This is a genomic window from Cryobacterium sinapicolor, from assembly GCF_004403465.1.
Taxonomy (GTDB): Bacteria; Actinomycetota; Actinomycetes; order Actinomycetales; family Microbacteriaceae; genus Cryobacterium; species Cryobacterium sinapicolor.
The window spans coordinates 1-57,422 of the sequence record NZ_SOGQ01000045.1 but is presented as its reverse complement, the minus strand read 5'-3'; the positions used below and the strand labels follow the sequence as shown (position 1 = coordinate 57,422).

Genomic DNA, 57,422 nt, shown 5'->3' with positions numbered 1-57,422 from the left:
GGGCTGCCGCACGGGCTGGGCGGCCGGCTGCCGGGGCGTGCTCTGACCGGCTGCGGGCGTCCGGGCCGCCGCCTTCTGGGCGTCGGCAGCGGCCTGCACGGCTGCCGCCGCCTGGGCCCGGGCGAGGGACGCGGCCGCCGCCTCGGCGTCCTGACCGGCCTGGTAGGCGCGTTCAGCCTCGGCCGTGGTGTCCTTGAGGAGGGCGAGCTGCGCGAAAAGCTCGGTGGAGCGCTGCTGCTCGGTCTCGTATGCCGTCTCGGCGGCCTGCGCGGCCACATTCGCCGCCTCGTACCTGGTCAGTGATTCGGCGCTGAGCCGGGTGCGCTCCACGGCAGCGGACGCCGCCTGCTCCCCGAGGGACTCGGCGGTGTTCTTGTCCTGCAGTGCCTCGCGATAGATCGTGTCGGACTGCTCACTCAGTTTGCTCGCGGTGCCGAGCTGTCCCAGCAACTGGTCGGCGTTGTCGCCGTTGAGGAACAGGGTCATCGACAGGTCCTGCGCACCGGTCTTCGCCAGGTGGGCGGCGATCAGGCCGGCCCGCATCTTCGAGGTGGCGGCACGGGCATCCGCCGCCTGGACCTGCCTCGCCAGGCTCGCTTCACGCGCCGTGGCCGCCTCGAGGTCGTCCAGAGCGACCCGGTACGCTTCCGCCTTGATCAGGGAGGTCTTGGTGGCCGCGGTCGCCGTGACCTGCAGGCCCTGGAGCAGCTCGGTGATCGATTCGATCTCGGCCTGCTTGGTCGCCTCGCTGAGCTTGGCCTGCGCCACGTCGTCCCAGCTGGGGTAGCCGGGCTCGGCGAACGCCGCCGGCGCCGCGACGCCCACGGATGCCGAGACCGCCCCGAGGGCGACCGCCGCGAACACACGGGAGGGCTTGGTGCGCCACCCCCGGCGCTCGGCGTCTCTAGCCAAGGGGCGCGCCCCGGTCCGACATGAACGGCGCCGGGTTGACCTGGCTGCCGTTGGTGCGCACCTCGAAGTGCAGGTGGCAGCCGCTGGCGGCCCCGGTCTCACCGGAGCTGGCGATGCTCTCCCCCGCGGAGACGCTCTCGCCGTTGGAGACGAAGATCCCGCCCGGGCGGATGTGGGCATACCCGGTGGAAACGCCGTTGGCGTGCTGGATGAGGACAAAGTTTCCGTAGGTTCCGTAGACGCCCGCATAGATGACCGTGCCGCTGCTGGCCGCATAGATTCCGGCGCCGCAGCCGGTGCCGAGGTCGGTGCCGCTGTGGAAGCCCTTGCTGCAGCCGCTGTTGCCGCAGATCACCGCGCGCGGTCCGTAGCCGTCGGTGATGCGACCGCCGGCTGGGACCGCCCAGCCACCGCCGCCGACGGAACCACCGGAGCTGCCGGAACTGCTGCTCGAGCTTCCGCCACTCGGCCTCGAGGCCGCCGCGGCTGCCGCCCGCGCGTTGGCTTCCGCTGCTGCCCTTGCGGCGGCCGCAGCGCGTTCGACGCGCACCCGTTCGGCTTCGATGGCGGCCAGTCGAGCCCGCTCGATCACGCCCGCCTCATAGCCCGCCGATGTGGTGGCCTGCGCATCCTGCATGAACGCCAGTTGGGCGTCGAGTTCGACGCTCTTCGCTTCCGACTCGGTCAACGCGTTGGCGGCGGCCTGCGCGGCGGCCTGCGCGGCGGCGAGCGCCTCCTCGGCCGCGATGCGAAGCTTCTCACGCTCGGTCTGGGCGACCTTGGCCTGGTCGCCCAGCGACTCGGCCACGTTGGTGGCGGTCTGCGCCTGCTCGTAGACACTGCTGCTGCGCTCGACGAGCTTGCTCATGCTGCCGAGCTTCGACAGGAGCGCATCCGCGTCTTCGCCGCTGGCCTCACCGTCGAGAAAGAGGTTCACGCTCAGGTCGGTGCCGCCGGTGCGGTAGAGCTGCGCGGCGAGCTGGCCGGCCTGGCGAGTCGCGGTCTCCGCGACCACGGAACTCGCAGCGGCCTGCGCCTCGAGGTCGGCGGCGCGGCGGCTGGCCTCGTCGAACTTATCCTGGGCGGCCTGGAGTTCCGCTCCGCGCGCCTCCGATTCGGCCCGCGTCTGCGCGACCTGGGTCTGCAGGCCGGCAATCAATCCCTGAATCTCGGCGACCTGGGCGGAGGCGGCGGCCGTGTTGGACTTGGCGTTCTGCACGTCCTGCCAGGTCGGGTAGTCGATGGCCTGGGCCGGACCGGCCGGGCCGATGAGGGCGACGAAGAGCGAGAGGGCGGCGGCGAAACCGGTCGCGAGGCTGACACGGTCTCGACGGCGGCGCGGGCTGCGCGCGCATCCGTTACCCCCCTGCGCTGCTCGTGCTTCCCGGCTGAATGGACCTGCCGTGCGCTTCATTACTCCCCGATCGGGCTCGTTACACACATCTGCTGCTGTTTGAGAACGGTTTACAGTAACAACTACAGGGCAAAATTACCCCCCTTGAATCTAGCCGCTCGTCAAGAAAATCCCTGGAGATTCACAGCCTCGATGCGCACGACGCCCCCGGGCGACATTCTTTCTGCACTCGATTTGGGATTCCTGCGCGGTAGACCGTATGCTTATGCGTCGGAAGCCATGAATTCTATGGCGTCTCGGCCCCATCGTTTAGCGGCCTAGGACGGCGCCCTTTCACGGCGTTAACACGGGTTCGAATCCCGTTGGGGCTACGCATCCTGCAGGCCTGGGATGTGCAAGAATAACTAAGTACGAAAAACAGCAACACGAACACAAACTAAATATTTGGTTCTCATCACGAGGCCCTGTAGCGCAGTTGGTTAGCGCGCCGCCCTGTCACGGCGGAGGTCGCCGGTTCAAGTCCGGTCAGGGTCGCACAGGCAACAAGCCCTTTCGAAAGAAGGGGTTTTTTTCCTTGGAGCTTTCTTCTCGAAGTAGCTTCTGGCCCTGTAGCTCAGTTGGTAGAGCGTTCGACTGAAAATCGAAAGGTCACCGGATCGACGCCGGTCGGGGCCACTGAAGGTCACTCCCAGGCTTCTACTGGGGTGACCTTCTTTTTTTTTCCCCGACTCGGCATCCGCTCGCCCGTGACCTCCCCGGGCCCGCACGCCCCCTCTTTCACATCCTGACCCCCTGATGGGGTGCTAGCGACTCCTGCCGATAACGAGGTACGTTCCGCTTGTTGAACGCTGAGGTTTCGTCAGATCACCCGCAGGGGCCCGGGCAACCGGCATCGGCAGGCCCGGCGCGACACACCGACCTGTAACCCGATCTGCAGGGAACCACCGTGAATCCGATTCGAACGTGCCGACCTTCCTGCCTCCGCGCCGTGCGTCGCGGTCTCGTCCTCTCTGCGGAGGTATCGTGATGGATGTCGCGCACTCGGCCGAAATCGACCCGAGCGCCGTGATCGGCCCTGGCTGCCTGATTCGCAATCACGTGCAGGTGGGCGAATACGCGCGGCTCGGACCGGACTGCGTTCTCGGGCGCGGCGCCTACATCGGTCCCGGCGTCGTCGTCGGTCGGCAGTGCACGATTCAGGACTACGCGGTCGTTTATGAGCCGTCCCTGCTCGAGGACGGGGTCTTCGTCGGTGCGGCTGCGGTTTTCACCAACGACGCGCATCCGCGGGCCATCAACACCGACGGAACGCGCAGGGCGACTGACGAGCGGGACCTGGTGGGTGTGACCGTGCGCACGGGGGCGTCGATCGGCGCCCACGCGGTGTGCGTCGCGCCGCTCACGATCGGTCGCTGGGCCATGGTTGCAGCCGGCGCGGTGGTCACCGACGATGTCCATGACTACGCCCTGGTGGCCGGCGTGCCCGCCCAGCGCATCGCCTGGGTCGGCCGCAGCGGCATGCAGCTGCGCGCCGAAGGCGACGGCAGACTCGTCTGCCCGGTCACCGGCGAGTGGTACACCGAGCACGACGGCTTTCTCACCCGCGACTGATCGGCCGCCGCTAGAGTTCCGTCTCGGACGGCGCGAACGTGTCGCAGCTTCCGGCACCGTCGTCGAAGCCGGTCTGGAACCATCGTTGGCGCTGCTCGCTGGAACCGTGGGTCCAGGCCTCCGGGTTGACCTGGCCCTGCATCGACTCCTGAATGCGGTCGTCACCGATCGCGGATGCCGCGCTGAGCGCATCCTGAATCTGCGCCTCCGTGATGGGCTTCAGAAACGGTACTCCGCCGGCGTCGCGGGTCTTGGAGGCAGCCCCGGCCCACGCGCCCGCGAAGCAGTCGGCCTGCAGTTCGACCCGCACCGCGTTGGAGCCGGCTCCGGTCTGGCCGTCCTGGGAGGATGCGAGGGTTCCTTCCAGATTCTGAATGTGATGGCCCCATTCATGGGCCACGACGTACATTTCGGCGAGCGGACCACCCGAAGAGCCGAAGCGGGTGCGCAGGTCGCCGAAGAACGCGGTGTCGATGTAGATGGTCGCATCCGGCGGGCAGTAGAACGGTCCGGTGGCGCTGGTGGCCCCGCCGCACCCGGTTCCAACGCTGTCGGTGAACAGCGCAACCGGCGGCGGCTGGTATTCGGCTCCGCGGGCGGGCAGTTCCTTAGCCCAGAATACGTCGAGGGACGCCGCCGCGCCCTTGATCCGGCACTCGACGTCTTCGTTCGCCTGGGCGCCGGTCGTGCACTCGGACAGGTTCGACACGCTGCCGCTGTCGGCGGGCTGCGTGCCGCCGCCGGCCAGGCCGCTCAGGTCGACACCCAGGAGCTGTGAGAGCAGGAAGAGGGCGATCGCACCCACACCGCCGCCCACTGCGATGCCCGCGGTGCGGCCCCTTTTGCTGACCCGGCCGCCGCCGATGTTCGCGTTGTCGTTAAATGTCATGAGAAAAAGCTACCCGTTGACGTGGTCCGCTGCCGCGATGATGGCGTCCGGGTTATAAAGCTCGCTAATGGAACAGCAGGTGCCTTGCGCACGATGTGCCCGCCCGCCGAAATAAGTGAGCTCCGCCGTCCCCCATTCGGGGTCCGAGCCGACTTGGGCGTTCGGGGGTATGGTCAGCTCGCAAGCAGTTGAAGATTCATCACTTGTTTGTTTGTTCGGGTTGTCTCGTTCCCTAGACAGGCTTCCCGGGCGAATCCCATCCCGCTCTGTACACCCGAAATGCAGAGGATTCACGTGAAGACGACCGCGACGTGTCGACCTATTCGTCGACCCAAATTCACCGGCCCCACCCAGGCCAAGCGCCGAGCGCTCCACCGCGTCTTGCTGGCGGGGTGAACAGACTGTGACGCACCCACAACCGCGCCTGCCCCTCGCCGGGCGCCTCCCCCTCGCCCAGCCTAAGCTTTCCCTGGTGCCGGCACCGGCTCTCGAGAACCCGGTCAGCGTCGACGCGAAGTCGTCCGGCCTGGTCTGGGCCAGACAGTTTCGGACGAAACTCCTGATGAGCGACGTGGGCATCGTTATGACCGCCGTCGCGACGGCCCTGCTCGTGAGATTCGGCGGAGAGGGTGCCCAGGCATCCGTCGGCGGATATCAGGCAGACTACTGGCTCGTCGCGCTGCTCATCGCGCTCAGCTGGATCGCGACCCTGGGGGCATTCCACACCCGGAACTCGCGCGTCATCGGCATCGGCGCCACCGAGTACAAGCAGGTGATCAACGCGAGCGCACTCACCTTCGGGCTGCTTGCCATCGGCTTCCTGGCGTTTCAGGTCGATGTCGCGCGCGGCTTCTTCGTGCTCGCACTCCCCGTCGGCATGTGCGGCCTGGTCTTGGAACGCTGGCTGTGGCGACGGTGGCTGCTGCGCCAAAGGGCCTTCGGCCATTACCTTGCCCGAGTCATCGTGGTTGGGAATCGCGCCGATGTCGAATATGTGGTCGGCCAGATCGAGAACGCCGGTGCCACCTACTACGTGGTGGGGATCGCACTCGCAAATGGATCGAAGTCCCCGGTTAAGGTTCAAAACCGGACCATCCCGGTGGTCTCCGACCTGGCCCACGTCGGGGCCGCGGCCACGAATTTCGCCATCGACACAGTGATTGTCGCAGGCGCTCCCAGCGGAGGGAGCGAGTATATCCGCACCTTGGGTTGGGAGCTGGAGGGGACATCCGCCGAGCTGGTACTGTCCAACCAGCTCACGGATGTCGCCGGTCCCCGCATCCATTTCCGGCCGGTTGAGGGGTTGCCCTTGATCCACGTGGAGATCCCCCAATTCGAGGGCGCAAAGCACGTACTCAAGCGCATCCTCGATATCGGCTTGTCGGGGATCTCACTTCTTGTCTTCTGGCCGCTCCTGGTGGCCATCGCGATCGTAGTGAAGCTCGACTCGCCTGGGCCCATCCTCTTCCACCAGGAGCGGTGCGGGCGCAATGAGCGTACTTTCCAAATGGTCAAGTTCCGTTCCATGGTGCAGACGGCGGAAGACGACCTGGCCGGCCTGCTCGACCAGAACGAGGCCTCCGGGGTGCTGTTCAAGATACAGAACGACCCACGGATCACCAGGTGCGGGCGACTCTTGCGCAAATATTCGCTCGACGAACTTCCCCAGCTGTGGAACATTTTCGTCGGTGAGATGAGCCTGGTCGGGCCGCGCCCGCCGTTGCCCGAAGAAGTCAAATCCTATGACACTCACGTTCGGCGTCGCCTCTACATCAAGCCTGGCCTGACCGGCATGTGGCAGATCAACGGTCGGTCGAACCTGAGCTGGGAAGACAGCGTGCGCCTCGACCTGTATTACGTCGAGAACTGGTCGCTGACCGGCGACCTCTACATAATCTGGCGCACATTTCGCATGGTCATGCGAGCAGAAGGAGCGTACTGATGGCGAACGAAAGCGTCTCGATTAATGAAGGAGGGGCCTTGACAAAAACGGTCGGCTACGCTGGCGGAGCTTTCGACCTCTTCCACATTGGCCATCTCAACATCCTCAAGCACGCGAGGAGCGAGTGCGATCATCTGATCGCCGGGGTAGCGACCGATGAAATGCTCCTCGTGACCAAGGGTTCGCTACCCGTGGTGCCGTTGGCCGAGAGGCTTGAGATCGTTCGTCATATCGACTTCGTCGATGAAGCAACAGCTGAAACGGACGAAGACAAGTTGGATACCTGGCGCACGCTTCATTTCGACGTCTACTTCAAGGGCGACGATTGGAAGGGCACGGAGAAGGGTCGCCGACTTGAGCGCCGATTCGCCGAGGTGGGCGTAGAAATCATCTACTTTCCCTATACCGTTTCGACCTCGAGCACGGCCCTCCGCCTTGCACTGAAGGCCCTGTCCTCCAACGCGCCGAGCAACCAACCGGTTCATGACTTCAGCAACAGCGAGCGATAGGACGACCATGGTTCCGAAAAGGGCACTCATCACAGGGGTGACCGGCCAAGATGGTTCGTATCTGGCCGAGTTTCTCCTGTCCAAAGGCTACGAGGTTCACGGCCTCAAGCGACGGTCGTCGCAGCTCAACACACAGCGAATCGACCATATCTATCAGGACCCGCACGAGCAAAACGCGCGTTTCTTCCTGCATTTCGGAGATCTGTCCGATTCGTCGAACCTCACCCGCATTATTCAGGAGGTGCAGCCGGATGAGATCTACAACCTGGGTGCACAGTCCCATGTGGCAGTCAGCTTCGAAATGCCCGAATACACCGCTGACATCGACGCCCTGGGCACTCTGCGTCTCCTCGAAGCCGTGAGATTGCTGGGGATGACGGATAGAGTCAGGTTCTACCAAGCCTCGACATCTGAATTGTACGGGTTGGTCCGGGAGTCACCTCAAAGCGAGATCACACCCTTCTATCCTCGTTCTCCGTATGCGGTCGCCAAGCTGTACGCCTATTGGATGACCGTGAATTACCGAGAGGCCTACGGGATGTACGCCTGCAACGGGATTCTGTTCAACCACGAATCCCCGCGCCGCGGTGAGACGTTCGTGACGAGGAAGATCACCCGAGCCATCGCCAACATCGCCCAGGGCCTCGAGTCCTGCCTGTTCCTCGGAAACCTGAACTCTCTTCGCGACTGGGGCCACGCACGCGACTACGTTCGTCTCCAATGGATGATGCTGCAGCAGGATGCGCCGGAGGACTTCGTGATTGCCACGGGAGTCCAGTACTCTGTGCGCGAATTCGTCGAATGGTCGGCGAAAGAGGCTGGAATCACCCTGAGATTCGAGGGTGAGGGCCTGAACGAGATCGGCATCGTCGACAGCGTCGTCGGAGACCTCTCACCTGCCGTTCACCCGGGCGACGTCATTGCGAGAGTCGATCCCCGTTACTTCCGGCCGGCCGAAGTGGAGACCCTGCTCGGGGACTCGACCCGGGCCCGTCTCAAGCTGGGCTGGCTGCCAGAGATCAGCGTGCGAGAGATGTGCGCGGAAATGGTTGCCTCAGACCTCGTGATCGCGCAGAAGAGCGTCCTCTTGAAGAGTCACGGTTTCCCTTCCCTCGTGTCTTGGGATACTTGGTGAACCGAGACACCGGCGCTGCTGTCTACGTCGCGGGACACAACGGGATGGTGGGCTCGGCGATCGTGCGCCGACTCACGTCGCTGGGTTACGTCAACATCGTGACCGCCCGTCATTCGGAACTCGACCTAGTCGACCAGCGAGCCGTTCGGGCCTTCTTCGAGGACAATCACATCGATCAGGTTTATGTCGCTGCCGCGAAAGTCGGCGGGATTGAAGCCAACAACTCCTCGCCGGCGGATTTCATCTTCGACAACCTCCTGATCGAGGCCAACATCATCAAGTCCGCACACGACTTCGGCGTTCCGAGACTCCTTTTCCTCGGCTCGTCCTGCATCTATCCCAAGTTCGCCACCCAGCCCATGGCCGAAGACGCGCTCCTGACAGGCCCGCTCGAAGCCACCAACGAACCGTATGCCATCGCCAAGATCGCCGGAATCAAGCTGTGCGAGAGCTTCAATCGCCAGTATGGGCGGGACTACCGAAGCGTGATGCCCGCGAATCTCTATGGTCCCGGAGACAACTATCACGCATCCTTCAGCCATGTCATCCCCGGTCTGCTCAGGCGTTTTCACGAGGCACGGGAAAACGGGGAGGATACGGTCGTCATCTGGGGCAGCGGCAACCCGCGACGTGAATTCCTTCATGTCGACGATATGGCGGCGGCCAGCGTGCACGTCATGGAACTTGACCGTGAGGTGTATCAGGCCAGCACTGCGCCCATGCTGTCGCACGTCAACGTCGGGACCGGCTCCGACTGCAGCATCAGCGACCTGGCAGCGACGATCGCGAAAGTCACCCGCTTCACCGGCCGGCTGACTTTCGACACCAGCAAGCCCGACGGCGCTCCTCGGAAGTTGATGGACATCACCCGCATCCAGGCTCTGGGCTGGGAGCCCACGATCGGCCTCGAGGACGGCCTTGAAGACGCGTACGCCTGGTTTGTTTCCCATCACGCAGATTTTCGCGGGCGGTGAGCAGGCAGATGAGGGTCACCATCATCGGACTGAACTATTCTCCCGAGCCGACCGGCATCGGCGTCTACACCACTGGGCTCTCGGAGGCACTGGCCGCGAGTGGTCACCCGGTCACCGTGATAACCGGCAATCCCCACTACCCGCAATGGCGGATCTACGACGGCTACGGCAGCCACAAGCGCGAAGACGGGCGCGAGCATGACCGCGAAAAGATCAGAGGCGTCAACGTCACCAGAGTCCGTCACGGTGTGCCGTCGCAACCGCGTCTGTGGAACCGCCTGGGCATGGAACTCGGCTTCGGGATTCGGGCGGTGTTCAGCAAGTGGGACAGGCCCGACGTGGCCGTGCTGGTCACACCTGCCTTATTCTCCGTCGGCGCGGCAATGCTGCGCGCCCGCCTGTTCCGCACCAACACCTGCATCTGGGTGCAGGACATCTATAGCCTCGGAGTGTCCGAGAGTGGAACAGGCGGCCACCTGGCCACCTGGCTGCTCCGCCGCATCGAGCGGTCCATCCTTCGCAGTGCGAACACGGTCGTCGTGATCCACGAGCGGTTCAAGCGCTATCTGGTTGAGGAGATGGCCATCGACGCCGACTCCGTCGAGGTCGTTCGCAATTGGTGCCACACCGACTACCCGAACGGCGACCGTCGGGAAGAAGTGCGCACCACACGCGGCTGGAAAACGGATGATATCGTCGTTCTCCACGCGGGGAACATGGGTGCCAAACAGGCCCTCGAGAACGTTGTCCACGCTTCGGAGATCGCAGAGCAGCGGGGATCGAAGGTGAGATTCGTCCTCCTCGGCGACGGAAACAAGCGGCATCAACTCGAAGCCATGGGCGTCAACCGCCGTCTCGAGTTCATCGATCCCCTATCCGAAGAAGCGTTCCAGGCGACCCTCTCAGCCGCGGACATCCTGCTCGTCAATGAGCGGCCTGGCTTGACGGAAATGTGCGTACCGAGCAAACTTACGACGTACTTCAACACCGGGTTACCCGTCATCGCGGCAACTGATGAATCCAGTGTTACCGCCGATGAGCTGGCGTTGGCTGGCGGCGGAATCAGAATCAACGCCGCGGTCCCCGGCGACCTTGTGGACGCAGCGGAGAAGCTCGGTCGTGATGCAGAGTCTTCAGCCGCCTACGGAGCGGCCGGGCGGCGGTTCTCTGCCGGCTTCCTTTCCTCAGACGCTGCAATCAGCCGGTTTCGGCGAATTCTCGAGCAGGGTGCATGTGACAGCGGTGTCGAGAGAGGTCGGTTGGCACGTCCATTTCCGACCGGGGCGACGGATGCAGTCGAACCGAAGTGAAGCGGAAATGGACGACCCGGAACGAATGGTCATCAACTGACGAGGATTGACCTGAATTCGACCGGCGGTCCGTCCTGGTAGTTCTTGCACAGCCAAAAATAGCCTCCCCGGTAGCTCGCGTCATCGATGTCCATCGACCAGCCCTCACCGTCAAGTCGAAGGATGCGAATACTGTTTGCGAGGACTTCGATCTGGAGACGCACCCATTCCGAAGCCCGGGGTGGGGCAGTCAGCACCGCTTTCAACCGCGTGCCCTCGGTCGTCCCCGCGACCCGGCTGAACAATTCAAGGGAGCCATTCGCCCGGAGAATCATGTGGTACCCCGGCACATCGCTAACCGCCCTGACTCGGTAGGGCCGGTCGTCTGCGGCACCAAAGGCGATCCCGGCGTGCTGCTCCGCCCTTGGAAGCGACCCCGGCCAACGGAGCTCACACGTGATCCGATACGAGCCGGGACCCACCGGGCACATTGAGCCCATGAGGTAGCTCTGCACGTCCCGGTGGCCCAGTGCCACGGATGCGGCGCCCGCATCGATCAGGGGCTGCACCTGGGTGCCCTCGTCAATGGTCCAGGGCAGGTCGCCGGCGGCCCGCAGCCCGGTTCCGAAGGAGTCACCTTGACAACCCGCGGTCGTCCCGGTCACGTAGGGCAGATTGGAGCACATCATCCCAGCCACGCCCAGGTCGCTCATCCGGTCGCGCATCGAGCGATAGTGCACCTCCCACGCAATAACCGGTTTTCCGAAGCCCACCAACACGGCCACCTGCGCATCCGTCGCCCGGTGTGACACCCCGAGCAGATCGAAACGCGGCGCAAGTTCATCTGCACGCTCGAAAAGTTCCGGAGTGAAGTATCCCCAGGTTGTGTAACCGTGCTTGTCGGCCAGTGTGTATTGCGTTGCACCTGCCCATTGTTTCCAGACGAAATGGTCCGTGGAGTGCGAGTAGCTGTCCATGACCTTGAGCAAAGCTTCCGTGTTGGTGCCTTGCTTGTCTTCGAGAAAAATCACGTGCGTTGTGGCGAAGGCATCCAATACGTCCGCGAGCAACGGCAGCGGCTCCTTTTCAGCCGCTGGGCCGAGCCAGGCTCTCGCGTCGCTGCGAAGTTGCGACAGTTCCTCCCAGGTGACTTCCGCGATCGGGAGGTCGACACCCGTCATCCGCTTGGTCGTCAGATCGTGATGGCACACGAACACGCCATCGGAGGTGGCGCTGACCGAGACTTCGATCGCTTTGGCCCCACTGGCGATCGAGCGGCTGTACGCATCGAAGCTGTGCTCAACCCAGTTGTCTCCGGAGCCACGGTGAGCTACATAGAACGGTGTCGTTCCGAGGAGATCTCCGATCGCATATCGTGCCGCAGCGGCCGGGGGAACGGAGACCGGTGGCGCGGGCGCTGGCACTGGTGCGGCTTGGCAAGCCGACAGCAACAGTGTGGAGGCGCCGGCCAGGAGGAACTGTCTGCGGTTCATCGACGGCAGGAACGGAGTACGGCTGGTGTCAGCCGTGCTCCGCCCCTCGGCACCGCTGGACATTCAGCCTGCTGTGTAGGTCAGGGTGAGCAGTGGGCGGTAGGTGGCGCTGGTGCTGTTGGTCGACCACAGCCGGAGGTTGTCCGAGCCGGCACTGACCAGCGCGACGGACAGCGTTGAACCAGTGAGAGTTCTCAGCTGCGCCGCATCGAGCGGGACCGAGTAAGCCGTGTTCGTTGCCGATGCGCCGGTGAGGCTCCCCAGGTCTGCTCCCAGGCCGGTGGGTCGGTTGTTCCAGTTCACCGTGCCCTCCGTCCAATTCCCACTCAGCAGCTTGAACATCTGGGCGTCCACCGAGGCTGCGGTCGAGTCTGTCGAGGTTCGAACTCGGAGGGTCGCCCCGCTGAGCACAGTGCCCGCCGGAGCAGCCGGGATTGCGAACTTCAGGTACGACTCGATCAGCGACGTGCCTGCTCCCCGGGACGACAACTGGTTATTGGACCCGAAGTTGGTCGTGGGAAGCACCTGGTACACCATCGCATCCTCGCTGGCACCGGCCGTCAGGACCACCGGTTCCACAGGGGCGGCCTGAACTGTCGCCTCCGCGGCACCAGAGGCAGCACTCACGTTGCCGGCGGCATCACTCGCCACCACCTTGTAGAAGTAAACCCCCGCCGCCAGACCGGGATCCGAATAGGACGCACCCGAGACATCTGCGATCTTGCTCGACGCGTCAGCGACGAACTCAGCCGTAGACCCTCGGTGCACGGAGTAACCCGTCACGGCGACATTGTCTGTCGACGCGGTCCAGGCCAACGAGACCGCACTCCCCGACACCGTCGCCGTCAGACCAGTCGGAACGCTCGGTACGACGGTGTCGGGGGTCGACACCGTCGCGGGTACCGATGCGGAAGCCGGACTGGCGTTGCCTCTGGCGTCGTAGGCGATCACGACGTAGTGGTATGTGCCGTCGGCGAGCCCCGAGTCCGTATAGGACGGATTGGTCACGTCGGCGATCTTGTTGGTGGCGTCAGCGACGAAGCCGGCTGCGGACCCTCGGTGCACCGAGTAGCCGGTGACGCCGACATTGTCTGTTGATGGCGTCCAGGCCAACGCGACGGAGCCGTTCGAGACGGTCGACGTCAGGCCGGTGGGAGCGCTCGGCGCTATGGAATCGGGAGCGGTGTTGGAGCCCAGCTCGTAGTGAGCCGTGACGGCCGCCGCGTTCAGGGCCGACGGATAGACCGCCACCTCATCGAGCAGGCCCGCAAAATAAGGACTCGCGGGCTGCGAGGGCCAGCTGTTGAGGTTGCCACCCCCGGCACGCCAGTAGCCGTCGAATGCCTGGTTGACCGTGGTGGGGTTCGAACCGATCTCCAGACCGTCCAGGTAGAGTCTCATTCCGTCGGGACCCTGTGTACCGACCACGTGGTGCCAGGTGTTGTCGTTGAATCCCGGCGGTGATTCGATGAGCTGGAAACCCCCGGCGTACACCCCGAAGACGACGCTGCCCGAATTGGTCAGATAGATCTGCTTGTCGTAGTTCGAACCCTGCCCGGTTGCGGCATTCTCAAAGCCCACGATCTTCCCGCCGGATGAACTACCCGTCTTGAACCACGCTTCCGTGGAGAAGGCCGGGAAAGAGGAGCGTGCGGTCTTGGTCGCGATACCGCCAGCCTGAGTTCCGCTGGCCTGCACAGAAGATCCGACTTGAATGGCCTTCGGCTGCTGCAGCTGCACGGCGGTGCCGTATTCGCCGTCGCTCTGGCCGTTGGACGACGAGTCTTTCGCCGTGTTTCCGGAGGCCTCGTCGAGGCGCCAGTACACATCAGGCTCGTCCGTGTAGATCCTGGCTCCATACGCGTCTGTGGGAGTCGGCGGAACGGCGGGGGTACCCCCGGCGAGAGTGTAGTGCTGGGCGATCTGCGCGGCGCTCAGGGCGGATGCATAGACCGCGGTGTCGTCGATCTGGCCGCCGAAGAAAGCGCTGGACGGCTGGTTGGGCCAGCCATTCAGGTTGTCCCCGCCGACATGCCAGTTGCCACTGTATTGCTGGCTGGTGCTGGTGGCGTTCTGGCCCACCCGAACGCCGTCCACGAACATCTTCATCCCGGTCCCACTCTGAGTTGCCACGATGTGGTGCCATGCATCGTCGTTGTACGACGAGGCCGTCCTGATCGTTTCGGGGCGACCGATGTAGACACCGAAGGTCAGGCGACCCTGGTTGTCCATATAGATGTGTTTGTCGTAGCTTCCGCTGAGACGCGTGCCACCGTTCCCGGTGTGCGGCCGACCATTGCCGAAGCCGATGATCTTCCCTCCTTGGGCCGACGTCGTCTTGATCCAGGTTTCGATCGAGTACGTGGTGGGTGCCGGTGCCTGCTGATCGCTCCAGATGTAGCCATCAGTCCCGTTGAACGCTGCTGAGGTGTTGGTGTCACCGGCGATCGCGCCGGCTGTCCGGTAGGTGACGCCGTTCTTGTACAGGCCGTTCAGGCCTGTGACCGTGGGACCGGACTTGTCTTGCGCCCAGGGACCGGAGGCCTCATCCAGACGCCAGTACAGCTTGGCTCCGTCCTGGATCACCTGACTGGGGTAGTCAACCCCCTTGGTGACGGCGCGGGCTGCCACCGACGCCGAGAGCGGACTGGTGTTGACACCGTCATTCGCCGTCACACGGTAGGTGTAACTCGTGCCGGCGGTGACATTCGTGTCGACGACCGTCACCTGAGGACGGGTCCACCACAGGGAGCTGGCTGAGCCGGTCCAAATCGGGGTCGCGACGCCATTCCGGTAGACGCTGTACGTCAAAGCACTGTCATCAGGGTCGACCACGGTACGGAAGCGGACCTGGTTGGCACCCGAGGTGAGAGCCTCGGCCGCCACGACCGGGGTGGGCGGCGCACCGACGTCATCCGGACCGAATCGTGTGAGGCCCTGCTGGACCACGCCGTTGATGACGGTGAACTCACCGCCGTACCAAAGATACTTCTTTCCCGTTGTGGCGCCGGTCGCAATGGTAAGGGCACGAGGGCCGATGCCTTCGCCTGTGCCGTCATTCGCAGTCGGGAACCAGCCCAACAAAGCGGCGTCCGAGGTGTTCTGCGCCATGAGGAACAGGCGTTTCCCGTCGGGGAATGCGTTGTTCGAGGAGCAGTCGTGCGCGTGGCTGGCGGAATACAGGGTGCCCTGGTATTCGAGCACCGCCTGTGTCGCGCCCAGGCAGTTGTCGCGCCAGGTCTGGTCGAGCGTGCTCCAATTGACGGCGAAGCGACCGTCGAAGACTCCGCCCCCTGTTCCTTCGTTGCCCCCGTAGAACGACGTGCCGTCCGACCACAGGGTCTTGGTCACCGAGGTCCGAGGGATGAAGCCGAGGGGGTAGTTCCGCACGTTGGCGCCGGTGGTCGCGTCGACGACCGCGATGGAGTGGGAATCCTGGTTGTTGACCGTGAAGAAGTCACCACCGATGGCCACCCTGGTGCGGTCGGGAGAAACGGCCACGGCCCGCCCGATAGTGTCAGCCGCCGGGGCCCAGGGCAGAAGCGCGCCGGACGTAGCGTTCACCGCCGCGAACCGCTGGCGCGTCTGGCCGCCGACGGTCTGGAACTCTCCGGCCAGGTACAGAGTTGACGAGGTGGCAGCCATGCCGAAGACGAAGGAGGACACCCCCGCCACCCGGAACGGCTTGACGGTGCAGGCGACGGGGTCGATCGCGGCAACCCGCGCGGCGTTCACTCCGCCGACGGTGGAGAAGTTGCCCCCTATGTAAATGGTGTTGCCGTCAGGTGAGGCAATCACCGACCGCACAGTCGGCGTGGCCCCGTTCAGGGTCATGGCGAACTGACAGCTGTCGGGCGCTCCCGTTTCCGCGTTGAAAATCGCCAACGTGCCCTGGTTTCTCGCCACTCCGGCACCACCGCTGGGTGGTCTGATCTGAGAGAATGTTCCACCCGCCACGACCTTCCCGTGCACCGTGCCGACCCCGTAGACGACGCCGTTCGTCTGCCAGGTCGATAGGTTGTCCGCGCTGAAGGCGACGCCGGTGGAGAGCGCCGACGCCGATTGCGGCACGGAACTCGCCATGGCGAGTCCGGCCACAACAGCCACGGTGGTGAGAATTGCGGCAAGCTTGCGCATAGCTTCCTGTCCCTCGGGTGAGCAGCCTCGTCGCTGGAAAGCTCGGAAGACTGCGAACGAACTATGGAATCCAGCCTCACGCGGCTTTGGAGCGCTTCGGGTAAGAAAAGCATTGCTCACGACTAGCGAAAAGGAGGGATCGGCGGAAACGTACGCCCTGTGCGCCACACGCGCAATACCCCCGATAAGTGGCGAGTGCCGTAGGGATACCATGTGCCGAGGACGCGGCATCCGCGCCCCCTGCTCCATCGATCCGAGGAAGGCCCGCGATGACACAGTTTCGTGAAGCACACGCACAGCTTGCGAGTGCGCAGAAGGCACAGACCGGGGTGTCGCTGTACACGCGATACGTCAACCGGCCGTTGGGGCGTGTGCTGGCCTCGGTGTGTTTTGGACTCAGGATGACGCCCAATCAGGTGACCGCACTGTCGGCCCTTGCGACGGGCGCGGGTCTTGCCCTCCTGGTCAGCGGGGAACCAAGCCCGCTCCGAGCCGTCGGCGTAACGGTCCTCCTCATTCTCGGCTTCGCCCTGGATTCGGCAGACGGACAGGTCGCACGCCTGACCGGCCGAGGTTCCGCCGCAGGCGAGTGGCTCGATCACGTCGTGGACGCCGGCAAGGTCGTCGCCGTCCACGCCGCAATCCTCATCACGGCGTTCCGATTCTGGTCGGTGGAGCCGATCTGGTATCTCGTGCCGCTCGCATTCCAAGTCGTGTCCGTCGTCACTTTTGTGGGCGGCCTGCTGATGGCGCTGCTCCTGCGTCGTTCAGCGAAAGAAACCCCCACCACCCCGGCCAACGGCGAGGGCAGGGCTCGTCGCCCCTCGAGAGCCCGGGCCATTGCTCTGCTGCCGGCCGACTACGGGATCCTTTCGCTCAGCTTCATCCTCACTGGCTGGCCTGGTGCCTTCGTCGTTGCCTACAGCCTCCTCTTGGCCGCCAACACGCTGGTCATGGCACTACTGCTCGGCAAATGGTTCCGGACGCTGTCTGCCCGCGGCTAAAGCGCGTCTTCCACGGTTTCTCCCGTCGCCGGGATGAAGACCCGGCTGGTTCCCGTGGTCGAGCGCTCGAACCACTCACCGTCGATCGGCCCGCGGAGCGAGGCCGGAACACCCGCCCACAGTCCGGGCGAAGCGCCCTGCTTCGCACGGGCGAGCACCGATCCCCCCGCCAGGACCGACCGGTCAGGCAGGACAGCACCGCCAAAGAGCAGACAGCGCGCTCCGACGAAACTCCGGGCTCCAATTCGCACCGGATAGGCCGACTGGGCATTTCGTCGAACGTCGATGCTGTGCGTCACAATTTTGGTTTCGTGCCCGGCGACACTGGAGTACTCGCCGATCACTATGGAGCCGGAGCAATCGAACTGATGCCGGCTCGTGACAAAGGAATGAGGTCCGACTTCCAGTACGGCGCCGTCCGGGTAGAGCCGCTTGTATACAGGGTGGGATGAAAAAACGTTCAAGCGGCCGATGGTTGCGTGATCACCGATCGACACTCGGCGCATATTCTTGAGCAAGTTCCAGCGACCGATCCGGCTGTTCGCTCCCATCGAAACCTGTGTCACCCGAAGGACGAGACACGATCGCGCGATTGCGGTCGGATGAATGTCGTGGCCGATCGAGCGGAGGAGCCGATTCTTGGCCGTGCTCGCCGGTAACGCCCAAGCCAGCGCCCTCATTGCGTCTTTGATCTGACTCATGAGCCGTTCACCCCGATTTCCGGATCCATTGTGACGTCGAGCGCACTCACGCTGCGCTGGGCGATTGCCCGGCGCATGCCTATGAGTTCAAGCAGGAGCCTGAGCGAAAGCCCTGCGAAGATACCACAGAGCGCCCCCTCTGCCCCCCACAACACGGCTCCGATAGCGACGCAGGGCAGACCGACCAGAGTACCAATGGCGGTCGCCCTGGTCACCACGTCGAGTCTGCGCAATGCCGCCAGGCAGGCCTTGCTGACGACCGCCTCGATCAGGCTCACTCCGGTGATGAACGCCATAAGTATCAGGGTGATAAAAGACGGTTTGATCTGGCCGCCTCCGAGCCAACCCACCAATTCCGGGGCTACGGCCAGCATGAGACCGGCGAGCGCAACCGCGAACACCACGGCGGCGAGCAGCCCCGTCCTGACTCGGCGGACGAGCTCCTGCTGTCGAGCCTTGGGCACCCAACCTTGGAGGATCGTGACGAATGGACCGAGTCCCACGATCACCTGGCGCTGCACCTTCTCGACGACGGCGTAAACCGGCTGCGCGCCCGGGGCGATCAACGACACGATGACAATCGGGGTCGAAGTGTAGATCGAGGAAAGCACGGTCGAGGTCAGTCCCAGCCGCTGCGAAGACAGCACCACCCCGACCCGCCTGCGCGGGAGCGACCGAAGCCGACGGAGTCTCCACGGTCGCAGGATCCAGATGGTGGAGACCACGAATGCCGTCACCATACCGATCAGCTGCCAGAGCACACCCACGAGAGCGCTCGACCCGTGAGCCATGAAGAAGATGCCGATGCCGGTACCGAGAATACGCGGGACGGTTTCGAAGACCAGGAGTCGGTACGGTTGCATAAGTCCGACGAACAACCAGTTCGCAGTCAATCCCACGGTCGCCGTGGACAGAGCGCCGACTCCGGCGAAGATGGCGTAGTCGCGACCGACCCCCCAGGCCACCGAAAAGACAAGAAGGCCGACGGGGAAAATGATCAGCAGCTTGCAGACAACCGACTCCGCATAGGCGGTGAGGCGCATGTTCGCGTCGGCCCTCGCCACGGAGGCCGGCCCGGAGAGCCCCCAGCCGTAGGCGACGATCACCGCACCTACTCCGCCGATGGACTGGCCTGCCGCAATCATCCCCCAAGCCGCCGCGCCGCTTGCCGCGACCATCGAGGGGATCACCGCAAGCGAGACGACGGCCAGAAGCACCATCGAGATCGAGTAACCGATGATGGTGTTCATGCGGGCTCGAACGCGCCCCAGCCCTCTGCCCCGCGGTGCACCTGCCCTCATCGGACCCTCATCTCGCCGGCCCACGCTCAGATCGACGGGGTTGAATGTGATCAAGCTAGCAGCACTTCATTCAACGGGATATCTAGCCGCTGATCGCTTGTCTGCGTACACTCACGATCATGTCAGTCAGCGACGCGAGACCACAGATGGCCCGACCGTTAGGTCTCCCTCGCCGGAACCTAGCCGGATTCTCCGGCGCGGGCTACGAACGGGGACGGAATTCGCTCTGGCAGATCAGCTGGCTGCTCATCTCCGGACTGGTCATTGTCCGGTGGTGGTGCCCGCCCCGTCTCCGCGTCGCGCTCCTGCGGCTCTTCGGAGCCACGATCGGTGACAATGTCCTGATCCGCCATCGCGTGCGCATCCACTGGCCCTGGAAACTGGTCGTCGGCGACAACTCCTGGATTGGCGAAGACGTCTGGATTCTGAATCTCGAGCCGGTGCTCATCGGCAGCGACGTGTGCATTTCCCAGGGCGTCATGCTGTGCACGGGCAGCCATGACCGCACCTCGCAGACATTCGAATTCGACAATGCGCCGATTGTCGTGGAAGACGGCGCATGGATCGCGGCCAGGGCAACAATTCTCCGCGGCAGCAGGATCGGCCACGACAGCGTCGTCGGCGCGACGGCTCTCGTCTCCGGGAGCTTGCCGGCTGGAACACTTCTGCGAGCTCCGCGCGCGGAACGACCAGAGCTCTCACAGGACCGGGACCAGACCTGAATGCGTGTGCTCTCCATCGTGACGCTCGTCAGTCCCAACGGTGAGTATGGAGGTCCCGTTCGCGTCGCGTTGAACCAGGCCCGCGCACTCCGCGAAGCAGGCCACGAAGTGGTGCTAGCCGGCGGCGCCCGCGGATTCGGTGAGGCAGCCCCCCATGAATTCGACGGTGTGCCGCTGCGTCTGTTCCCCGCCCGAACGATCATTCCGGGGATCGGTTTTGCCGGCCTGTGCGCACCCGCCCTGCAGCACTGGCTCAAACAGGCCGCAGACTCTTTTGACGTTGTGCACATACATGCCGCCCGTGACCTCGTCACCCTCCCTGCGGCGCGCTGGTTACGCAAGGCTGGCATACCGTACGTGATGCAGACTCACGGCATGATCGACCCTTCAGGCAATCCATTGGCGATTCCTCTGGACGCGTTCGTCACCCGGCCGGCTCTGAGGGGGGCGAAGGTGGTGTTCTACCTCACCGATCAGGAACGGAATGATCTCAGCGCGGTTGCAGGCACAGCGCTCCACCTGCAGCACCTCGCCAATGGCGTGCCAGTGCCGGTGAGCGCACACGGTCCCCCTGCGGGCACGGAAGTGCTCTACCTGGCTCGACTCGCCCGCCGGAAGCGCCCGCAGCTTTTCGTGGAAATGGCGCTCGCTCTTGCCGATGAATTCCCGCAGGTGTCGTTCACCCTGGTCGGTCCCGATGAAGGAGAGGGACCGGCGGTGCAACGCCTCATCGACGCGGCCGATCGCAAAGGCGTACTTTCCTGGGAGGGACCACTGGCCCCGGATGCAACCAATGAACGGCTGGCGCGGGCCGCCGTCTACGTTCTGCCTTCAGTCGATGAACCGTATCCGATGTCCGTTCTCGAAGCCATGTCGCTCGGCGTGCCGGTGGTCATCACGGATAGCTGCGGGCTTGCTCAGGCGGTCGACGAGATCGGATGTGGGATTGTCGTGGACGACTCTCTCGAGGCTCTGATCGGCGCCGTTGCAACGGTTCTACGCGACGACGTCCTGACTCGCAGCATGGGCCGCGCCGGCGCGCGGGCTAGCCGGAACCGGTTCGGGATGCAGGCGATTGCTGAAACTCTGGCCAGTTCGTACCGCTGAGCGAGTCGCCTCCGGGGGACCTGACCGGCTGTCGGACGAAAAGCAGACACGCCAGCGCGACCGCCACCACTCCCGTCGCCTGGAGAAGTGAACCGCGCAAGAGAATTGTCATATAGACCGGGAAGACTGCCCCGACAATGGCCCAATAGCCCGAGGCCTTGACCGCGGGGAGAAGTCGACTGTCCATGACCCGCAATGCGTAGCCGACCAGGAGAAAACCCACGATGAGAACACCGATGCCGCCATTGACCAGGAATTCCGCCCAGAGCGGGGCAGAGAGGTTCTGAAAACTGTAGCCGCGATATTGAGCGAGCAGAATCCCCGTGTCGACGGGCTTGTCCGGCCAGAGGCCTCGGGGTACCCAGAAGAGGACACTGCCGAGCGCCTGGCGCCCCGGTTCAATCAGCCCGTCAAGACCGTACGAGAACGCATTGGCGACTTGCCAGAATGCGTCATAGTCAGGGTTCCCCTCGTACTCCCCGAAGAAACCGTTGCGCACCAAGTTGACTTCCGGTCGCCGGAAGGCGTCCGCCAGGGGAAACAGAAAAATCAATCCCACGAGTGCTGCAGTCAGGGCCGTTCGCACACGCGCGACGGTGAGCAGTGCTCCCGCGTATACGGCAAGGGCGAAGAGAACAGTGCCCAGGCTGTAGCGCGCGCTGCTGACCGGATTCACGACAGTGAGTAGGAGTGCGATCCCGATTGCAATCACGCCGCCATAGGCCATCGCCAGCGGCCCCGTCGTCCTCCGCCTCACCTGCACGAGCGCGCCGATGCCCACCAACAACGGGTAGATGGCAACGGCGTACATGATCGAGCGCACCGCAGGATCCGTCCACGTCGCTGAACGCGCGGCAAAGGCTTGATCCCTGCTACCGAAAAGCGATCCCAAACCGATTTTGGAGATGAAATACAGGCTGAAGATGAAGCCTGCGCCGACGAGCACCAGAGTCGACCAGGTCCGCACCTGGGTTACCGCCCGAACGGGGGCATTCCCCTCTTCTCGACTCCCGGTTGTCAGCCTGCCGCGCTCATGCCCGTAAGCAACCAATCGCCCGATTTCATAGCAGGCGACGCCCAGACAGACCAGGGCGGCCGTGGGGAGCTCGAGTGACTCGTCGATCCCTTGAGTCGTCCGCGAGATGAGACCACTTCGAATCTGGACGGTGGGAGCGATCCCCATGAAAACGTAGACGAACATCCAGAAGAAGAAGTCGAACAGCATCGGACGGCCGACAACGATGAGGAGGGCGAGTCGCAGACCTGCCCACACGACGAGGACCAAAGTCAGAATCCACGCCTGTCCTCTGCCGACGTCGGGCACCTGAACCAGGAGAGACAGTGGCATGACGGCAGCGAGGATGGCACCGAGAACGGTGACCCCGAGGACGGTGCGGAAAATCGATGCTGACCCCGACGTCCGGCCGTCGGCGCCATCTCCGGGCCCCCTCACGAAAGCGCAGTTTTCACACGGGCTGCGATTGCGGCATGACCTGCTTCGTTCACACTGACACCGTCACTTGCGACCATCGATGGATCGAGAACATTCGGTTCGAGCAGAGCAACGTACGCGGCGCCGACGCGTGCCGCGGCGGCGCGAACCTCGCTGTCCAATTCGACTGCCCGAGTATCGTCCATACCGTTGGGCGCCACCGGTCCGACGACGACCAGAGTCGCATCGGGCAGGCCGACGCGCAGGGCGGCAAGTGCGGCATTGATGGTTGCCACTGCTTCAGGCAGATCCACATTCATGCCGGCCCGTTCCGCCGCCACCACGACGACGGAGGGGTTCAGGCCGACGGTTTTGGCCACCAAGTCCTGGTAGCTCGGACACGGCGAGGGCCCACAGGTTCCGGGTGTGACTCCGAAAGCGATGACACCTCCTTTTGTTGCGAGATTGACCTCCTGCCAGCCCTTGTCTGCAGCGAGCCCAGTCGACCAGCGGGTGGCCTGGCCGCTGACTCCGGCTCCCGAGGTTGATGCCCCACCAAGGAACACGGCCGTGGGCGCACGTGGAACGGCGGTGATGGTGGGGTACGGGTCTTTTGGCGCTCCTGCGTCTTCCGTGCCGACCGGCTGCAGCGCGAGGAGTGCAAGCCCGATGGCACCCACGAAAAGCACGGCGACGACGAGAAATTTCCACCGCCGAGGCCGCATCAGAGGTCGGGCTATCATGTGCTCATAGTGGCACGCATATGCCACCCCTACGTGGGTCGCTGTGATAATGAGGTTCTTGATAGAGTCTCAGCATTGGCTGGTCAATCCGGTGCCGCTCGACACGGGGAAGGGCGAACACGTGGATCAACGTGGATTCTGGAACCTCTTGCGATCTCGCTGGGTTGCACTCGTCACATTCACCATTCTCGGCGTCATCGCCGCTTCGGTCTACGTGTTGACCACCGAGCCTGAATACTCTGCGGAAGCGGAGTTATTCGTTTCGGCAATCGGTAGTGACAACACCAGTGATCTCGCGCAGGGCAGCAACTATTCACAACAGCAGGCGCGCAATTACAGCATCATGGCGACCCGCCAGATCGTCCTGGAACCCGTGATCACCGCGCTCGGATTGAAAACCACTGTCGGCGAGCTCAGTGACCGGGTATCTGCCTCGGTGCCTTTGAACACGTCCCTCATTTCGATCGCGGTCACGGATACCTCGCCGGACCGCGCTGCCGCCACTGCCGACGCGGTGGCGACGAGTCTGGTCAATACGGTGATCCGTCTGGTCCCGAAACGGAGCGACGGCACTACACCGCTGCGCCTCGAGTCCGTGCAGAGTGCGACGACACCCACCGCGCCGTCCGCCCCCAGCCCGTCGATCGCACTGGCATCCGGGTTGCTGGGCGGCTTCGTTGCCGGGCTCGGCTTCATTCTCCTGCGGGAGCTGACGAGCGCGAAAGTGAGAACCGCGGAACAGCTCAGGCAGTTCGGTCTGACACTTCTCGGGACGATTGTGTACGACCGCGGAAGTGTCAACAACCCGCTGGTACCGCAACGAGGCTTCAGCCCCATCCGGGCCGAGGAATTCAAGCAGGTCAGAACGAACCTGCATTTCCTCCAGGCGGATGAGCGCCACAAGGTGTTCGTCGTCACCTCGTCCATTCCCGGCGAAGGAAAATCCGTCACGGCGGCGAATCTCGCCATCACACTCGCGGCCTCCGGCAGCCTGGTGTGTCTGGTCGAAGCGGACCTGCGGAGACCGTCCCTGGCCGACTATTTCAACCTCGAGGGAACGGTCGGTCTCACGACTATCCTGGCCCACGACGCCAACGTGGATGATGTTCTCCAATCCTGGGGGCCGGACGGTCTCCAGATCCTGTTGTCAGGGCAGGTTCCCCCGAACCCGAGCGAACTGCTTTCCTCCACCCACGCCCAACAGATTTTCGCCTCACTGCGTGACCGGTTCGACGTCGTCGTCATCGACTGCCCGCCTCTCCTGCCCGTGACTGACGCAGCTATCCTCGGACGGTATTTCGGCGGGGCGGTTCTCGTCGTCGGGTCGGGAAAGGTCGAAGCGCGGGAACTCCGGAAAGCCGTCGAGAGCCTCAAGGCGGCAGGGACGCCGGTCCTCGGCGCGATCCTGAACCTGGCCCCCGCTCGGCTTCTCGGTCGGAATCGAGGCCGGTATTACATGCCGCACGCGGCGGCGGAGCAGAAGCCGTCACGACACGAACAGCCCGTCCCCAGCCACGAGGAAGAAGTCGCACTCCGCAAACGGTAGCGATTCTCATCCACTCGACACAGAAGGGTGCTGCCGACCCGCAGGCAGTTCGGCAGCACCCGGCTATGTTCCGATGATCCTGGTTACCGGGTCCTGCTGCTCGCGGCGTAGTACTGCAGGTCCTGTACGACAGGGCGCGCAACGACTGGATACGGAGAGGTGACAGCGGCGATCTGCGCCCCGTTCCGGTCCGCACTCGCACCGATCGTACCCAGCGCCAGCGGGAAGGTCCTGCTTGATTCTCCTGCCGGCGCCTCGAACGACGTCTTCTTTCCTCCGATTGAGACCGTGACCGTCGCCGGCGCCGTGAGGAAAGTGAGCACTCCGACGGTGTCCCGAGGTTTCATGGCTGTTCCGCTCAACGTGGGTGACATGAGCTGCTGCGGCGTGGTCGGCGTCGCTGCATAGGGCTGAATCCGGTGCGTCACGTAGATCGAATCCTTGACGATAGCCGGCGCTGAGCCCTCCTTGAACTGGCTCAGGTAGTACGCGTTGATGTCTAGGAAGGCCTCGCCGTGCGCTGCCGAAGGAGCGAACGACGTCCCCTCGGAGTAGTCGTTCCAGGTGACCAGTTGCACCAGTTCAGATCCGTTCGACAGCGCCCGTTTCCAGGACGCCTTCAGGGTTTCCGTATTGCCGGCTTCGTCGTAGAGGTAGCTCCGGGGTCGGACGTCCTGGACGGCGACGGGAGACATCCACTTCACGCCGAGTGCTCGTGCCTTCGCCGCGTAATCGGGACCGTTCTCGATGGTCACCGGCGTCCGGGTACCCCAGTTGCTCAGCGCATAACTGATCGGCGCAAAACTCTTCAGGTTCTCGTCACTGGCATTCAGGAACACGGCGATGAATGCCGTCTTGATCCCATACTGCGAAGCCAACGTCGACTTCAGCTGCCCCCACCAAACCGCGTTCTGACGCTCAGCGGCGAAGGAGGAGAGAACGAATTCGCCTGTGCTCAGACGATAAGTGGCCGGGGACTTGTACAGTTCGGCGAGTTTTGCCGCTATGGTCGCGATGCTGGCCTTTCCGGCGCTGGCCGTCATGTCCAGGTTCGGGACGATGGTGAAGTTTCTGCCGGACTGCTCCGCGCCCTGCACCAAATCGAGTGTTCGCTCCCAGTTGAGGCCGGACAGACTCATGATGTCGACGGTGAAGCCATCGATACCGGCATCTGCCGCGTCGGTGACCTCCTTCTTCATATCGGTGAGTTTCCAGTCCCCCGGAAGTGGAGCGCGCCCCTCGGGGCGGTCACGCAGCAATCCGCCGTAGTTGGCGTGGATGCCCCCCTCACCCGGCGCGGTGAGGTAGTTGATCGCGTAGTAGTCCGATGCGGGTGCCTTGTTCTCGATGGAGATGGGGTACGGCGGAAAGTAGTGTGCAAAGACCTTTTTGCCGGTGGTGTTCGCCCCGGGCACCGCGAATGACAGGTTGTCGGATCCGGTGGCCGATCCGGGCGCCGTTCCGGGCGCCGTTCCGGGCGCCGTTCCGGGCGTCGATCCGGGTGCCGCGAGGACGAGCCTCAGCGTGGGGCGCGCCTCCCCTTTGCCCACGAACGAGGTGCTGACGAACTTCTGGGCATAGCGCACTTCGAACGCAGTCGACCCGGACAGCGCTGTACCGTTCAGACCCGAGAGCGGCACGGACATCGTCTGTCCGGTCAGCGCCCGAACTGTTGCACCGCTCAGTTCCTGGTCACTGTGGGCGGGCCGGTTTGCTTCAGTCAGAGTCGATGCGCTCCAGGCCGAGGAGGCCGGATAGACCTGCACGCCAGGTGCGGTAGAGGTGGTGCTGGCGACTTTCAATTCCAATGTTGCCGACACGACGCTCATGCCCGTGTACTGTGCCGTGTCGAATTTGAGGAAGGTCTTGTCAGCCACCGACGTGGCGCTGACGTACAGCGTCGTGTTGTGGGGTGTGCTGGGTTCGCGGATGGTGGTCCAGGTGGCCTCTGCCGCTTTCACTGCGATCGGGGCAGCGACAACAGCCTGGGGAGAGGTCACCGCCGACGCAGGCAACGGAACGAAAGCCGATAGGGCCAGCACTGTCGCCGCAAGGACGGCGGTGCGTTGCCATAGCTTGGTGATACGCGGCTTGCCATTGGTGTGCCGGTTCAGGGATTTGATCAGGGATTTTTGGGGTGCATAAGGAGCAGACATACAACATCTCAAGATTGTGCGCGAATGAGAGCGCGAGTGACGTGACCCCCGAAGAGGGGTCACCTGAGCAATACTCGAATGCTATCGAAGGGTAGGGTCATTACCTAATAAAACGAGAGTGTCAAGGGCCTGGACAGGTCACCGGCAGGAATGATTTCGTCCGGGGCGAGCTCATTTTCTGGACCGCCGTCCGACCGGTCTGGGCCTGCTGTTGCCGGGGTTCCCCCGGCCGGCATCAGGTCGCGAAGCGGTCGGTGGCCTCGATGATCGCATCCAGGTTGCCCGGTTCGTCGAAGGAGTGACCGGCATCCGGAATCAGCTTGAAATCGGCCTCCGGCCAGTTCTGGTGCAGCTCCCAGGCAGTGAACACGGGGGTGCACATGTCGTAGCGGCCCTGCACGATGACACCGGGGATGTCCTTCAGACGGTCCGCGTCGCGGATCAGCTGGTTCGGCTCGAACCAACCCGCGTTGGTGAAGTAGTGGTTCTCGATCCGGGCGAAGGCCACCGCGAACGCGGGTTCGGTGAAGTGCTCGATCAGGTCGGGCTGCTGGAGCAGGGTGATGGTGGAGGACTCCCAGGTGGACCACGCCACGCCCGCCCGCTCGCGCACGTACTGGTCGGGGTCGTGCAGCAGGCGCCGGTATGCCGCGATCAGGTGGCCGCGTTCCTCCACCGGCACCGGGGCGATGAAGTTCTCCCAGAGGTCCGGGTAGATCGCCGCGGCGCCACCCTCGTAGAACCAGTCGAGTTCCATCGGGCGCAGCGTGAAGATACCGCGCAGCACGAGTTCGGTGACGCGCTCCGGGTGCGTCTCGGCATAGGCCAGGCTGAGGGTGCTGCCCCAGGACCCGCCGCAGACCAGCCAGCGCTCGATGCCGAGGTGCTCGCGCAGTTTCTCCAGGTCGGCAACGAGATGCCAGGTGGTGTTGGTACTGAGGTCGGCATCCGCGGCGCTCGCGTGCGGCGTGCTCTGGCCGCAGCCGCGCTGGTCGAGAAGGATGATGCGGTACTTGTCCGGGTCGAAGACGCGGCGTTGCTTCGGACTCGACCCGCCGCCCGGTCCGCCGTGCAGGTAGACGGCCGGCTTGCCGTCCGGGTTGCCGGATGCCTCCCAGTAGATGGTCTGCCCGTCACCGACTTCGAGAAGTCCAGTTTCATAGGGTTCGATCTCGGGATAGAAGGTGCGCATACCCCCGAGCCTATTCGCCGGGTGCATCGGCGCAGAATCGGGCTCGGTCAGTGCGTGACGAGGCCGAGCCGGTGGGCGAGGATGACGACCTGCACTCGGTCACGCAGTTCGAGCTTGGCCAGGATATGTCCGACGTGGCTCTTGACGGTGGACTCGGACAGAAAGAACCGGTCGGCGAGCTCGGGGTTCGACAACCCCTCCGCGACCGCGAGGAAGACCTCGCGCTCCCGGTCGGTGAGCATGCCGATCCGGACGGCGTCGGCATCCGCTTCGGCCTCGTCGGCCCCCGGATCGACCCCCGGGAGCTTGGATCCGAACAGGTCCAGCATGCGCCGGGTCACCCGCGCCGAAACGGAGGCGTCGCCCGAGGCCACGGCCCGGACGGCTGCGGCGAGTTCACTGGGCTGGGCGTCTTTCAGCAGGAACCCCCGCGCGCCCGCGCGGAGGCCACCGAAGGCGTACTCGTCGAGGTCGAAGGTGGTGAGCATGATGATCCGGCTGTCCGGGCACGCGGCGGTGATCTGCCGGGTGGCCTCGATGCCGTCGATCCCGGGCATCCGCACATCCATCAGGATGACGTCGGGATGCAGACCGGCGGCGAGCGCGATCGCCGCCGCGCCGTCGCCAGCCTCGGCCACCACGGTGAAATCGTCTTCGGCCTCGAGCACCATCCGGAAGCCGGTGCGCAGCAGCGCCTGGTCGTCGACGAGCATGATCCGGGTCGGCGTCACGCTTGTTCCTCCGTTTCGTCGACCGTCATCGTCGCGCGCACCTGCCAGCCGCCGCCGGGCCGACGCCCGGCGATGAGAGTGCCGTCGTAGAGCGCGACGCGTTCGCGCAGCCCGACGAGGCCCCGCCCGGTGCCTGGCGAACGCGACGCGTCCCGTGCGTTGCGACCGTCGTCGGTGACAACCACCTCGAGCCGTCCCGGGACCATGGTCAGTCGCACGGAGACGACGGTCGGCTGCGCCGAATAGCGCAGCGCGTTGGTCAGCGATTCCTGCACGATGCGGTACACCGTCAACTGCAGACCCTGACTGCCGGGGATGCGCCCGGTTCGTTCCAACCGGGCGGGCAGTCCGGCGGAGCGGAACGAGTCGACCAGGTCGACGAGCTGGTCGGCGCCGGGTTGAGGTCGGAGCGGGACATCCGTCGCCTCGGGGTCGCCCGTCTCCTGAGGGTCCTCCCCCAGCACGCCGAGCAGCCGGCGCATCTCGGACATCGAGCCGCGGCCGGTGCGGGCCACCTCGCGCAGCGCGACGCGGGAACGCTCCGGGTCCTTCACGAGGAGCGCGTCGGCGCCATCGGCGAGCGCGACCATGACCGACAGGCTGTGCGCGATGATGTCGTGCATCTCCCGGGCGATGCGCCCACGTTCGGTGATCCGGGCGAGCTGGGCCTGCTGGTCGCGCTCCCGGGCCAGCTGCGCGGCCAGTTCGACCAGCGCCGCCACGTAGCGCTTGCGATCGCCGACCGTGACGCCGACCAGGGTGGCCGCGAGCATGAGGACCGCGGATTGGGAGGCGACGGCAAGCCAGGAGGCGTAGCTGCTCGCGCCGACGAACGCACCCAGGGCGGCGACGCCGACCGCGCCGGCGAGGCCGAACCAGGCGCTCCGGCCGCCACGGTAGACCGCGACGGCGTAGAGCGCGATCAGCACGGGCAGGGTGTCGCCCTGCTCGGGGAAGGCGGCGACCAGTCCGGCGCAGGTCACCCCGAGCACGAGCAGCGGGGCGTGCCGCCGCACCAGCAGTGCGGCCGTGATGACCAGCACCACCGCGGCGGTGCTGAGGGCCTGCGGCGGGAGGCCGGGCCCGGCCTGCCGGGTCACGTCGACCAGGAAGAGGATGACCATCGGCACGAGATAGACGCTCGCGACGAGCGTGTCGCTGAGCCACGGATGCCTTGCCCAGAACCGCCTGGCCACCCCCGGCGGTGTCGGCAGCCGCAGTTCACCCGCCGTCGGCACGGGTGGCCGGCCGCGGGTGAACTGTGTTTCGGTCATTCAGAGGACTCTACGCGTCCCTCCGCTTCAACACCGCGGCAGCACCGACCAGGCTGACTGCGAGCCAACCGAGCACGACCAGCAGGTTGACCCACCACTCGATCGGCACCTGGCTGAAGGACATCAGTCCGAACATGTTGATGCCCGCGTTCGAGACCAGGTACGGCAGCACGGCGGCGGCCCACGGGGCGGCGATCACCTGCAGCACCATCGGCAGCAGCAGCACGATGCCGAGCACGACCGCGATGCCGCCGGCCCCGCTGCGCACGATCGTGCCGACACCGAGGGCGAAGACCGCGATCAAGGCCAGGTAGAGCGCACCGCCGAGCACCGGCAGGAACACGGCCGGGTCCGCGATGCTGACGCCCAGGCCCTGACGGGAGAGTATTAGCGAGGCCACCAGATAGGAACCGAGGTTGGCGGCCAGCCCGACCAGGAAGGTCGTGCCGAACAGCACGGCGGCCTTTGCCGCGAGGGCGGGCAGCCGGCGCGGCACCGCGGTCAGCGTGGACCGGATCATGCCGGTGGAGTACTCGCCGCTGATGGTCAACGCGCCGAGGACGGCGACGATCAACTGGCCGAAGAACACCCCGAAGGTGGCCGTCTGGGCGATGAAGGTCGCCTGGTCGGCCGCGGGGATCATCGAGGCATCCGCCCCCTGCAGATCGAGCGTCGAAGACATGACAGCCGCAAGGGCGAGCGAGACCAACACAAGCAGGGCGTACGACCAGGCGGTCGAGCGCACGCTGCGCAACTTGATCCACTCCGAACGCAGCAGGCCGACCGCGCTCAGGCCGTACCCGGCGGATGCGGCACCGCCTGCGGCCGGGGAGGTGTGAGCGACGGGCGCGGTCGTTTCGGGCGCGGTCGTCTCGGTCGCAGTCGTCTCGGTCATCGTCCGGCCTCCTGCAGTTGTGCGGAGCCGCTGGCGCGGTACTCCACCTCGTCTTGGGTCAGGGCCAGGTAGGCCTCTTCGAGCGACGCGCTCACACCGGTCAGCTCGTGCAGCACGATGCCCGCGCCGGCCGCGTGTTCGCCGATGTCGCCGGCCGAGATCCCGGACACCTTGAGCAGATCCGGCTCATCGGTGGTGACGGTGACGTCGGGCTGGGCGAGCAGGGCGGCGAGCTGGGCCGCCTGCGGCGTGCGCACGCGCACCCGGTGAGTACCGGCCATGCCGATGATCTCCGAGACCGGGGCATTCGCGATGACCTTGCCCCGGCCCAGCATGATCAGGTGGTCGGCTGTGAGAGCCATTTCGCTCATCATGTGCGAGGACAGCAGCACGGTGCGGCCTTCCGCGGCGAGGCGCCGCATCAGCTGGCGCACCCACTGCACACCCTCGGGGTCGAGCCCGTTGACGGGCTCGTCGAGGATCAGCACCGAGGGGTCGCCGAGCAGCGCCGCGGCGATTCCGAGGCGCTGGCCCATACCGAGCGAGAAACCACCGACGCGCTTGCGGGCTACGGATCCGAGCCCGGTGAGCTCGATCACCTCGTCGACCCGAGCGGCCGGGATGCCGTGGGTGGCCGCCAGGGCCAGCAAATGGTTCCGGGCCGAGCGGCCGGTGTGCACGGCCTTCGCATCAAGCAGAACGCCCACCTCACAGAGCGGCGCGCGGTGCTCGCGATAATGCTTGCCGTTGACCGTGACCGATCCGGCGGTCGGCCGGTCCAGTCCGACGATCATGCGCATGATGGTGCTCTTGCCGGCGCCGTTCGGGCCCAGCAGGCCGGTCACAGTGCCGGGCTGCACGGTGAAGTCGATCGCGTCGACCGCGGTCTTGTCACCGTGCCGTTTGGTCAGGGACTGTGCCTGAATCATCCGTCTCCTCGTTGTACATCGTCGGGGCCGGTCTCACACTGTGAAATCGACCCGTCAACGACGCTACGGGTGACGGATGCTGCGCGCATCGGCCCGACGGACGCTTATGCGCCCGCCGGCCTGGTACCTGGGTACGAGGCCAGTGTGCCCGTTCCGGTCGAGAGTGACCCGCGGAACGGGCACTCTCGACCGGAACGGGAAGCCCCGGGGCGCGATTCGTCCCGGGGGCTACTTCTGGGCTACTTTCTGGGCTACTTTCTGGCGGGGGCCTTCTCAGCACGGGGAGCGGTGCCGTTGGCGCGCTGGGATTGGTAGTAGTCCCGTGCCTCGTTCTGGCGATCCTGCTCGGCGCCGCTCGCGATCGCCGAGCGGAGGTGGTCCTGGCTGTAGCCGAACGCGTCGACCAGGTCGAGAGCGTGCGGACGGAGCCGGGCGATGATGCGGTCGATGTAGGCCGTAACCGACTGCGCCCGCTTCGCCGACAGGCGCCCGTGGATCAGGTACCAGGCCAGGTGCTTCTCCACCAGCCCGAGGCCGAACAGGTCCCGCAGCCAGGTGAGGACCTGCTTCGTGCCTGCGTCCTCGGTGGTCTCGACCGCCCGGGTGAACGCCTCCCACTGCAGCAGCTCACCGTGCGAACGGGCCGCCTCGATCAGCTGATCCTGGTTGGCGTTGAAGAGGGCCGCGGCATCCTTCGCCGGCAGCTTGCCCGCCGAGCGGAGCTTGCCCGCAATCTCCGCGATCATGGTCTCGACCCGGTTGGTGAGCAGTTCCCGCTGCACCGCGGTGTCGCGGAGGTGGCCCACCGAGCGAGCGGTGGAGCCGAAGTCGGCAACCGCCTGGCCCAGGCTGCGGAGCCCGGTGCCGTGGTAGGCACGGCCGGCAGCCTGCTGCACGACGTAGCGGGCGAGGACGCCCGGGCCGGCCGAGGCGAACTTGCGGCTGAAGTCCGTGAGCAGGCGCTTGGCGACGAGCTGCAGCAGCACGTTGTTGTCGCCCTCGAAGGTGGCGAAGACGTCCAGGTCTGCGCGGAGGCCGACCAGCCGGTTCTCGGCCAGGAAGCCGGCGCCGCCGCAGGCCTCACGGGCCTCCTGCAGGGTGTCGAGTGCGTGCCAGGTCGAGAGCGGCTTGAGAGCGGCGGCGAGGGTTTCGAGGTCTTGCCGGTCGGCATCCGTGTCGGCCTGACCACTGAAGACCTGGTCGAACTTGACCAGGAACTCGTCGTGGGCGAACGTGTGCGCGTAGGTCGTGGCCAGGCGCGGCAGCAGGCGGCGCTGGTGGCGCTGGTAGTCGAGGATGACCTCCTCGTCGGTGTCGCTGCCGGCGTTGAACTGTCGGCGCTGGCTGCCGTAGGTGATGGCGATCGTGAGGGCCATCGCCGAGGCCTGGGTGGCGGCTCCGTCGAGCGAGACCCGCCCCTGAACGAGGGTGCCGAGCATGGTGAAAAAGCGGCGGCCGGGGCTGGCGATCGGGCTGGCGTAGGTACCGTCCTCGGCCACGTCGGCGTACCGGTTCAGCAGGTTCGCGCGGGGGATGCGCACCCCGTCGAAGTGGAGTCGGCCGTTGTCGATGCCGTTCAGCCCGCCCTTGAGGCCGTCGTCCTCACCGCCGATGCCGGGCAGGAAATTCCCGGACTCGTCGCGGAGCGGCACCCAGAAGGCGTGCACGCCGTGGTTGACGCCCGCAGTGATCAGCTGGGCGAAGAGCACGGCGGCGATGCCGTCCTTGGCGGCGTTGCCGAGATAGTCCTTCCACGCCGCGCGGAACGGGGTGTCGATGACGAATTCCGCCGTGGCCGGGTCGTACGTCGCCGTCGTGCCGATGGCCGCGACATCCGAACCGTGGCCGGTCTCGGTCATCGCGAAGACGCCTGGGACCTGCATGGTCATGATGCCGGGCAGGTAGGCGTCGTGGTGCTTCTTGGTGCCGAGGTGCAGCACGGCCGCGCCGAACAGGCCCCACTGCACGCCCGCCTTGATCTGCAGGCTGGGGTCGGCCGTGACGAGTTCCTCGAACCCGGCGATGTTTCCGCCGTGGTCGTCGGCGCCGCCGAGATCCTTCGGGAAGGCGCGGTGGACATGTCCGTTCTCGGCGAGGATGCGCAGCTGGCCCAGCACGCGCTCGCGGTGCTCGGCCATGGACTGTCCCTCGACGCGCTGTAGCTCGGGCCGTGCCGTGAGCTCGCGGGCACGCAGGCGCACGTCGGCCCAGGTGCCGAGCAGCTGACGGTGCAACGACTCGACGTTGACCGTGGGGGCACCGGCCTGGCCGGCGATCATGACCGGGCAGGTGTCGACGGCGGGGGCCACGGGAGGCGTGAGCATTGTCGTGGCCGGCCTCTTGGCCCGGGTCGTTGTCGTCTTGGCGGAGGTCTTGCCCGGAGTACGGGCGGGTTTCTTGCTATTGGAGCGCTGGGCAGTGTCAACCATCATTGGTCCTTCGTCTTCGCGCGAACTCGAAATTTTCTTACACGTTAGGTGCCTCTCGCCAAGGGCGGAAATAGTGCGTGACGGGCCTACAACAAAGCATGCTCCGCTCGGCATCCGTTTTGTAGGTTTCCACAGCGGTACCGCGTCTTGCTGCACTCATACCCACAAACGGGGCGCTGCTGCCGGCGGAGCGTCGGCCCGGCCGCCCCTGACGAATTCGACGGAGCTTTTGCCCGAGAAGCCCTGAATCAGGCCCAAAACGTGGCTTTAGCTCAAAATCTCCGTCGAATTCGTTGGGGCAGGGGGCGGTGTGCGGGCGATGACGTGGAAGAGGTGCCAGTGGCGGGGGCCGAAGGCCGACTGGCCGGGCCGGTCGTCTTCGACGAGATCGGCGACGTGCAGGTCGGCGAGGAGAATGTCGACCTGGACGCGATCGTGGAAGTTCATGTCGGCACGGCCGGCCCAGTCGTCGTGGGGGCCGAAGAACTCGCCGGCGAACCAGGCACCGGGCCGAAGCGCCCTGCGGATGCGCGCCCACAGTTCCGGGAACACCGCCGGGTCGCAGAACGGCAGGGAGAAGCCCGCGTAGAGGAGGTCGGCGGCAGGCAGTTCGGGGAGTTCCTCGAAGCGGGACCGGTGGAAGGTCAGGCGGGCCTGCTCGGCCGGGCCGAGGCCCTGCCTGACCCTGGCCTCGGCGCCTGGGTCGGCGTCGAAGGCGTGCACGGTCCAGCCGGCGAAGAGCAGGTGCCGGGTCTCGGTGCCCTCACCGCAGCCCAGATCGATCGCCGTTCCGGGAGGGGCGGGAATCGAGCCGCCGGGCTCGGGGGCCGAGAAATCGGGCGCCGCGGCGGCCGATCCGGGAAACGTGCCGGGCTGCGCGGCGGCGCGGAGCTCGAGCGCGCGGAGCAGCACCGAACGCGTCGGGCGGCCTGCTTGCGCGTCAAAGAATTCGGTCCAGTCCATGATTCAGTTCTACCCGTTTAGCCGTTTAGCCGTTTAGCTGGTCCCGCGGGATGCTGCGCGTGCTGCCGGGTTCGGCCGATCGCGGCCGGCGGCGGGACCGGGCGCGCATCAGGTTCCGGCGGCGACGACCTCGAGGAGGGCGGCGCCGTAGGCGTCGAGCTTCTTGGCGCCGACGCCGGAGATGCCGTCGAGGTCGGCCAGGGTGGCCGGCTTCGTCGCGGCGATGGCCAGCAGGGTCGCGTCGCCGAAAATGATGTAGGCCGGCACCCCCTGCTCTTTCGATTGGGCGGAACGCCACCCTCGCAGCGCCTCGAACAGGGTCTCCTGCTCGGGGGTGAGGTCGGCCGCGGCCGCCTTCGCGGCGCTCTTGCGGGCACCGGCCGCCGGACGTGCGGCCCGTTCGGGCTCGGTGCGCAGCTCGACGGTGCGGCGGCCCGCGAGGACCTCCGCGGCGGCATCCGTCAGAACCAGCGTGCCGTATTCGCCGGAGGTGGCCAGGAAGCCCTGGGCCAGCAGCTGCCGAACGACTCCGCGCCACTGCTGGTCGCTGAGGTCGGCGCCGATGCCCCAGGTGGCCAGCTGGTCGTGGCAGTGCTGGGTGGTGCGCGCAGTGACCTTGCCGCGCAGGATGTCGATGAGCTGGCCGGCGCCGAAGCGCTGGTTGCGCTCGCGCAGCAGGCGCACCACCGTGGAGAGCAGTTTCTGGGCGGGGACCGTGCCGTCCCAGCCGACGGGCGGCTCGAGGCAGGTGTCGCAGTTGCCGCACGGCTCGCTCGCCTGGCCGAAGTAGCGCAGCAGGTTGACGCGGCGGCAGCTGACGGTCTCGCAGAGCGCGAGCATCGCGTCAAGGTGGGCGGAGAGCTTGCGCCGGTGGCCGAGATCGCCGGGCGACTCGTCGATCATGCGGCGCTGCTGCACGACGTCTTGCAGTCCGTAGGTGAGCCATCCGGTGGAGGGCAGGCCGTCGCGGCCGGCTCGGCCGGTCTCCTGGTAGTAGCCCTCGACGGACTTGGGCAGGTCGATGTGGGCGACGAAGCGCACGTCCGGTTTGTCGATTCCCATGCCGAACGCGATCGTGGCGACGATGATGACGCCTTCCTCGCGGAGGAACCGGGACTGGGTGCGGGCACGCAGTCCCTGGTCGAGGCCCGCGTGGTAGGGCAGGGCGTTCAGCCCGTTCTGGCGCAGGAAGTCGGCGGTCGCCTCGACGGTCTTGCGGCTGAGCGCGTAGACGATGCCGGCATCCGTGGGGTGCTCCGCCTTGATGAAGGCCAGCAGCTGCTTGCGCGGCTCGGCCTTACCGACGATGCGGTACTGAATGTTGGGTCGGTCGAAGCTGGCGACGAAATGCCGGGCGTCGCCCATCTGCAGCCGGGTGGTGATCTCTTTGTGGGTGGCGTCGGTGGCCGTGGCGGTGAGGGCGATGCGGGGCACGTCGGGCCAGCGGTCGGCCAGCTCGGACAGGGCCAGGTAGTCGGGCCGGAAGTCGTGCCCCCACTGCGACACGCAGTGGGCCTCGTCGATGGCGAACAGGGCGATGGTGCCCCGGTCGAGGAAGCGTTTGGTGGCCTCGTTGGAGAGCCGTTCCGGGGCCACATAGAGCAGGTCGAGGTGGCCGGCAAGGTAGTCGCGCTCGACCTGGCCGCGGGCGGCGGAGTCCTGGCTGGAGTTGAGGAACGCGGCGCGCACGCCCACGGCGGTGAGCGCGTCGACCTGGTCTTGCATGAGAGCGATCAGCGGCGAGATGACGATGCCGGTGCCCTCCCGCACAAGCGAGGGGATCTGGTAGCAGAGGCTCTTGCCGCCACCGGTGGGCATCAGCACGACCGCGTCGTTGCCGCCGATGACCTGATCGATGATGGCGGCCTGTTCGCCGCGGAAGGAGTCGTAGCCGAAGACCGTGCGCAGGGCCTCGGCGGCGGTTGCGAACTTCGCGGTGGCACGGCGGGGTGGGGCCGCCGCCGGGCGTGCGACGACGCGGCCGGCATCGGCGGCGCCGGGCGACGCGGGGTTCCAGTCCATGGCTCCGCCGGCATAGCCGTCGGGCGGCGGCGGGGCATCGAATTCGTCGGGTGGTTCGAACTCGTCGGGATCCCACGGTATTTCGGCGTTCCAACTCACCCGGTAACTCTACCTGCGGCCTCCGACAGGACCGCGCGGCGGCATCCGTTCGCGAAAGCGGGCGAGAGGGGAATGAGCAGGCGGGGAGTCGGGAAGGCGGGGGGTGGGCTGGCGCACTCGCTAAGCTCATTTCCTATGCTTACCGCGGTCCTCGGCCTCACCGGCGCACTCATCTTCGGCAGTGCCGACTTCCTCGGCGGACTCGCCGCCAAGCGCATGAGTTCCCTGCTCGTGACGGCCGTCGCCGCGGCATCCGGGCTCGTGGCACTGCTTCTCGCCCTCCCGTTCGTGGCGGGTGCCTGGTCGCCTTCGGCCGTGCTGTGGGGAGCGCTGTCGGGGATCAGCGGCGCGATCGCGATCTCGCTGCTCTACGCCTGCCTCGCGATCGGGCCGATGAGCATCCTCTCCCCGCTCACGGCCGTGGTGTCGGCGGTCGTGCCGATGACGGTGGGACTCGCCGGCGGCGACCGACTCGCCCCGATCGGCTACTGGGCCCTCGGCCTCGCCCTCGTGGCGGTGGTGCTCGTGGGCTTCGTGCCCGAACGCGGCGCCGTGCGCCCGAGCCTGCTCGGCGTTCTGATGGCCCTCGGCTCCGGCACGATGATCGGCGCCTTCATGGTGATGATCGACCTGACCCCGGCGGACAGCGGACTTGTGCCGCTGGTGCTGAACCGGGCGGTGAATGCGTCGATCATGTTCGCCGTGGTCGGGCTGCTCGCCCTGGTCGCGCTTCAGCGGCGCCGGGCGCTGGTGCCGGTCCGGGCGGCGCAGGCCCGGGCGGCAGCGGGACCGGCTGCGGCGAGCCTTCCAGTCTCTTCGACGGATGGCGCGCCGCACCCCCGCTCGACGCTGGCCATCGGGCTGCGGCTGGCCGTGGCCTGCGGAGTGATCGACGTCGTGGCGAACGTGCTGCTACTGCTCGGCATGCGCGCCGGCGACCTCAGCGTGATGAGCGTGCTCACGGCGATGTACCCGGCCGGGACGATTTTGCTCGCCGCCGTTGTGCTCCGGGAGCGGATCGCGCCCGTGCAGTGGCTGGGCCTCGCACTCGCCCTCGCCGCGGCCGGGATGCTCGCGCTGGCCTGACGAACCGGCCGCCGGCATGCATCCGTTCACCGCCGACACCGTCACCCACTCGTTATGTAAGGCCGCAAAGAGGGTCTTGCCGCGCGGAGCGGTGCCACGGTACTGTCAGGCCCACACCTGAATTAGTGAACGACTGGTCGGTCACTAATTATCTGTTCCTCTGAAGGAGATTCCAATGAAGAAGTCTCGTATGCGCTTCATCGCGCCCATCGCCGTCATCACAGCCCTTGCGCTGACCGGATGCAGCACCTCGAACCTGGGGGGAACGGCCGAGGCCGACCCTGCCGCGGAGGCCGGCCCGATCAAGATCGGCGCGGTTCTCGACGTCACCGGCGTCGGCGCCAGCCTCGGCGTGCCGGAGCAGAACACGCTCACCATGCTGGCCAAGCAGCTCAACGACGACGGCGGCATCGGCGGCCGCGATGTCGAGCTCACCATCATCGACAACCAGTCGACCGAGGACGGTGCCGCCAAGGCAACCAGCAAGCTGATCGAGAGCGACAAGGTCGACATCATCATCGGCGCCTCGCGCACCGGTCCCAGCCTGGCCATGCGCCCCATCGCGGAAGCCGCGAAGATCCCGATGATCTCCGTCGCGGCCAACGTGGCCATCGTCGAGGGCTCGGAGTGGGTCTTCAAGACCGCGCAGAACGACGTGGTCGTGCTCGAGCGCATCCTCGACGACGCCGAGGCCAAGGGCTACACCAAGGTGGCTCTCGTGCGCGACGCGAGCGGCTTCGGCGAAGGGGTCGCGGAGTACATCACGGACCTCGGCGCCGAGCGCGGCATCACCCTCACGATGACGGAGGCGTTCGAGCCGAGCGCGACCGACTTCACCCCGCAGATGACCAACGTGCGCGGTTCGGACTCCGACGCCGTCATCATCTGGGGCATCAACCCCTCGGCCGGCCTGGCTCAGAAGGCGTACGCGCAGCTCAGCGTGAACAAGCCGGTCTACCACTCGCACGGCATCTCGAACCAGGCATTCTTCGACGCCGCCGGTGACGCCGCCAACGGCGTCGTCGCTCCGATGGGCCGCCTGCTCGTCGCTGACCAGTTGGAAGCCGACAACTCGCAGCGCGAGGTCATCGAGAAGTTCCAGGCGGACTACAGCGCGGCCTACGGCGAGCAGCCGTCCGGTTTCGCGGGCCACGCGTTCGACGCCTGGCACATCGCCGTCAACGCGATCGAGGCCGCCGGAACCGACGCGGATGCCCTGCGCGACGAACTCGAGAGTGCCGAGTGGACCGGGATCTCCGGAGTCTTCCAGATGACCGCGAAGAACCATTCCGGACTCGACGCCTCCGCCCTCATCCTGGCTGAGGCCGAGGATGGTCGCTGGAACCTCATCAAGGACTGATCGTGCTCACTGATTTCCTGCAATTGACGGTGGCAGGGCTCTCACAGGGATCTGTGTACGCCCTGCTCGCCGTCGGCCTGATCGCCGTCTACACGGTCCGCCACGTCATCAACATTGCCCAGGGCGAATTCGCGATGCTGGCCGGGCTGGGGAGCGCCTGGCTCGCCGCCGCCGGCATGCCGCTCCTCCTCGCGATCCTGGTCGCGATCCTCTCGGTGACCCTCGTGGCCATCGCGATGGAACGACTGATCATCGCACGAGTGAAGAAGCTGACCCCGCTCATCTCCATCATCCTGACCCTCGGCGTCTCGACGCTGCTGCAGGCGATCATGCTGCTGGCCTGGGGGCCCGAAGCCAAAGGGGTGCCGCTCTTCCCGGGAACCAACCTCCTGATCGGCGGGGTGAGCATCCGTTCTCAGGAATTCTGGATGATCGGCGCCCTCGTCGTGGTCGGCGGCGGAATCGTGCTCTTCTACGAGAAGTCGCGCTGGGGCAAGGCGCTGCGGGCCTGTGCGGAGCAGCCCGTCGCGGCACGCATTGTGGGGATCTCCCCGGTCACCGCCTCGGTGCTGGCTTTCGCAATCGCGGGTTTCGTCGGGGGTGTCGCCGGCGTGGTGGCCTCCCCGATCTACCTCTCGCTCTGGTCGGGCGGCGTGCTGCTCGGCCTCAAGGGTTTCGTCGCCGCCGTCCTCGGCGGATTCGTCTCCTTCCGCGCCGCGATCGTCGGGGCGCTCCTGCTCGGCGTGATCGAGGCCTACGTGGCCGGGTACGTCTCGTCCGGTCTGAGGGACGGCGCCGCCTTCCTCATCCTCATCCTTGTGCTCGTCGTCCGTCCCCAGGGCCTCGTTCTCAAGCCCACAGCGGTCAGGGTGTAGCGAAATGACACATGCAACCACACCAACCTTCGTCGGGACGCTCTCCCCCCGCGCGCGTTTCTGGGCGAACAACAAGGGCACACTGATCGGCTGCGGCGTGCTCGTCGCCCTGATGATCGTGGTCCCGTTCACGGCCAGTTCCTCGGTCATGAACATCGTCGTCTTCGCCATGATCTTCGCCCTGCCGGCCATCGGACTCAATCTACTGATGGGCCTAGCCGGACAGGTCAGCCTCGGGCAGGCCGCGTTCTTCGCGATCGGGGCGTATACCCACGCGATCCTGCTCACCAAGCTCGACCTGCCCGGCCCGGTCGCGGCCACCGTCGGGGTGCTCGCCGCGATGCTGGTCGCCCTGCTCGTGGGCCTTCCACTCATGCGCCTGCGTGGTCACTACCTCGCGCTGGCGACGCTGGGGCTCGGCTTCATCGTGATGATCGGCGTGCGCGAATGGGACGTCACCGGACGCACCACGGGCATCTACGGTATCTCGAGGCCCACTGTCCTCGGAATCCCGATCGACAACAGCGGCTTCTTCCTCTGGTTCGTGACGCCGTTCGTGGTGATCGGGCTGATCCTGGCCCTGAACCTCACGCACAGCCGCGCGGGCCGCGCCCTCTCGGCGGTCAACGATTCCGAACTCGCCGCCGAGAGCCTGGGTGTCAACACCTATGCGCTGCGGTTGAAGGTCTTTGTGCTCTCCGCCGGATTCGCGGGACTCGGCGGCGTTTTCTACGCCTACCAGGTCGCGATCGTGAGCCCGGCGACCGCCGAATTCCACCTGTCGGTCTCGATCCTGCTGATGGTCGTCATCGGGGGTCTCGGATCGGTCTGGGGTGCCGTCGCGGGGGCCTTCCTGGTGCAGTTCCTCGGCGAGGGCATGCGGGACATCATCCCGGCCGTCTTCCCCGGAGCCACCGGCGAGGTGCAGTTGCTCGGTTACGGCATCGTCCTGATCCTGGTGATCCTGCTGCTGCCCGGCGGCCTCCACCAGGCGGCGACCTCGCTGTGGCAGAAGCTGCCGTTCGCCGGGAAACGCCCGCCCGGCGATGCCCATGCGCACGCGCACGCCGCGGAGGACGACACGACGATCCCGCAGCTCCCAGCCGTCAGCACCCCGGTCGCGGCCGGTGAGCCGATCCTCGTCCTCGAGGGTCTGACCAAGCGGTATGGCGGTGTCGTCGCCGTCAACGACGTGAGTCTCACCGTGCCGGCCGGCAGTATCCTGGGTCTGATCGGGCCCAACGGCGCCGGGAAGACGACCTGCTTCAACATGATCTCCGGAGCGTTGATTCCGAGCGAGGGCACGGTCACGTTCCTCGGCCAGGTCATCTCCGGCCGCAAGCCGCACGTCGCCGCCAAGCACGGGCTGACCCGCACGTTCCAGAACCTGCAGGTCTTCACCTCGACGGATGTCGTCGGCAACGTGTACATGGGCCGGTACCGCAAGGGAAGTGCGGGCGTCCTCCGCGGAATGCTGGGACTGCAGTCGGCTGAGCAGAGCGCCCACCGCGCCGCGTCCTACGAAATCCTGCAGTCGATGAGACTCACGGATGCCGCGGACGACTCGGCCTCGGACCTGTCGTTCGGCAAGCAGCGAATCATGGAGGTCTGCCGCGCCCTGGCCGCCGAGCCGGCCCTGCTGCTCCTCGACGAGCCGATGGCCGGCCTGTCCGGCACGGAGCGCGAGGTGATGGCCGAACTGCTGCGGCGGCTCCGGACGGCCGGGCTCACGATCGTGCTCGTCGAGCACGATGTGGCGCAGGTGATGAGCCTCGCCGACCACGTCGCGGTGCTCGACGACGGCGTGCTGATCGCACACGGAGACCCGGAGTCGGTGCGCAATGACCCGGCCGTGGTGGTTGCCTACCTGGGCACGGACCTCGACGAGGCCGAAGCAGAACTGAACGAGTTAGAGGAGCACGCATGACGCTGATCGTTTCCGGCCTCGACGCCGGCTATGGCAAGCTCGCGGTGCTGCACGAGGTCAGCTTCGAGGTGGCGCGCGGGGAGATCGTCGCCGTGGTGGGCTCGAACGGGGCCGGGAAGACGACTCTGCTGCGGACCATCAGCGGCCTCATCCGGCCCACCGGGGGCAGCGTGACCCTCGAGGGCCGCACGATCACCGGGAAGCCCGCGGAGAAGATGGCCGGCTTCGGCCTGACCCATGTGCCCGAGAACCGGCTGTGCTTCCCGACCCTCTCGGTGCGGGACAACCTGATGCTGGGCGCCTGGACGAAGAAGGGCCACGGCGACGTCGACTCGATCCTCGAGCTGTTCCCCCGGCTGCGCACCCGGATGGGGCAGGCGGCCGGAACCCTCTCGGGCGGCGAGCAGCAGATGGTGGCCATCGGGCGCGGCCTGATGGCCAACCCGACGGCGATCATGCTGGACGAGCCGTCCATCGGGCTGGCACCGAAGGTGGTCGCCGAGATCATGGATGTGCTGTCCCGGCTCTGCGTCGAGAAGCAGCTGGCGGTGCTCCTCGTGGAGCAGAATGTGCGCGCCTCGTTCAAGATCGCGCACCGGGCTGTGGTCATGCACCGCGGACGGGTGGCGCTCACGGGAACACCCGCCGAACTGGTGGAGCTCCCCGAGGTGCACAACGCCTACCTGGGTGGCGCGACGGTGTAACGGGGCGCGGCTCGGCGGCAACGCACGCGAAGGAGGGGCGCGCACCTGGGTGCGCGCCCCTCCTTTCGGCTTGCGCGCGGCATCCGTTCCCGCACCGGGGCGGCGCGCGGGTGCTGCGCCGTTCCGCGCGTGGCGTGCCACCAGCGCAGCGGCGCAGCACCCGCGCGGGATCCGATCCGTCGCTGCCAGCAAACGATGGCTTTCGCTTCCCGAGCGAATTTGACGGCGATTTGGGTTCTCCCGCGTCCTCCGTGGGCCAGCCCTGGCCGAGCCCGCGCGCGTGGCCAACTCAGGACATCCGTTGCCGATGTCACCCGGCCACCGCAGACCAGTGCGGAACCGGTGCGGATGTCCGGCCCGGCCGGGCGGATCTCCTGAGTTAGCCACAACACACGCCGGTGCGGAGAAGGGACGGGACGGGACGGGACGGGACGGGACGGGACGGGACGNGACGGGACGGGACGGGACGGGACGGGACGGGACGGGACGGGACGGGACGGGACGGGACGGGACGGGACGGGACGGGACGGGACGGGACGGGACGGGACGGGACGGGACGGGTCAGCCGCGGCCTGAGAAGGCGGGTTTGCGCTTCTGCTGGAAGGCGGCGAAGCCCTCACGGTAGTCATCGCTGTCGCAGAGGGCCGCCTGGGCCAGGTTTTCGGCGGCGACGCTCTGCCAGAGGCCGAGGCGGTCGTCCCGGAGGGCGCGCACGAGCTCCTTGCTGGCGAGGAAGGCCTGCGTCGCGCCGCGTGCGGCCCGCTCGGCGGCCCGCACCGTGGCATCCATCACCTCGTCGGCCGGGAAGACCTGGCTGAACAGGCCGGCGGCCACGGCCTCCGCGCCCGACATCAGCCGGCCGGAGTAGATCAGGTCGAGGGCGCGGTGCGCGCCGAGCCGGTCGACGAACAGGGCATGGCCGCCGGAATCGAGCGTGGCGCCGAGGTTCGCGAATGGGGACCCGATCTTCGCGGTGTCGGCGACGTAAACGACATCCGTGGCGATCAGCAGGCCGAGGCCCACCCCCAGGCAGGCCCCGGTCGCGGCGGCGAAGGTGGGCGCCGGGAAGGCGCTCATGCGCTGCAGCAACGGTGTGACGAGTCCCCCCAGGAAACCCATCACATCGTCATCTCGCGGGTCGACGCCGGAGATGTCGCGACCCGCGCAGAACGCGCGGCCCTCGCCGCGAAGCACGAGGGCGCGCACGCCGGCCGCCTCCGCGGTCTCGTACGCGGCCTCGAGTTCGGACAGCGCCGCCGCGTCGAGCGCGTTCAGCTTGTCGGGGGCGTTGAGGACGACGTGGGCCACGTCGTCCCGGATGGTCAGCTCGATCACGGAAACCGCTTTCTGCGCTTGCGCGCCGTACCTGGGTGGCTGGCGCTACACGTCGTAGTCGACGACGACCCGGTCGGTCGTGGGGTGCGACTGACAGGTGAGCACGTAGCCGCGGGCCAGTTCATCCGGCTCGAGGGCGTAGTTCTCGGTCATCGTGACGTCGCCGCTGACGAGCTTGGCGCGGCAGGTGCCGCACACTCCCCCGGCGCAGGCGAACGGAACGTCCGGACGCACACGCAGGGCGGCGTTCAGGATGCTCTCCTTCGCGTTGACCGGCGTGGTTACCGTGGCACTCTCGCCGTCGAGGGTGAACTCGATCTCGAAGGTCTTGTCCCCGATCCCGACGATGACGGGCCGCCCGGTGTCGCCGGCGGCGTGCGCCGGCTCCCCCGTCGTGAACAGCTCGAACCGGATGTGGCCGGGCTCGACGTCCACGCTCTCCAGCGTGTCGCGGCACAGCTGCACCAGCTCGAACGGCCCGCAGAGGAACCACTCGTCGACGGCGGCGGGACGGATGATGCTGGCCAGCATCAGGCGCAGCTTCTCCTCGTCGATCCGGCCGGAGAGCAGGGCGGAGGAGCGGGACTGGCGCGAGAGCACGTGGTGCAGTGCCAGCCGGGCCGGGTACCGGTCCTTCAGGTCGGCGAGCTCGTCGAGGAACATCACGTCGAGCGCGGTGCGGTTCGTGTAGACGAGCGTGAAGCGAGAGGTCTCCGAGCGTTCGAGCACGGTGTGCGCGAGCGACATCAGCGGCGTGATGCCGCTGCCGGCGGCGATGCCGACGATGTGCTTGTCGTCCAGGGTCTCCAGCGCGGTGGTGAACGTGCCCTGCGGGCTCATCACGTCGAGGCGGTCCCCGGCCCGGAGTTCGGTGTTCGCCCAGCTGGAGAAGACGCCGCCGAGGTCGCGCTTGATCGCGACGCTGACCGAACCGAGCGCGTGCGGACGACAGATCGAGTAGCTGCGGCGTAGCTCCCGGCCGTCGATCGTGGCGCGCAGTGCCAGGTGCTGCCCAGGGTCGTAGTCGAACTCCCCCTGCAGTTCCTCGGGAACCAGGAAGGTCACCTCGACGCTGTCCTGGGTGAGCTGACGCACGTCGCCGACGGTGAGCGTGTGGAACCGGGCGCGACGTTTCGTGGGCGTTGCAGCGAGGTCGTCGGAGAGATCGGCGGCGGGGTCGAGAACGGCGGAATCGGTACTGCCCAGATTGAGTGCGGCCATGGTTACAACACCTTGAAGTAGTCGAACGGTTCGAGGCAGTCCCGGCACTCGTAGAGCGCCTTGCACGACGTCGAACCGAAGCGGGCGAGTTCCCGCGTATTCAGTGAGGAGCAGCGCGGGCACTTGACCGCGAGCTGGAGCCGCACGGTGCCGGTCGGGCGCACACCGGAGTGACCGGTCGGGGCGGCGATGCCGTAACTGACCAGCTTCGCCTTGCCCTCCTCGCTCATCCAGTCAGTGGTCCAGGCCGGGGCGAGCACCAGTTCGACCGTGACGTTCTCATAGCCGGCGCCGATGAGGGCCGACGTGACGTCGTCGCGCATGGCCTCCATCGCGGGGCATCCGCTGTACGTCGGCGTGAGGATGACGTGGGTTCCGTCGGCCGTGACGGCGACCGAGCGGAGCACACCCAGGTCTTCGATCGTGAGCACGGGGACCTCAGGGTCGCAGACCTCGGCGGCGATATCCCAGGCTTGCCGGGAGGCCGCGTCGCTCGGACGCGGCCGGGCGAGCGCCGCCATGATCACCATTTCGCGCCGGGATGCGCCCGAGCCAGCACCTGCAGCTCGGCGAGCATCGGCCCGAGGTTCTCGGAGTGGTCACCGCGGCGGCCGCCTCCCGAGGAAATGAAGCCGCGGGGAACATCGAGCTCGGCTTCGGCGAGCACGGGGAACATGGCGGCCTCCACGGCGCCCCGGAGGGAGGACGGCCGCACGGCGGCGCCCTCGAGCCGGTCGATCAGCGGCTCGTCGACGAAGAGTTCCTCAACGAACGGCCACAGGTCGGAGAGACCCGTGATCATCCGCCGGCGGGACTCCTCGGTGCCCAGCGCGAGGCGCAGCACCCATTGGATGGAGTGGTCGCGGTGGTAGTCGACCTCCTTGACGGCCTTCGCCGCGATCGCGGCGAGCGTCGCATCCGTCGACTGCATCAGGGCGCTGTAGAGCTCGAATAAGTAGTGCGCGGCGATGAACTGGCGGGCGATCGTGTGCGCGAAGTCGCCGTTGGGCTGTTCGAACAGGTGCGCGGAGCGCCACTGGGGTTCGTCCCGCCAGTAGGCCAGGTCATCCTCGGTGCGGCCGGATTCTGCCCCGGCGTAGTGCAGCAGGGAACGGGCGTGCCCGATCAGGTCGAGGGCGATGTTGCCGAGGGCGATGTCCTCTTCGAGCTCCGGTGCCCGGGAGATCCACCAGCCCAGGTTCTGGGCCAGCACGAGCGAGTCGTCGCCGAGCCAGAGCGCGTATTCCGCCACGTCGTGAGAGGCGACGGATGCCGCTTCGACCAGTTCCGCGGAGAGCTGGATCGTGTCGACGTGGCCGTGGGCGTCCTGCTCGATGGTGTCGCTCACAGGTGCTTCACCCCTTCGCTCTTCGTGTAGTAGCTCGCGTGGCGGTAGTTCTTGCCGGCGGGCGATTCGAAGAAGGCACCCTTCGCATCCGGATCGCTCGTGGTAATCGCGTCGGCCGGCACGACCCAGATCGAGACGCCCTCATTGCGGCGGGTATAGAGGTCACGCGCGTTGCGCACCGCGAGGGTGGCGTCGGGGGCGTGCAGGGAGCCCACGTGAGTGTGGCTGATTCCGCGGCTGGAGCGCACGAATACCTCCCAGAGAGGCCAGATCTCCTTTTCGGATGCACCGGGAGCGCTCACTATGCGACCGCCTTCACGGCCTGCTTTGCGGCGTACGCGGCAGCGGCCTCGCGCACCCACTGACCCTCGTCGTGCGCGTCGCGGCGGCGCTGGAGGCGTCTCGCGTTCGCCGGTCCGCGACCGGCGAGTACTTCGTGGAATTCGGTCCAGTCGATTTCGCCCATGTCGTACGCACCCTTTTCTTCGTTCCAGCGCAGGTCCGGGTCCGGCAGCGTCACGCCGAGCACCTCGGCCTGCGGCACGAGCATTCCGACGAACCGCTGACGCAGGTCGTCGTTGGAGAACCTCTTGATGTTCCAGGCCATCGACTGCGCCGAGTTGGGCGAGTCGTCGTCGGGCGGACCGAACATCTGCAAGGCCGGCCAGTACCAGCGGTTGACCGAGTCCTGGGCCATCTCGCGCTGGGCGGGTGTGCCGTTCATCAGCTCGAGCAGGATCTCGAAGCCCTGACGCTGGTGGAAGGACTCCTCCTTGCAGATGCGCACCATGGCACGGCCGTACGGGCCGTAGGACGCGCGGCAGAGCGGAACCTGGTTGCAGATCGCCGCGCCGTCAACGAGCCAGCCGATGGCGCCCATGTCGGCCCACGTCGGGCTCGGGTAGTTGAAGATCGAGGAGTAGCGGGCCTTGCCGGCGATGAGCTGCTCCGTCATCAGGTCACGGCTGATGCCGAGCGTCTGCGCGGCAGAGTAGAGGTAGAGCCCGTGTCCGGCCTCGTCCTGCACCTTGGCCAGCAGGATCGCCTTGCGCTTCAGGCTGGGCGCCCGGGTGATCCAGTTGCCCTCCGGCTGCATCCCGATGATCTCGGAGTGCGCGTGCTGGGAGATTTGGCGGATGAGGGTCTTGCGGTAGCCGTCCGGCATCCAATCGCGCGGTTCGATTCGCGAATCGGCGGCAATCAGGTCGTTGAACTGCTGCTCCTCGGCAGACACCGTGGCGGCGTTATCCGGGTCGATAGCGTAGGGAACTGGCGGGATTGTCATCGTTGACTCCTGGGTTTGGCGAACTCTTACCAACCGATCGTTCAGTTAGTATATGGTTTCCCTACGACCCCCACAACCATGCGTTGTGGCCCGCGGAACTCAATGAGGAGAACCACATGACGGAAGTTTCACCACCCTCCAGTGGTGCCATGATGGAGAACGACCGGGCATCGGCCGCACTCGGCATGGTCGTGCACGCCTCGGAGCCCGGCCGCGCGGTCGTCTCCATGCTTCTGCGGGACGACATGATGAACGGCTTCGATGTGACGCACGGCGGGATTGTCTTCGCCCTGGCCGACACGGCGTTCGCGATCGCCTGCAACGACGACCACCACGTCACGCTCGCGTCGGGCGCCGACATCACCTTCTTGAAGCCGACCGCGGCCGGTCAGACCCTCACCGCGACCGCCGTGCTGCGCACGAAGAGCGGTCGCTCCGGCCTCTACGACGTGCGCGTCACCAACGAGCACAACGTGCCGATCGCCGAGTTCCGCGGGCGAAGCCGCACCACCAACTTTCCCGTTCCCGGCTCCGTCGCACCCCAACTTTAAACCCGCATTCAACCAGGAGGCCTCATGTCAACGATGACCAAGACCCGCTTGCACGCCCCCGCCCAGGATGAACTCGATCCCGAAGAGCGGATGTCCCGTGACGAACTGCAGGCGCTGCAACTGACCCGGCTACAGAAGACCGTACGGCTCGCGTACCAGAACGTACCTCTCTATACCCGCAAGTTCGACGAGGCCGGCGTGCACCCGGACGACATCCGCACCCTGGACGATGTCGCCCTGCTGCCGTTCACGACCAAGGACGACCTGCGGGTCTCCTACCCGTTCGGCATGTTCGCGGTGCCGATGGATCAGGTCGCGCGCATCCACACCTCCTCCGGGACCACCGGGCTGCCGACCGTCGTCGGCTATACGCAGAACGACCTCAAGATGTGGGCGGGCCTGGTGGCCCGCAGCCTCCGCGCCTCCGGCGTACGGCCCGGCATGCGCGTGCACAACGCCTACGGCTACGGCCTCTTCACCGGCGGCCTCGGCGCGCACGCCGGCATCGAGGCGCTCGGAGCCACGGCAATCCCGATGTCCGGCGGCCAGACCAACAAGCAGGTCAAGATGATCCAGGACTTCGAGCCGGACGTCATCATGGCCACGCCCAGCTACCTTCTGACGATCACGGATGCGATGGTCGCGGCGGGCATGGACCCGCGCTCGTCCAGCCTCAAGGCCGGCGTGCTCGGTGCGGAGCCGTGGACCAACCAGATGCGGCTCGAGCTGGAAGCCCGCCTCGACTTCGACGCCCTGGACATCTATGGTCTCAGCGAGGTGATGGGCCCGGGTGTGGGCAACGAGTGCATCGAGACGAAGGACGGACCGCATCTGTGGGAGGACAACTTCCTGCCCGAGATCATCGACGGCGACAGTGGCCTGGTGTTGCCTGACGGCACCCAGGGCGAGCTCGTGTTCACGTCGCTGACCAAGGAGGCGTTCCCGGTCATCCGTTACCGAACCCGCGACCTCACCCGTTTGCTGCCCGGCTCGGCGCGCCCCGGCATGCGCCGGATGGAGAAGATCACCGGTCGCAACGACGACATGATCATCCTGCGCGGCGTCAACCTGTTCCCGACCCAGATCGAGGAGATCGTGCTCAGCATCCCGAGCCTCTCCCCGCACTTCGTGATCGAGCTGACCCGGCCGAACCGGATGGACGAACTGACCGTGCGGATCGAACGACACGAGCACGCCACCGACGTCGCCTCCGACATCGCCTCGGCGCTGCTGATCCACAAGATCAAGGACCTGATCGGGTCCAGCGTCAACGTGCTGATCGTCGAGCCCGGCACGCTCGAGCGCAGCACGGGCAAGCACAAGCGTGTCTACGACCTGCGCTGAGCCGGCCGCACGACCCTGGCCCCTGCCTGCCGGGGGCACCTTCCGGTGCACCGCCCCGTGAGAGAATTTTTCATTATGTCTGAACCAGCCCTCATCAAGCGCGGCCGCCCCGGGTACGACCAGCACGCCATTCTCGAGGTGGCAGTCGCCGCCTTCAACGAGTTCGGCTACGACGCCACCTCGATGGGCGTGCTCGCGACCCGCCTCGGCCTGTCGAAATCGGCGATCTACCACCACTTCACCTCGAAGGAGGAACTCCTGGACCAGGCTCTCGACGAGGCTCTCGACGGGCTCGAAGGGGTCTTGCTCGAGCAGAGCGCCCAGGTCGGCCCGGCCATCGACCGGCTCGCTGCGGTGCTGCGCGGCGCCGTGCAGGTGCTCACCTCCCGGCTGCCCTACGTGACGCTGCTGCTGCGGGTGCGCGGCAACACGGATGTCGAGCGCGCCGCGCTCGCGCGCCGTCGCGCCTTCGACCGGTCCGTGTCCGCCCTCGTGGTGGAGGCCCGCGACGAGGGCTCCCTGCGCGGCGACATCGACCCGCGGATCGTGACCCGGCTGCTGTTCGGCATGGTCAACTCGATCGTGGAGTGGTACCGGCCGGAGGGCCCGGAAGACGCCGGGCAGCTGGCCAGCGACGTGCTCGCGGTGGCGCTCGACGGGCTGCGGGTTGCGCCGGGGTCGACGGTCTCGACCGGCCTCGACAGGCTCGACCACCGGTAGAAGATTAGGGAGAAACGTGAACGGGAACTGGAAGATCACGCTCGGCGAATTGGACGAGAAGATGGGCGTGACCATCGTCGAGGAGTCCGCCGAGCGGGTCGTCGCGACGATGCCGGTGGAGGGCAACCGGCAGTCGTTCGGCCTGCTGCACGGCGGGGCATCCGTCGCCTTCGCCGAGGCGCTCGGCTCGTGGGCGGCCGTGATCCACGCGGGCCCGGGGCGCAGCGCGGTGGGGCTCGACATCAATGCGACGCACCACCTCGCGGCCCGGTCGGGGATCGTGACCGGGGTAGCCACGGCCATCCGGCTCGGGCGCACGATCGCCTGCCACGAGATCGTGATCAGAGACGACCAAGGCCGCCGGCTGTGTACCGCGCGCATCACGAACCTGATCATCGACGCGCCCGACCGGCCGCCGTTCGTACCACGGTCGCACGACGGCGCGGCACCGGTGGCCCCCACCGCTTGAGCCGAGCGGGAGGTCCGAAAAGCTCCAGCCACCCCGTCCCGAACGAATTCGACGGAGATTTTGCCTGCATCGGCCGGAAACACTCCGAAAGAGCGCTCTCAGACGAGAATCTCCGTCGAAGTGGTTCGACGAAGTGGTTCGACGAAGTGGTTCGACGCCGGGACCGGATACCGAAGGGGCACCCACCGTGATGGTGGGTGCCCCTTCTGCTGGTGCGGCTACGGCGAATGCGGAGGGTTAGAGTCCCGCGAGGTCGCTGACCGACGTGTCGCCGGGGGCCGCGTTCGTGAACGATGCTTCGATCTCGGCACGCTCGAGCAGGTCGTCCATGCGGCGGCGACGCTGCTTCGGGATGAGCGTGACGACGGTACCGGACTTGCCGGCGCGGCCGGTGCGACCGGAACGGTGCAGGTAGGTCTTGTACTCGTCGGGAGCGTCGGCCTGGATGACCAGGTCGATGTCGTCCACGTGGATACCGCGAGCCGCGACATCCGTTGCCACCAGCACGTTGACGCGACCGCTGGTCAGCATCTGCAGGTTGCGGGTGCGGCGGGCCTGGTTCAGGTCGCCGTGCAGGCTCGTGGCCTTCACGCCGGCATCTTCGAGCTGCTCGGCGAGCTGCTCTGCGTAGGCACGGGTGCGCGAGAAGATCAGCGTCTTGCCCTGGCGGTCGACGAGCTGGCCGATGATGGCGCTCTTGTCGCGGTGCTCGATCACGAGCACGCGGTGGTCGATCGTGGAGGAGGCCTGATCTTCGCCGGCAACCTCGTGCACGGCCGGGTTGATCAGGAATTCCTTGACCAGCGAGGCAACGCCCTTGTCGAGGGTGGCCGAGAAAAGCAGCTTCTGGCCGCCCTTCTTGGTCTGGCGCAGGATGCGCTGAACCGGCTCGAGGAAGCCCAGGTCGCACATGTAGTCGGCCTCGTCGAGGACGGTGACGACGACCTCGCTGAGGTCGAGACGACCCTGCTCGATCAGGTCCTCGATGCGACCGGCGGTGCCGATGATGATGTCCACGCCGCGCTGGAGGGCGCTGACCTGGCGGTACTGCGGAACCCCGCCGTAGATCTGGGTGGTGAAGAGGCCGACGCTGCGGGCGATGGGCTGGATGGTGCGGTCGATCTGCAGGGCCAGCTCACGGGTCGGGGCCAGGATGAGCGCGCGCGGCTTGCGGGCCATCTTGCGGTCCTTGGCGCCGTTGTTCTCCAGCAGCTTCTCCACGAGGGGAGCACCGAAGGCGATGGTCTTGCCGGAACCGGTCTTGCCACGGCCGAGCACGTCGCGCCCGGCGAGCACGTCCGGGATGGTCGCGGCCTGGATCGGGAACGGCGTCGCGGCACCGAGGGTGGCGAGCTCGCGCACGATGTTCTCGCCGAGCCCTAAGTCGCCGAAGCTCACACCGACGACTTCGGCAGCCGTCGTTGCGATGGCTTCGAGGCGCTCGAGCACGACGTCGTCACCGGCGGCGAAGTGCGCCTTGGTGTCGCGGTCGGGGTAGAAGTTGCTGGAGTGGCCGCCGTCGGACGCCGAGCGGGTCGGTCGCGCCGGACGGTCGGAGTTGGAGCGCTCGGAGCGGTCGTAGCCGCCACGCTCGGGGCGGGCGGAACGGTCGCCGTAGGACGGGCGGTCGTTGTTGTAGGCCGGGCGGTCGGTGCGGGCCGGACGGTCGCCATAGGACGGACGTTCGGTGCGGGCCGGGCGGTCGTTGTTGTACGCCGGACGATCGGTACGGGGAGCACGGTCGCCGTAGGACGGGCGGTCGTTGTTGTAGGCGGGACGATCCGTGCGGGGACGGTCGCTGTTGTACGACGGACGTTCCGTACGTGGACGGTCGTTGTTGTACGCCGGACGGTCGGTGCGGGGAGCACGGTCGCCATAGGACGGGCGGTCGTTGTTGTACGCGGGACGATCGGTACGGGGACGGTCGCTGTTGTACGACGGACGTTCCGTACGTGGACGGTCGCTGTTGTACGCCGGACGGTCCGTGCGCGGAGCACGGTCGCCATAGGACGGGCGGTCGTTGTTGTACGCGGGACGATCGGTACGGGGACGGTCGCTGTTATACGACGGACGGTCCGTGCGCGGAGCACGGTCGCCGTAGGACGGGCGGTCGTTGCCGTAGGACGGACGGTCGTTGCGAGGACGGTCGCTGTTATACGAGGGACGGTCTCCGCGCGGGGCACCGCCGGTGGACGGTCGGTCGCGGTTCGGGCGGTCGCCGTAGGCGGGGCGCTCGGAGCGCTGGCCGTAGGCCGGACGGTCGTTGCCGGCGGGGCGGCCGTTGCCGTAGGCCGGACGGTCATTGCCGGTCGGGCGGCCGGCGGCACGGTCGGCACGCTCTCCGGCGTTCCAACGGGCCTTCTTGGGTGCACCCTCGGCGGCATTGTGGCCGCGGTGTCCGGGGCTCTTGCTGCCACCCTTGGACGGTCCGCCCTTGGCGGAGTACTTGGGATCGAAGTTCTTAGGCATGGAAAATGTTCCTGGGTTGTATTGGGTACATGGCAGAACAACGCCGCACACGCGACGCAACCTGAGAACCCGGGCAGTCTATGGCCGGGGCCGTTCACATACAGTGATTTTTCCCCAGCGGATTACTGGGAAACCGGCCCATCCTGACTTACAAACCCATCCGCGCACACAAAAAAACACACGGTGTCAAGAGCCGACTTGCCTACGTTACCTGATCGATGCCGGAATGTCGATGCCGAAAAGCGCCTGGCCATCTTCACCGCTTACTCTATTGTCATGCCGACGACCATCACCATCGAGTCCCCGCGGCAGCCGGAGATCACCGAGCTGCTGCGCCTGAGCGGCGAGTACGCCCAGTCGCTGTACCCGCCCGAAAGCAACTTTCTGCTGAGCGTCGCCGAACTCGAGCAGCCGGGCGTGGCCGTGTACGTGGCGCGGGATGCGACGGATCGCGCTCTGGGGATCGCCGCACTGGTAGGCGGGGCCGACACCGGCGACGGCTCCACAAGCACGGCGGAGCTGAAGCGCATGTTCGTGCACCCGGTCCACCGGGGGCGCGGCGTTGCCGGCCGCCTGCTCGCGGGGATCGAGACGGATGCGGCGGCCCGCGGCATCCGTGAAATCGTGCTGGAGACCGGGCCGGAGAGTCATGCCGCGCTCTCCTTCTATCGGGGCGCGGGGTACCGGGAGGTTCCCCTGTTCGGTCAGTACCTGGGCGAGGCCTTCAGCGTCTGCTTCGCCAAGGCGATCCCGGGAGCGGTGCGATGACGCGGGATCGGGAGGCCGCCCGCACGTCGGCCCAGGTGAGCGTGCGCCGCGCCCGGAAGACGGCGTCCTGGCTGGGTGTGACCGCGACCAGCCCGAGAATCGTGCAGGCACTCAAGGCCGCCATCGCCGTCGCCATCGCCTGGTCGATCGCGCCGTTGCTGCCCGGTGTGGCGGACGACTACCCCTACTACGCTCCGCTGGGCGCGCTGGTGAGCATGTACCCGACACTGATGAGTTCGGTGCGGAACTCCCTGCAGACCCTGGGCGGCCTCACCGTCGGGATCGTGCTCGCGGGCGCGGTCATCGTTCTGAGCGAGCCGAACGTGCTCACCATCTCGCTCGCGGTCGGCGTCGGTGCCGCGATCGCGGCCACCGGCTGGTTCGGCGCAAGTCGCGAGTACATCCCGGTCACCGCCCTGTTCGTGCTGATCGTCGGCGGGCCGAATGCGGACGGATATTCCATCGGGTATCTGGTGCAGATGACGCTGGGGATTTTGGTCGGCCTCGCCGTGAACCTGGTCTTCTTCCCGCCGCTGGCGTTCGAGGCCGTCGGCCAACAACTGACCCGCTTTCGGGCCACTCTGGCCGACCAGCTCTCTGAGGTCGCCGATGCCCTGGCCGACAGTTGGCCGCCCGAAGAGGACGGCTGGGCCTCCCGCAGCCAGGAGCTCGTGGCGGTCGGCCGCGCGGTGCGCAACGCGGTCAGCCACGCCGACGACAGCCGCAAGGGCAACCCGCGCGCGCGGGTGCATCGGCGGGACCTCCGCTCGGACTACGAGGAACTGTCGGCCCTCGAGAACGTGACCTTCCATGTGCGCGACCTGACGGAGGTGCTTGCCGCAGCCGTTTGGGGTCAGCCGGTCCAGCTCGAACTGCGCCCCGAGTTGCGGCCGGCGCTCGGCCGCACACTGCACGCCGTGGCCACGGTGCTGCGGGACTGGGATCCGGATGACACCGTCCAGGTTGCTTTCGCCGCGGCGGAGGCCGCCCTTCAGGATCTGATGACCGAATTGGACGAGCGGAGAAGCACGGCCCCGGTGACGTCGCTAGGAGTCGCGGCGACGGTCGCGATGGACGTCACCCGCATCCTGACGGCCCTCCGGCCGCATATCCTGCCGGCAGCCGCGGCCGAGGCCGAAAGTGACGGCGAGCCCGCCCCGGACACGACGCCGACACGCTGATCGAGGCACAGACCGACGCCGCCGAACGGGATTCGGTGCGGCGCGAGAGACGAATTACTCTCGAAGCACTTCCCCGCAGCTCGGAGCACACGTGAACACCGGCCCAGGCCATCCCCGATTCGGCTCGCGTCGCATCCGTTTTCTGACGATTGCCGGCGCAGTCGGCATCGCCATTGCCGCGACGGCCCTCCTCGGCGGGTTCCGCCCGCAGCTGTATTCCGTGGCGCCCGACGAACCCGGCGACCAGCGCAGCGAGCTCGTCACGACCCAGATCGTCGGCATCCGAACGTTCGAGCGACCGGAGGGCATCACGGTCGCCGAGGATGTCGAATACGGCACCCAGGCGGACGGCGCCGTTCTCACCCTCGACGTGTGCTCGCCGGCGATCGCCCCCGCGGAGGAAACGACCCTCGAGACGGTGCCGGCGGCGACGGTGTCACCGGAGGAAGCGGCGGCGGCGCTGCGCCCGGCCGTCATCTCCATCCACGGCGGCAGCTGGGCCCGCGGCGACAAGGGGAACAGCGACTGGCGAATGGTGTGCGCCTGGCTCGCCTCCGAGGGATTCGTCGCCTACTCGGTGAACTATCGAATGGTTCCGGATGCAGTGTTCCCCGCCGCGCTCGACGACGTCGCCCTGGCCGTGGAGTGGGCCCGCGACCCTGTGAACGCCCAGACCTACGGCATCGATCCCGACCGGATCGGTGTGTTCGGCGGCTCGGCCGGAGGCAACCTCGCCGCCCTGCTCGGCACCCGCGGTTCCGGGTCGCTGACCGAGGGTGCCCGGGTGGCCGCGGTCGCCGAACTCTCCGCGCCACTCGACCTCAGCCACCAGGCGCTCGTCACGGGCCGGGCCCCGGCCGGGCTGCAGAACATCGTGCGCGACTACCTCGGCTGCCTCTCCCTGCGCGACTGCGCCAAGGCCACGGCCGCATCGCCGGCCAGCACGCTCGATCGCAGCGATCCGCCCGTGTTCCTCGGCTCGTCGACCGACGAGTACATTCCACTGACGCAGGCCACGGGCTATGCGGCGGCCCTCGAGCGGAAGGGCGTCGCCCACAAGCTGGTCACGGTGCCGGGCACGCTGCACTCGATCGGCATCCTCGACGCAGCCATGCGGGAGAAGGTGTCCGCCTTCCTGCACACGACGCTCGGCGAGTAGCGGCGGAGCGCCCGAGGCGTCGCAGCCCTCTCGCGGCGGCGCGGCGGCGACCACGAGCGCGGGTGCGGCGGCGACCACGAGCACGGGCGCGGCGGCGACCACGAGCACGGGCGCGGGCGCGGGCGCGGG

Annotated in this window: 47 protein-coding genes and 3 tRNA genes; 25 read left to right on the top strand and 25 right to left on the bottom strand. The window is 66.5% G+C overall.

What is annotated here, in order from left to right:
* Both E3T28_RS09030 and E3T28_RS09025 read right to left on the bottom strand, forming a co-directional pair.
* Nucleotides 1-912: coiled-coil domain-containing protein (locus E3T28_RS09030; RefSeq protein ID WP_134429920.1), on the bottom strand; the 912-nt coding region annotated here is incomplete at its 3' end.
* Entirely contained in the window at nt 905-2,326 is a 1,422-nt protein-coding gene (locus E3T28_RS09025) for a M23 family metallopeptidase (protein ID WP_134429917.1), read from the bottom strand. The genes E3T28_RS09025 and E3T28_RS09030, both read right to left, overlap by 8 nt.
* Before the next feature lie 238 nt (nt 2,327-2,564).
* Here E3T28_RS09025 and E3T28_RS09020 point away from each other — a divergent pair.
* The 4 genes from E3T28_RS09020 to E3T28_RS09005 all read left to right on the top strand — a co-directional run bounded on the left by E3T28_RS09020 (nt 2,565) and on the right by E3T28_RS09005 (nt 3,877).
* Nucleotides 2,565-2,637 (top strand) — tRNA-Glu (locus E3T28_RS09020).
* A gap of 89 nt (nt 2,638-2,726) precedes the next feature.
* Nucleotides 2,727-2,800, top strand: a tRNA-Asp gene (locus tag E3T28_RS09015).
* Nucleotides 2,801-2,868: 68 nt separating this feature from the next.
* Nucleotides 2,869-2,941 (top strand) — tRNA-Phe (locus E3T28_RS09010).
* A 351-nt stretch (nt 2,942-3,292) separates the two neighbouring features.
* The gene (locus E3T28_RS09005) at nt 3,293-3,877 is read left to right on the top strand and encodes an acyltransferase (protein WP_134429949.1); all 585 of its coding nucleotides are present in this window, start codon (nt 3,293-3,295) and stop codon (nt 3,875-3,877) included.
* A gap of 10 nt (nt 3,878-3,887) precedes the next feature.
* On the opposite strand, the gene ypfJ is transcribed toward E3T28_RS09005, so the two are convergent.
* A complete protein-coding gene (gene ypfJ / locus E3T28_RS09000; protein ID WP_134429915.1) occupies nt 3,888-4,766 on the bottom strand; it encodes a KPN_02809 family neutral zinc metallopeptidase in 879 nt (292 codons plus the stop codon).
* Between the two features lie 472 nt (nt 4,767-5,238).
* On the opposite strand from ypfJ, the gene E3T28_RS08995 reads away from it, so the two are divergent.
* Genes E3T28_RS08995 through E3T28_RS08975 form a run of 5 tightly spaced genes read left to right on the top strand, consistent with a single transcriptional unit; the run spans nt 5,239 to nt 10,636 of the window.
* Nucleotides 5,239-6,708, top strand: a complete 1,470-nt coding sequence (locus E3T28_RS08995; RefSeq protein WP_241979251.1) for a sugar transferase — start codon at nt 5,239-5,241, stop codon at nt 6,706-6,708.
* Nucleotides 6,708-7,217: an FAD synthase family protein gene (locus E3T28_RS08990; RefSeq protein WP_198417178.1), complete on the top strand. Its 510-nt coding sequence runs from the start codon at nt 6,708-6,710 to the stop codon at nt 7,215-7,217. Before E3T28_RS08995 ends, E3T28_RS08990 begins: the two co-directional genes overlap by 1 nt.
* 7 nt (nt 7,218-7,224) lie before the next feature.
* The gene (gene gmd, locus E3T28_RS08985; protein WP_134429913.1) at nt 7,225-8,352 is read left to right on the top strand and encodes a GDP-mannose 4,6-dehydratase; all 1,128 of its coding nucleotides are present in this window, start codon (nt 7,225-7,227) and stop codon (nt 8,350-8,352) included.
* The gene (gene fcl, locus E3T28_RS08980; protein WP_134429911.1) at nt 8,349-9,326 is read left to right on the top strand and encodes a GDP-L-fucose synthase; all 978 of its coding nucleotides are present in this window, start codon (nt 8,349-8,351) and stop codon (nt 9,324-9,326) included. Before gmd ends, fcl begins: the two co-directional genes overlap by 4 nt.
* Nucleotides 9,327-9,334: 8 nt before the next feature.
* Nucleotides 9,335-10,636 (top strand): glycosyltransferase family 4 protein, encoded by a 1,302-nt coding sequence (locus E3T28_RS08975; RefSeq protein WP_134429910.1) that lies wholly within the window; start codon nt 9,335-9,337, stop codon nt 10,634-10,636.
* A 32-nt stretch (nt 10,637-10,668) separates the two neighbouring features.
* Here E3T28_RS08975 and E3T28_RS08970 read toward each other — a convergent pair whose 3' ends face one another.
* Nucleotides 10,669-12,171, bottom strand: a complete 1,503-nt coding sequence (locus E3T28_RS08970; protein WP_134429908.1) for a glycerophosphodiester phosphodiesterase — start codon at nt 12,169-12,171, stop codon at nt 10,669-10,671.
* On the bottom strand, nt 12,172-16,245 hold the full coding sequence (locus E3T28_RS08965; RefSeq protein ID WP_134429907.1) for a LamG-like jellyroll fold domain-containing protein: 4,074 nt from the start codon (nt 16,243-16,245) through the stop codon (nt 12,172-12,174). It abuts the gene before it with no gap.
* Nucleotides 16,246-16,646: 401 nt separating this feature from the next.
* Here E3T28_RS08965 and E3T28_RS08960 point away from each other — a divergent pair, with 401 nt between their 5' ends.
* The gene (locus tag E3T28_RS08960) at nt 16,647-17,249 is read left to right on the top strand and encodes a CDP-alcohol phosphatidyltransferase family protein (protein ID WP_241979250.1); all 603 of its coding nucleotides are present in this window, start codon (nt 16,647-16,649) and stop codon (nt 17,247-17,249) included.
* Here the strand turns inward: E3T28_RS08960 and E3T28_RS08955 are convergent.
* Together E3T28_RS08955 and E3T28_RS08950 are read right to left on the bottom strand one after the other, a co-directional pair.
* Entirely contained in the window at nt 17,246-17,950 is a 705-nt protein-coding gene (locus E3T28_RS08955) for an acyltransferase (protein WP_134429903.1), read from the bottom strand. The two genes, E3T28_RS08960 and E3T28_RS08955, sit on opposite strands and share 4 nt — an antisense overlap.
* Nucleotides 17,947-19,200: a polysaccharide biosynthesis protein gene (locus tag E3T28_RS08950; RefSeq protein ID WP_134429901.1), complete on the bottom strand. Its 1,254-nt coding sequence runs from the start codon at nt 19,198-19,200 to the stop codon at nt 17,947-17,949. Before E3T28_RS08950 ends, E3T28_RS08955 begins: the two co-directional genes overlap by 4 nt.
* A 170-nt stretch (nt 19,201-19,370) precedes the next feature.
* Here E3T28_RS08950 and E3T28_RS08945 point away from each other — a divergent pair, with 170 nt between their 5' ends.
* Nucleotides 19,371-19,973 carry an LbetaH domain-containing protein gene (locus tag E3T28_RS08945; protein ID WP_241979249.1) on the top strand — a complete coding sequence of 201 codons (603 nt, stop codon included), beginning with the start codon at nt 19,371-19,373 and terminating at the stop codon, nt 19,971-19,973.
* On the top strand, nt 19,974-21,080 hold the full coding sequence (locus tag E3T28_RS08940) for a glycosyltransferase (RefSeq protein ID WP_134429899.1): 1,107 nt from the start codon (nt 19,974-19,976) through the stop codon (nt 21,078-21,080).
* Here E3T28_RS08940 and E3T28_RS08935 read toward each other — a convergent pair.
* Together E3T28_RS08935 and E3T28_RS17180 are read right to left on the bottom strand one after the other, a co-directional pair.
* A complete protein-coding gene (locus E3T28_RS08935) occupies nt 21,019-22,404 on the bottom strand; it encodes a hypothetical protein (RefSeq protein ID WP_134429897.1) in 1,386 nt (461 codons plus the stop codon). The two genes, E3T28_RS08940 and E3T28_RS08935, sit on opposite strands and share 62 nt — an antisense overlap.
* Nucleotides 22,405-22,529: 125 nt before the next feature.
* On the bottom strand, nt 22,530-23,201 hold the full coding sequence (locus E3T28_RS17180) for an SGNH/GDSL hydrolase family protein (protein ID WP_135103053.1): 672 nt from the start codon (nt 23,199-23,201) through the stop codon (nt 22,530-22,532).
* A 103-nt stretch (nt 23,202-23,304) separates the two neighbouring features.
* On the opposite strand from E3T28_RS17180, the gene E3T28_RS08925 reads away from it, so the two are divergent.
* Nucleotides 23,305-24,801 (top strand): tyrosine-protein kinase domain-containing protein, encoded by a 1,497-nt coding sequence (locus tag E3T28_RS08925; RefSeq protein WP_134429894.1) that lies wholly within the window; start codon nt 23,305-23,307, stop codon nt 24,799-24,801.
* Between the two features lie 83 nt (nt 24,802-24,884).
* Here the strand turns inward: E3T28_RS08925 and E3T28_RS08920 are convergent, their stop codons facing one another.
* The 9 genes from E3T28_RS08920 to recQ form a co-directional block, all read right to left on the bottom strand.
* Entirely contained in the window at nt 24,885-26,957 is a 2,073-nt protein-coding gene (locus E3T28_RS08920; protein ID WP_134429892.1) for a glycoside hydrolase family 71 protein, read from the bottom strand.
* Between the two features lie 235 nt (nt 26,958-27,192).
* Complete coding sequence (pip, locus tag E3T28_RS08915; RefSeq protein ID WP_134429891.1) at nt 27,193-28,149, bottom strand: prolyl aminopeptidase; 957 nt, start codon at nt 28,147-28,149, stop codon at nt 27,193-27,195.
* A gap of 47 nt (nt 28,150-28,196) precedes the next feature.
* Nucleotides 28,197-28,862: a response regulator gene (locus E3T28_RS08910; RefSeq protein WP_134429938.1), complete on the bottom strand. Its 666-nt coding sequence runs from the start codon at nt 28,860-28,862 to the stop codon at nt 28,197-28,199.
* Between the two features lie 14 nt (nt 28,863-28,876).
* Complete coding sequence (locus E3T28_RS08905) at nt 28,877-30,154, bottom strand: sensor histidine kinase (RefSeq protein WP_134429889.1); 1,278 nt, start codon at nt 30,152-30,154, stop codon at nt 28,877-28,879.
* Between the two features lie 10 nt (nt 30,155-30,164).
* Nucleotides 30,165-31,049 (bottom strand): ABC transporter permease, encoded by an 885-nt coding sequence (locus E3T28_RS08900; RefSeq protein WP_134429887.1) that lies wholly within the window; start codon nt 31,047-31,049, stop codon nt 30,165-30,167.
* Nucleotides 31,046-31,978, bottom strand: a complete 933-nt coding sequence (locus tag E3T28_RS08895; protein WP_134429885.1) for an ABC transporter ATP-binding protein — start codon at nt 31,976-31,978, stop codon at nt 31,046-31,048. The genes E3T28_RS08900 and E3T28_RS08895 overlap by 4 nt, the downstream gene beginning before the upstream one ends.
* A gap of 251 nt (nt 31,979-32,229) precedes the next feature.
* Complete coding sequence (locus E3T28_RS08890) at nt 32,230-34,407, bottom strand: acyl-CoA dehydrogenase family protein (protein WP_420898268.1); 2,178 nt, start codon at nt 34,405-34,407, stop codon at nt 32,230-32,232.
* Nucleotides 34,408-34,674: 267 nt separating this feature from the next.
* On the bottom strand, nt 34,675-35,370 hold the full coding sequence (locus E3T28_RS08885) for a class I SAM-dependent methyltransferase (protein ID WP_134429883.1): 696 nt from the start codon (nt 35,368-35,370) through the stop codon (nt 34,675-34,677).
* Nucleotides 35,371-35,478: 108 nt separating this feature from the next.
* Nucleotides 35,479-37,392 carry a DNA helicase RecQ gene (gene recQ / locus E3T28_RS08880; RefSeq protein ID WP_134429932.1) on the bottom strand — a complete coding sequence of 638 codons (1,914 nt, stop codon included), beginning with the start codon at nt 37,390-37,392 and terminating at the stop codon, nt 35,479-35,481.
* 234 nt (nt 37,393-37,626) lie between these two features.
* Here recQ and E3T28_RS08875 point away from each other — a divergent pair, with 234 nt between their 5' ends.
* The 5 genes from E3T28_RS08875 to E3T28_RS08855 all read left to right on the top strand — a co-directional run bounded on the left by E3T28_RS08875 (nt 37,627) and on the right by E3T28_RS08855 (nt 43,443).
* Nucleotides 37,627-38,577, top strand: coding sequence for an EamA family transporter (locus E3T28_RS08875; protein WP_134429881.1), 951 nt, complete (start codon nt 37,627-37,629; stop codon nt 38,575-38,577).
* A gap of 175 nt (nt 38,578-38,752) precedes the next feature.
* Entirely contained in the window at nt 38,753-39,937 is a 1,185-nt protein-coding gene (locus E3T28_RS08870) for an ABC transporter substrate-binding protein (protein WP_134429879.1), read from the top strand.
* Between the two features lie 2 nt (nt 39,938-39,939).
* Complete coding sequence (locus E3T28_RS08865; RefSeq protein ID WP_166786971.1) at nt 39,940-40,812, top strand: branched-chain amino acid ABC transporter permease; 873 nt, start codon at nt 39,940-39,942, stop codon at nt 40,810-40,812.
* A 4-nt stretch (nt 40,813-40,816) separates the two neighbouring features.
* Nucleotides 40,817-42,739 (top strand): branched-chain amino acid ABC transporter ATP-binding protein/permease, encoded by a 1,923-nt coding sequence (locus E3T28_RS08860; protein WP_134429875.1) that lies wholly within the window; start codon nt 40,817-40,819, stop codon nt 42,737-42,739.
* The gene (locus E3T28_RS08855; protein ID WP_134429873.1) at nt 42,736-43,443 is read left to right on the top strand and encodes an ABC transporter ATP-binding protein; all 708 of its coding nucleotides are present in this window, start codon (nt 42,736-42,738) and stop codon (nt 43,441-43,443) included. The genes E3T28_RS08860 and E3T28_RS08855 overlap by 4 nt, the downstream gene beginning before the upstream one ends.
* Nucleotides 43,444-44,004: 561 nt before the next feature.
* Here E3T28_RS08855 and E3T28_RS08850 read toward each other — a convergent pair.
* From E3T28_RS08850 to paaA, 6 genes are read right to left on the bottom strand one after another with little or no spacing between them, the layout of a single operon-like run.
* On the bottom strand, nt 44,005-44,778 hold the full coding sequence (locus tag E3T28_RS08850) for an enoyl-CoA hydratase/isomerase family protein (protein ID WP_134429871.1): 774 nt from the start codon (nt 44,776-44,778) through the stop codon (nt 44,005-44,007).
* Between the two features lie 45 nt (nt 44,779-44,823).
* Entirely contained in the window at nt 44,824-45,999 is a 1,176-nt protein-coding gene (gene paaE, locus E3T28_RS08845; RefSeq protein WP_134429869.1) for a 1,2-phenylacetyl-CoA epoxidase subunit PaaE, read from the bottom strand.
* A gap of 2 nt (nt 46,000-46,001) precedes the next feature.
* Nucleotides 46,002-46,520 (bottom strand): 1,2-phenylacetyl-CoA epoxidase subunit PaaD, encoded by a 519-nt coding sequence (paaD, locus tag E3T28_RS08840; protein ID WP_134429929.1) that lies wholly within the window; start codon nt 46,518-46,520, stop codon nt 46,002-46,004.
* A 2-nt stretch (nt 46,521-46,522) separates the two neighbouring features.
* On the bottom strand, nt 46,523-47,347 hold the full coding sequence (gene paaC, locus E3T28_RS08835) for a 1,2-phenylacetyl-CoA epoxidase subunit PaaC (protein ID WP_134429868.1): 825 nt from the start codon (nt 47,345-47,347) through the stop codon (nt 46,523-46,525).
* Nucleotides 47,344-47,649 carry a 1,2-phenylacetyl-CoA epoxidase subunit PaaB gene (gene paaB / locus E3T28_RS08830; protein ID WP_104102564.1) on the bottom strand — a complete coding sequence of 102 codons (306 nt, stop codon included), beginning with the start codon at nt 47,647-47,649 and terminating at the stop codon, nt 47,344-47,346. The genes paaC and paaB overlap by 4 nt, the downstream gene beginning before the upstream one ends.
* Nucleotides 47,649-48,632, bottom strand: a complete 984-nt coding sequence (gene paaA, locus E3T28_RS08825; RefSeq protein ID WP_134429866.1) for a 1,2-phenylacetyl-CoA epoxidase subunit PaaA — start codon at nt 48,630-48,632, stop codon at nt 47,649-47,651. The genes paaB and paaA overlap by 1 nt, the downstream gene beginning before the upstream one ends.
* A 116-nt stretch (nt 48,633-48,748) precedes the next feature.
* Between paaA and paaI the strand changes: the two genes are divergently transcribed.
* From paaI to E3T28_RS08805, 4 genes are all read left to right on the top strand, one after another.
* Complete coding sequence (paaI, locus tag E3T28_RS08820) at nt 48,749-49,183, top strand: hydroxyphenylacetyl-CoA thioesterase PaaI (RefSeq protein ID WP_134429864.1); 435 nt, start codon at nt 48,749-48,751, stop codon at nt 49,181-49,183.
* A 33-nt stretch (nt 49,184-49,216) separates the two neighbouring features.
* Nucleotides 49,217-50,527 carry a phenylacetate--CoA ligase PaaK gene (gene paaK, locus E3T28_RS08815; RefSeq protein WP_134429926.1) on the top strand — a complete coding sequence of 437 codons (1,311 nt, stop codon included), beginning with the start codon at nt 49,217-49,219 and terminating at the stop codon, nt 50,525-50,527.
* A 75-nt stretch (nt 50,528-50,602) separates the two neighbouring features.
* A complete protein-coding gene (locus E3T28_RS08810) occupies nt 50,603-51,247 on the top strand; it encodes a TetR/AcrR family transcriptional regulator (RefSeq protein WP_134429862.1) in 645 nt (214 codons plus the stop codon).
* 61 nt (nt 51,248-51,308) lie between these two features.
* Nucleotides 51,309-51,716, top strand: coding sequence for a hotdog fold thioesterase (locus E3T28_RS08805; protein WP_134429923.1), 408 nt, complete (start codon nt 51,309-51,311; stop codon nt 51,714-51,716).
* A 237-nt stretch (nt 51,717-51,953) separates the two neighbouring features.
* Here E3T28_RS08805 and E3T28_RS08800 read toward each other — a convergent pair whose 3' ends face one another.
* Entirely contained in the window at nt 51,954-54,185 is a 2,232-nt protein-coding gene (locus E3T28_RS08800) for a DEAD/DEAH box helicase (RefSeq protein WP_134429860.1), read from the bottom strand.
* A 276-nt stretch (nt 54,186-54,461) separates the two neighbouring features.
* Between E3T28_RS08800 and E3T28_RS08795 the strand changes: the two genes are divergently transcribed.
* From E3T28_RS08795 to E3T28_RS08785, 3 genes are all read left to right on the top strand, one after another.
* Nucleotides 54,462-54,953, top strand: a complete 492-nt coding sequence (locus E3T28_RS08795) for a GNAT family N-acetyltransferase (protein WP_134429858.1) — start codon at nt 54,462-54,464, stop codon at nt 54,951-54,953.
* The gene (locus E3T28_RS08790) at nt 54,950-56,134 is read left to right on the top strand and encodes an FUSC family protein (protein WP_134429856.1); all 1,185 of its coding nucleotides are present in this window, start codon (nt 54,950-54,952) and stop codon (nt 56,132-56,134) included. Before E3T28_RS08795 ends, E3T28_RS08790 begins: the two co-directional genes overlap by 4 nt.
* A 91-nt stretch (nt 56,135-56,225) precedes the next feature.
* Nucleotides 56,226-57,293 (top strand): alpha/beta hydrolase, encoded by a 1,068-nt coding sequence (locus E3T28_RS08785; RefSeq protein ID WP_166786970.1) that lies wholly within the window; start codon nt 56,226-56,228, stop codon nt 57,291-57,293.
* The last annotated feature ends 129 nt before the right edge of the window (nt 57,294-57,422 follow it).

Coding starts and splice junctions, on each gene's coding strand:
- E3T28_RS09025 (WP_134429917.1), bottom strand. CDS start 2,326: ATGAAGCGCACGGCAGGTCCATTCAGCCGGGAAGCACGAGCAGCGCAG.
- E3T28_RS09005 (WP_134429949.1), top strand. CDS start 3,293: ATGGATGTCGCGCACTCGGCCGAAATCGACCCGAGCGCCGTGATCGGC.
- ypfJ (WP_134429915.1), bottom strand. CDS start 4,766: ATGACATTTAACGACAACGCGAACATCGGCGGCGGCCGGGTCAGCAAA.
- E3T28_RS08990 (WP_198417178.1), top strand. CDS start 6,708: ATGGCGAACGAAAGCGTCTCGATTAATGAAGGAGGGGCCTTGACAAAA.
- gmd (WP_134429913.1), top strand. CDS start 7,225: ATGGTTCCGAAAAGGGCACTCATCACAGGGGTGACCGGCCAAGATGGT.
- E3T28_RS08975 (WP_134429910.1), top strand. CDS start 9,335: ATGAGGGTCACCATCATCGGACTGAACTATTCTCCCGAGCCGACCGGC.
- E3T28_RS08970 (WP_134429908.1), bottom strand. CDS start 12,171: ATGTCCAGCGGTGCCGAGGGGCGGAGCACGGCTGACACCAGCCGTACT.
- E3T28_RS08965 (WP_134429907.1), bottom strand. CDS start 16,245: ATGCGCAAGCTTGCCGCAATTCTCACCACCGTGGCTGTTGTGGCCGGA.
- E3T28_RS08960 (WP_241979250.1), top strand. CDS start 16,647: ATGACGCCCAATCAGGTGACCGCACTGTCGGCCCTTGCGACGGGCGCG.
- E3T28_RS08955 (WP_134429903.1), bottom strand. CDS start 17,950: ATGAGTCAGATCAAAGACGCAATGAGGGCGCTGGCTTGGGCGTTACCG.
- E3T28_RS08950 (WP_134429901.1), bottom strand. CDS start 19,200: ATGAACACCATCATCGGTTACTCGATCTCGATGGTGCTTCTGGCCGTC.
- E3T28_RS08945 (WP_241979249.1), top strand. CDS start 19,371: ATGTCAGTCAGCGACGCGAGACCACAGATGGCCCGACCGTTAGGTCTC.
- E3T28_RS08940 (WP_134429899.1), top strand. CDS start 19,974: ATGCGTGTGCTCTCCATCGTGACGCTCGTCAGTCCCAACGGTGAGTAT.
- E3T28_RS08925 (WP_134429894.1), top strand. CDS start 23,305: ATGAGGTTCTTGATAGAGTCTCAGCATTGGCTGGTCAATCCGGTGCCG.
- E3T28_RS08920 (WP_134429892.1), bottom strand. CDS start 26,957: ATGTCTGCTCCTTATGCACCCCAAAAATCCCTGATCAAATCCCTGAAC.
- pip (WP_134429891.1), bottom strand. CDS start 28,149: ATGCGCACCTTCTATCCCGAGATCGAACCCTATGAAACTGGACTTCTC.
- E3T28_RS08910 (WP_134429938.1), bottom strand. CDS start 28,862: ATGCTCGTCGACGACCAGGCGCTGCTGCGCACCGGCTTCCGGATGGTG.
- E3T28_RS08905 (WP_134429889.1), bottom strand. CDS start 30,154: ATGACCGAAACACAGTTCACCCGCGGCCGGCCACCCGTGCCGACGGCG.
- E3T28_RS08900 (WP_134429887.1), bottom strand. CDS start 31,049: ATGACCGAGACGACTGCGACCGAGACGACCGCGCCCGAAACGACCGCG.
- E3T28_RS08895 (WP_134429885.1), bottom strand. CDS start 31,978: ATGATTCAGGCACAGTCCCTGACCAAACGGCACGGTGACAAGACCGCG.
- E3T28_RS08890 (WP_420898268.1), bottom strand. CDS start 34,407: ATGGTTGACACTGCCCAGCGCTCCAATAGCAAGAAACCCGCCCGTACT.
- E3T28_RS08885 (WP_134429883.1), bottom strand. CDS start 35,370: ATGGACTGGACCGAATTCTTTGACGCGCAAGCAGGCCGCCCGACGCGT.
- recQ (WP_134429932.1), bottom strand. CDS start 37,392: ATGGACTGGAACCCCGCGTCGCCCGGCGCCGCCGATGCCGGCCGCGTC.
- E3T28_RS08875 (WP_134429881.1), top strand. CDS start 37,627: ATGCTTACCGCGGTCCTCGGCCTCACCGGCGCACTCATCTTCGGCAGT.
- E3T28_RS08870 (WP_134429879.1), top strand. CDS start 38,753: ATGAAGAAGTCTCGTATGCGCTTCATCGCGCCCATCGCCGTCATCACA.
- E3T28_RS08860 (WP_134429875.1), top strand. CDS start 40,817: ATGACACATGCAACCACACCAACCTTCGTCGGGACGCTCTCCCCCCGC.
- E3T28_RS08855 (WP_134429873.1), top strand. CDS start 42,736: ATGACGCTGATCGTTTCCGGCCTCGACGCCGGCTATGGCAAGCTCGCG.
- paaE (WP_134429869.1), bottom strand. CDS start 45,999: ATGGCCGCACTCAATCTGGGCAGTACCGATTCCGCCGTTCTCGACCCC.
- paaD (WP_134429929.1), bottom strand. CDS start 46,520: ATGGCGGCGCTCGCCCGGCCGCGTCCGAGCGACGCGGCCTCCCGGCAA.
- paaA (WP_134429866.1), bottom strand. CDS start 48,632: ATGACAATCCCGCCAGTTCCCTACGCTATCGACCCGGATAACGCCGCC.
- paaI (WP_134429864.1), top strand. CDS start 48,749: ATGACGGAAGTTTCACCACCCTCCAGTGGTGCCATGATGGAGAACGAC.
- paaK (WP_134429926.1), top strand. CDS start 49,217: ATGACCAAGACCCGCTTGCACGCCCCCGCCCAGGATGAACTCGATCCC.
- E3T28_RS08810 (WP_134429862.1), top strand. CDS start 50,603: ATGTCTGAACCAGCCCTCATCAAGCGCGGCCGCCCCGGGTACGACCAG.
- E3T28_RS08805 (WP_134429923.1), top strand. CDS start 51,309: ATGGGCGTGACCATCGTCGAGGAGTCCGCCGAGCGGGTCGTCGCGACG.
- E3T28_RS08800 (WP_134429860.1), bottom strand. CDS start 54,185: ATGCCTAAGAACTTCGATCCCAAGTACTCCGCCAAGGGCGGACCGTCC.
- E3T28_RS08795 (WP_134429858.1), top strand. CDS start 54,462: ATGCCGACGACCATCACCATCGAGTCCCCGCGGCAGCCGGAGATCACC.
- E3T28_RS08790 (WP_134429856.1), top strand. CDS start 54,950: ATGACGCGGGATCGGGAGGCCGCCCGCACGTCGGCCCAGGTGAGCGTG.